The organism is Aneurinibacillus terranovensis DSM 18919, from assembly GCF_000430625.1.
Taxonomy (GTDB): Bacteria; Bacillota; Bacilli; order Aneurinibacillales; family Aneurinibacillaceae; genus Aneurinibacillus_B; species Aneurinibacillus_B terranovensis.
This window is the reverse complement of sequence record NZ_AUMJ01000052.1, coordinates 1-42288: the sequence shown is the minus strand read 5'-3', so window position 1 is coordinate 42288 and position 42288 is coordinate 1. Positions and strand designations below refer to the sequence as shown.

Here is a 42288-nt window from a genome sequence, read left to right as displayed (position 1 = left end):
TGGTGTTCCTTCAACCAATCCATAATCTGGGCAGCAGATAGATCCGGGTACTCTCGCAACCACCCAACAATCTCTGATTCAAAAGACTCCAACTTCTTTGTTCGTGTCTCAAGTCCCTCCATAAACGTTTTGTATTCTTCGATTGTCATGTCCCAGAACTTGATGACCGTATTCCGGGATATATTTAGATTCCTTGCCACTTGGGATTTCTTTAATCCCATCTCCTTCTGTTGCCGAATAGCGAAGTACATAGACCACCTTTCTTCGTTCCTCACACCGCTTCCCCCTGATGATAGAATTTCCAGTTCTATCATAGATTAATAGGAAGGGTATGGGAAATTTTGCTCATTCTTATTTAGCGAAATCTGTTAATTCTAGTTTACCGGTTACAAGAAACTGCATCTGTATCAAGTGAACCGATCAAAATGGAAAGAATCGAACAAAAATCAACGATGATGCATGAAAACAACAAGCAAGAGTGGCCATTTGTAGAAAGTGGGGGTGGAGACTCCAGGTGAAAAAAAATGACCAATTCGTTTTTTTTGCTATCCTGGCATTTGGCCCTTTGGCGATTAGAGGGCTTAAAGAGTTAAGAGAGTATTATCTTTTCCTCACCCTTGTATCTGCGATTGGGTGGACCGGACTTATCGTCCTCATATTGAGTCCTTTTTTGAAACAACGCATGAACAATGAAGGACAAGCACAAACAGAAAAACCTGAGCTTATTCTGGGAAGTCATTTGGAACAGCTGCCTATACCGAATGTGCAGCACCCTATGGCTGATAAAATCAATGAATTTTGTCGCCAATTTTTAAGTAGAGGGGAAGCAAGCTGCTATTCATATACCGAGGATGAGCATAAAATTGAATTTATTATTTCTATTTCATATACCCTTTCTCTTGAAGATGTACTCAACCAGCGAAGTCGATTGGAACGCTACATTGGGAAACGGATAAATAAAATCAGCTATCACCCTGAGAGAATGGACTGGGTTATGGTTTACATCAATAAAAGGAAAATTCCTAAATTCGTGAAGTTTTCACTTGAAAAAATTCATTCAAATGATGCTCTTGTATGGGTCGGTGAAAGTGCTGACGGACCCATCTATGTGGATTTTTCAAAGTTTCCACATGCATTGGTTGGTGGAACCACGGGAAGCGGGAAATCTGTTCTTGTCAATTCAATGGCCGTTCAAATTATTCGGAGGTCGTATGCTTATTTTATTGATTTAAAAGGAGGCGTAGAATTCTCTGTTTATGCTTCAGCCGGTTATTGTGTTGTTTCAGATTTAAAGAATGTATTTAAGCTTTTGCTCCGTCTTCAGCGATTAAATAAATATCGTATGGAGTTATTTTTGAAACATGGCGTTAAAAATATAGATGCATACCGTAAAAAAGTAGGATGGTTGGAAAGAGTTTATGTCATCATCGATGAAGTCTCCCAAGTTGTAAATGTTCCGAAGTCAACCAGGGATTTAAGTGATGGGATACTAACGATGGTTAAGGAATTAGGGGAAACCTCTCGTTCTCAAGGCATTCATCTGATTATCGCTACGCAGAAACCTCAAAAAGAAAATATACCTACGTACATTAAAGATAACTTGCCTATTCGTTTGGCCGGGTATTGTGTAAGCGGGGCAGCTTCAAGGACGATTTTGGACAACCAGATGGCGAGCACAGAGTTAGACCCAGAAATGAAAGGACGGTTTATTTTACAGGGAACCGGACCGGAAGAAATTTTCATCCAAACGCCTTTTATTGAAGAGGATGAGGCGGCACCCGGCCCACATCTAAAAGATTTTCTGGTTCCCCCAAAAACCACCGAAAATCAACTATTCGGAGAGATCCCGTCATTCTCTGAAGAGGAGGAAGAGATCCAGTATGAAGAGGTCTTGCAGGGTTCCTTACCTAGTGAGAGCTCGATAGATTCGCTTGATATACTCACAAAAGCAAAACTACGTATTGCCGATATGGGGGTTGCACGAATGGACGATTTACAACAGCACTTGCATGTTGCACGCCAACGATGTGTAGAAATCTTGCAAGATCTAGAGCAAGAAGGGTGGGTGCAGGCTCCTCCCCCGGACAATAAACGAATGGGGTATACTCTCCTTTTGAGCGATGCGCAGCGCGAGGAATTTTTAAATCAATATCCTGAGTATTAGACAAACAGCCAGGTATTCTATGAGAAGCCTGGCTGTTTGCGTTAAGGGGGGTGAGGAAGATGTAGAAAAAAGCCTTACTTAGTAGAAATAAAAAAATAGAGAAAGGGTGAAAAAGATGAAGGCGTTACAAGAGTTAAAATCCGTTCGTTATGTTGCAGTGGCCCTCTTGTTTTTGTGTGCATTTTGGATAGGATCTACGGAGATTACCTGGGCAGCAAACGCAGCAAACACAGGAAATTCAGGGGGGGACAATATCGTCCAGCTTCCGGACCCTTCGATATTCAAACCGCCGGTCAACGAAGGGGCTACACAAATGTCCGGATTCATTAAGTTGTTTAACTATATTATTGCAATCTTTGGAGTATGGTTGTTGTTTTATGCGGTCTGGGGCAGTTTCAAAAATGCCAAAGATTTAATCAAAGGGGCGTCCTGGAAGGGACTGATTATGGAAAAGTTTCAGTCTCTGGGAATAGGTATTGTCGTAGTACTTATTGGGATCACCGGCGTTTGGTATGATGTCTTGGTTTTCATCGGAAAGGTATTTCAAGCGGGGGTCCACCTGTTCACAAGCTAACCACATAGAAAAGGCATGGATGAGGGTCCATGCCTTTTCTCTATAAAAAGGGGGGATTATGTGCTTGAAACATCGGTCGATATGGCCAAAAACGTCGTCAAAAAAAAGGTGAAATCCTGGCTTTGGGTAGTAGCGATGGCCAATTTGCCTATCCTGGCCGGTGTTTTGACGATCTTCTTATTGTTGTTTGTTCTTTTCACGTCTTTTCTTATCCTCTCCGGCTCTATTAATAACCAGGACACGATAGGGATGTACCAACTTGCCCCGGGAGGGAGTGCGAAGGTATCAAAGGAAGTTCTTCGATGGGAACCGTTAGTCACAAAATATGCGCAGCAATACGGTGTGGAAAGTTATGTAGGAATTCTCCTCGCTTTAATTCAACAGGAAAGTTCCGGCACTGAACTAGATGTCATGCAGAGTAGTGAGAGCATTGGTCTTCCCCCGAATGCAATTACCGATCCGGAGTATTCAATACAGGTCGGGGTGGAACATTTTGCGGAAGTTTTTAAAAAAAGCAGGAGGAGATATTAAACTAGCCCTTCAAAGCTACAATTTTGGCCCTGGATTTATCGATTATGCAAAAGCGCGAGGGGGCTATTCAAAAGAGGTTGCCATCGAATTCAGCCATATGGAAGCCTCCAGATTAGGCTGGAGCAGCTATGGTGATGTGGATTATGTGGATCATGTCCTGCAGTATTACCAGGGCAGTACAGAAAGCGTGCTCGTTGGAAATTTTCCTGCAGGGGGACAATCTTTTGACGTGAACGCTGTTCATAATATTATGCGACAGTATTTAGGCTGGCCGTATGTGTGGGGAGGAAGAAGCCCGGGAGCAGGAGGATTTGATTGCAGCGGCCTCATAGAATATGCCTTTGGAAAAATCGGAAAAAATCTTTCTGGAGATGCACAAACTCAGTTCGATAAAACCGTTCCTGTACCCGAATCCCAAATTAAACCCGGGGATTTAGTGTTCTTCTCTACCTACAAAGCGGGACCGAGCCATGTTGGCATGTATGTAGGAAATGGGCAGTTTATCAACAGTAATAATAGTGGGGTTCAATACAGTAGTGTAGATGCATGGAAAAAGCTATATCCGTTTCTAGGATTTAGGCGCGTGAAATAAGGAGGAGCAAGATGGCGCGTTCTGGTAGAATGACAGTCCTTATCCTGTTTGTGATAGCAGCGCTTGCTATAGTTTGCTTTATCTTATGGTCGCAGCTTCAAGCACAGAAAATGCTGGTTGCAAGCTATAAAGAAAAAGTAGATTCGCTTTCCGGCGTTACCCAAGTGGACGCAAAGAAAGTAAATGATTTATTCATCGAGCGCTTTTTCAACTATCAAAATACAGCCGACCGATATAAAAACATTAAAGAAATCATGACTCGTCAAGGGCTTCAGGCTGCACATCCGAGCGGAGGGGAAATTCCCGAAAAAGGCGCGGATGTAACGGCAAGCGTCAGGAATGTGCAGACCTATGAATATACCCATGATCGAACTCATGTCGAGTATATCAATACATTTATCCAGACTCTTTCTTATAACGGAGAAAACAGCAACGCGACCATGATGATTAAAACCAAGCTTCTCTATATGGACGGTCTAGGATGGAAAATTGATGACCTTGAAAATATTCCACTCAGCAGTCAACCGATTAAGATTTTAGGAAGTTGAAAAAAAGGGGGTGAAAGTATGAAATTAAGAAGGAAAATTGTCGGTATAAGCCTACTAATCACATTCTTTCTCTTTTTTTTGATGCAGTCTTTTGTTGCAACGGCAGCAACGACAGGAGGTGGGTCCACATCTTCTAAATCCACTTCAACATCGTCAAAATCATCGACCACAACCGCTGCTTCCAAGCTATCGCCCTATTCAGGATCCTTTAAATCCGATGCAACAAAGGCATCAACGGACACGAAAGCTATAAAAAGTCAGAGCGGAGGGGGTGGGGGAGGAGAAGATAGCGGCTGGCTGAGCGGTTTAATTTCGTCCATAAAGGAACTCGTTGATAATATCAAAAAGATCATGACCGGCGAGGCCATCAAAGAGTTCTTCCTGAACTGGATAGCCGATTGGATGCAGGAAATCTTAAACATGTGGCTGAAAGTGCTGGGATTTGCATTTGTCAAAATCCCTACCTTTGTTCAACAGGGCAACTGGATTCATAGCAGCTGGGGGGCTGTGCTCTGGTGTACCATTCCGTTTTTGATGCTTGGAATTATGGTGAATGCCTATCGAATCATGAGGGGGATTCGTATTGATCAAGCCAAGAGCGTGTTATGGGTCCTTTCACTTTCCATGCTGTTTTCCTTCTATTCCCTCACGCTGTTTGACTATGGGATCAAGATTTGCAATTTCATCTTATCGCAGTCCTTGACGGACACGTTTTCCCAAATCAACGCCCATCTTTCCAGTGCAAAAAGTCAGCAGCTGCAGGGATTTAAAGTCTCCTTTGACAATATGAGCGGAGAGCAGGCCATTTACTTAATCCTTGTCGGGCCTGATGGAGATCAAACGCTGATGAGATCGCTGCTGAAAATTTGCGGGCTGTGGTTTTCTCAAATACAAGGGTTGCTTTTACTCGTGCTTTCGATTTCTACACTGCTGATGTACGGTGTCATTATTGCTTTGGCTATTTTCTCTCCTTTTTGGTCTTCTTGGAGTGCGTTATCCGGTCGTCCAGAGCCCATGATAGGATGGGGTCACTTGATTTTTCGATGCTTTGTCATCAAATTTATTTACTCCTTTTCCTGGCAATGGATGGCGGATAGACAGCTTGAAAAGCCGGCCAGTGATGCGGTCTTAGATTTAGTCTCAGCACCGGCACTCAATACCATCGTGATTATCGTATTGTTGATTGTGACTTGGTTTATTTATTGGCGCCCGGTCCTTCAAGCAGCTGCGCATCCCGTATATTTGAATGGGGCGAGTGTTCTGAAAAACGTGAGCAACTCAACGAAAAAGGCATCGGGGGTTTTAAAGCAAGTGGCTTCTAATTTTGGGATACCGATTTCGAAAGACAACGACGATATGTTTTCCAAAATGGTGAATAAATTAGACGATTTTAGCGAATCCAGTGGAAAACGAGCGGAAAAATGGATGGAAAAAGGGGACAAGTTGAAACCAAGGAACAATGATAGCCTTTGGGAGAAAATTGTGGGTAAATCCCCAATTGATGGCTCTTCTTTTTCCTACACAAATAAGATGGGAAAAGTACAACCCTCGTTTACAACGGAGACTCGACAGCTGGACATGACCTTGCAGGATGGATATACACTATCTGGCGACTATCGAGTATTTGAAACGCAGCACAATGTACACGAAATTGAAAATAGAATTGTTGAACACAATAAAAAACTGCTTACACCCATTGAAAATGAAAACAAGTCCTTAAAGAAAAAGAAAGAAGACTTGTCTCAAATTGAAGAACAGCAAAAAATGGCCCAGGAGGAACTCAAGGGCGTCACCGAACAAATGAAAGTGACAAAGGAACCAGACTCGATGCAGGTTATGGTAGCTCATCGGGATTATCTCACAAAACAAATGAATGAGTTGTATGAAAAGAAGCGTTCTCTTCAAGAGGAAATTCAAAGCAAGGAGAATTCGATTTCTTCACTGAAAAAAGAAATGGAAGCTAAAAAAATCGTTTACCAAAAAGACGAGAATGGTTCTATTCATGCCTTTGTAGAGAAGGGAGACGAACAGAAGGAAAAAGAGGTACAGAAACTTTTTACACAGTCGACGAATGTGGATCGTCCTCGCTTCTGGACTACTACGGATGGAGGATACGTTGTGATTGAAAAAGGGGTCCCCATGAAGACGAGCAACAAGCCTAAAGATGGCGTAGAAATGGGGCTTTGGAAGGCATGAAAAAGATTTATTTTACGGAAGATATCCGGGAGGATATCCAGCTGGGCGGGCTTACCATCCAGGAGTTTATCCGGATTCTTATTATTTTAGGTGTAGCAGTTCTTTTCTTTTTATCTCTTCCTCTTCCTCTTGGTTTTAAATTTTTTATTTTTATCATACCGGCTCTCGTGGCTTCGGGTGCGATTGCCGTTGGCTTGCCTGATATATTGAGGAAAAACCGAAGGTATCGAAAAGAACCTAAACTGTATGAAGGAAAGAAATTGGATTTATTTTTTCCAATTCAGTCGGTTGAAGCCCCTTGCATCGAAACCAAAAATGGTGACTGGATGATTTTCCTTGAGGCTTCGATGGAGGGATGGGAGCATCTTCCTCCGGAAGAGCAGGAAGTGCTCGTATGGTCCGGCTTTCAACCTTTGATTCAAAATCTTATGGATGAAGGCGTCGGAATCATGATTTTTGCCGAACAGGATAAACATTTACCTACCACGGAATGGAGAAGGCAACAGGAAGAAATAGAAAAAGGGAAGATTTCATCCGGGCTTGCAGAAATCGGTCGAGAGAGACTATGGCTTCATCAGCAGGGATCTGTGGCAGGTGCATCGAGGAAAGTCACCTACACACTGCGACTCTCTCTTTCGAATCCGAAAGAAGAAAAGCAAGCTGTAAAAGAACAACTCATGAGCCTGGCTAGTCAAGCCATTGTCGCTCTTTCTGCCTGTTCGATTCATGCCATAATTCTTGCTGATATCTCACCGTCTTTATTGCATCAATATGTCCCTTCCCTTTGGCGGGAAGAGAAGTTAAAGGATGGAATCGTAGAATTTTCCATCCGGGAACCTATTTTACCTGAGTCCTTCGTAAAGGAGGAACCAGTACAGGAAAAAATAGTAGAAGAAAAAGAGTCTTTCTTTACAAAAATTAAAAATTGGCTCCTTGCTATCTTTCAGTTTTTTATAAGAAAACAAGAGAAAGAAACGCTGGATGATCCAATCATGTCGCAAGAGGAAATCCTTCAGCGAATTTTTATACCAGCAGACCTAGTGGATCTGGAAATGGAAGCTGGAGTTGAAGTTGAGGAGGAGAATGTAATGTTTTCGATTCATCATCAGGAAGAGGCAAGAGCAGAGGACTTCGAACAAGCCTTTTCCATTCGTGAACCTATTGCCCTTGAGAAAGAGACCCCCCTCCCCAATGGATCCGGTCTCTTTCTTTTTGTCTCTCGTCTTCCTACAGGAAAAAGCTTTTTAGCTTTGAATACGGCCGTTATTTCTTCACGAAGAACACCAACGGTATTAATTGATTTTGACCTGCCGAACCGGGGGTTGCATACTTGGGCCAATCTACCAGAACACGAACAAGGATTGCTCTCCTTGTTTCATAATGAGGCAGCCAATGGATATTGTCCCCCCTATGCACCAAGTCTTGAAATTTATGGCTTGGATCCGGATGTTGAGGATGTGCAAATTACACCCGAGATGACAGCGAACTTTTGGGAGAATCTTGATCAACTGTTATCCACGAAAACCATTGTGATGGATGTTCCCCTTAGAAACCCCCTTCTCAAAAAAAATTGTGAGAAAGCAACCCAGGTGTATGCTGTGTTTGATTCAAACTACTATCATTTTCGTCAGTGGAAGAAAGATTGGAAGGAATTGAATCAATATTGTGAGCCGGTAGTCGTATGGAATCAGAAGGAGGAGGGGATCGACATTCCATTTACAGACGAATTGGGATGTGCGCCGAAGCTTTTAATTCCTCGTTTTGAGGGCGCTCTTCAATCCCTCTATAAAGGTCGACCTTTTGTTTTACAACCTAACTCAGAGAGACAATACTTCGACCTGTTTGAATTGGAAGGAGGACTTTTCGTATGAAAGTGATTTTGGCTACCTGTGAAGAATCGATTGATAAGTATTTAGAGGAGAACGCGGCATCCTGGGGACTTGAAATCCGTACTGTGGCCCGGGATCAGATGTCGTTAGCAAAGTGGCTCGATCAGGAAACAAATGCCGATGTTTTGTTAATCAATCGATTTTTACCCGGCCCCTTACCCCTTTCTGCCATCCTGTTCGAAGCCAAACAGAAAAGAATCCGACCGATTCTTTTACTATTGGGGGAAGGGGATGAAGAAATTATCCAGGACGTGTTCCGATTGGGGGTCTATGACTTTCTGATTGGTCGATACGGGCCGAAACAGTTGCAAGTAGTCATAAATGTTGCAACGAAAAGAGAAGAAGCCATGCAATATGTGAAAACCTTCTATCCTTCGTTGGAGATTCAGGAACCCAAGGAGGAAACACTGTTTACCATTCGTCAGCATCCACCTGCAGGTGAAGAGAAAAATTTTACATTCGGAGGGCAACCGGTCCAATCCACTGTTCCGTCACAAAGCATCACGCTTTCACAGCGCCCTACTACCTATGCCGTGTATAGTGCGAAGGGGGGCGTAGGAAAGAGCAATATTGCGGTGAATGTGGGTGGGAGCTTTCTGAAAAGCGGAAGGACAACGGTTCTGGTCGATACGGACGTACACCAAGGGGTGATCAGCTCAATTTTGAAAATTAACGCTCACTTTTCCGTGATTGATTGGATGAATTTTCCCGATGACATGGATGAAAAGACGATTTTGCATTCACTAGGCAAGCACCGAAGTGGGTTGTATTGTTTGCCTAGCCCTATGGATTATCTGGGACATCCCCTGAAAGAAGAATTGTTTCAAAAAATTCAAAGAAACTTGGCCAAATGTTTCTCAACGATTATTTTTGACACCGATGGTAATTTTACCAAGAGTAACATCAAGATATTAAAAAGTGTAGACTATATTCTTTACGTGATGACTTCCGATCAAACTTCCCTGGAACGTCATCGCCAAACGGTGAATCGCTTTATTCGACTCGGTATCCAGCCTGAAAAAATTAAAATCATTCTCAATGACCCAACAAACATCGCCAAAAATGGAGACGCTGAATTCATTGCGGAGAAACTGAAACCTATTCCCGTTGGTACGCTTAGTTATAGCCGTCAACTTCAACGGTGCAGCGAGGAAGGGGATCCGGTTGTTCTTTCACGTCCGAAAGATCCATTTTCTCGGGAACTCCAATCGGTTCTGAGAAAATTATTAGCCATTGATATCGAGAGTGTAGAGGTTGAGGAAAAACAAAAACGGAGAACATGGAGGATTTCCCTTCCATTTTTCAGTAGGGGGTAATGCTGTTGAAGATGAATATGAGCATAAATAAGAAGAGTACCTGGTTTTTACTTTTCGCTCTGGTTTTTGCGGCCATTTTGGCCGTCAAAGTGAATGCCACGGTCAACGCGATGAAAAATGAAGTGAAAGTGGTTCAAACGACCAAGTACATTCCGCCTTATACGGTGATCACGCCGGAAATGATCACGATAAAAAGTGTGCCAGCTACGTCAGTGATTGAGGGTACCTTTGGAGAAAATCAATATAACGAAGTGATCGGAAAGCGAACGGCTCTTGGTTTACTTCCCGAAACGAACATACAAAAAGGCCATTTAATTTCTTTAAAAGGAGCGACCTTGGAGGCTCTTTTGTATTCACTAAAGAACAGCAGCCTGGTAGCTGCCTCGATTCCTTTGTCGGCGAATGATATTGGTGCCCAAATCAATCCCGGGGATACCATTCATTTAAACGGTGTCTTTAATATGCAAAATAACCAAATCATTTCTAAATATGTGGCGCAATATGTGCCGGTTTTGGGTATCGATAAAAAAGATGATGGGACAGCCCGGATGTATGTAGCCGTCAAAAAAGAAGATTTTCCGGATATCGCTCGTTCGATTGATACCGGTCGTATTCGTGCTGTGATTGTCCAAAAAGAGTATGAACAGGTCGAAAAAACACGAGTCCCGAACCCACAGTCCGTACCCCCATCAGGAACACCATCCAATGCGGAAGGAGCGAATAAACAATGAGTTTAGTCAAACAAATAGAAGAGGCACAAAAATTTTCACGTGGCCCTTCCTTTTCTGGAAGTGGCCCATTTTTTGTTCAATCCGTCATCAGTCAGCCCGCTTCCGTCCAACCTCACACGGAATTGCCTGACGACGATTCTAACTTCCTGGACGAATCCTCAAGCAAAACGGATTTGTCAGATGATGAGTTTGTTCGACTGCAGGAGTATATACTCGAACTCATGCGTGAGGAAAATAAAGATGTAGACATTGAGGAGATGAGTAAGCAACAGTTACAAATGAGTCTCATTGAGCTCATTCGTCAGAAGGATAAGGAAAATCGAATTAAGAGTGAGTATCTATATCCATTGGTTACTAGCCTTGTCAATGATATTAAGGATTATGGCCCCATTCAAGAGTTTATGGACAACCCACTCGTCACGGATATTCGAATTATTGGAGATAAATACACGTTATACAAAATAAAGGGAAGATACCAGCGTTCCGATAAACCTGAGCATCGTTTCCGGAACGAAGAACACTTGCATACCTGGATCAATCGAAAGATTAAAGCGTCAAGAATGGGAGGACGCTTTGACAAAAGTATCGCTCGAACCAATGCCTTACTCATGGATGGTTCCCGTCTTCATGCCATTACAAATGTTTCAGGGGTGGGGGAATGGAGAGAGGGGAAATGCATTCCTACTCCTTATACCATTGTAAGCATCCGGAAATTTGCCAAGAGATTTACTGTACAGGAACTGGTGGAAACCGAATATACCCTGGAGAAGGAGAGACAGGAGGAGTGGAACCGATTACTTCAGGAGTATGAAAATATACCGGAAGAAAAACTGTATCAAACGAATCGGTTTATGAATGTGCTCATCATGGCTTACTTGCATTTGATTTGCCGACTTCGTTTTACCCTTCTGTTTGCAGGAGGGATGGGAACAGGGAAAACAACAACACTCAATGCGATTTTCCCTTTTATCCCCTCCTATCATGTGAACGGGATCATTGAAGAGGCCCCAGAGATGCAGCCAGACCATGAACAAACGATCCGATTATGGGAACGACAGGCGAATATGGAGGGGGAGGGAGCCATTACCATCCAAGACTTGATGAAAGAAATCCTCCGGATGGACGTGAATCGCTTCTTTATTTCTGAGCTTCGTGATAGCATTGCTTATTTGTTTCTACAAGGGATTATCAATGGGCACCCCGGTGGAGGAAGTACGATACATGCGAACTCTACGAAGGCTGCTCTTTTACGGCTCATCTCCCTTGCCTGTTCGTACCCTGGCAGTACCCGTCTTGATATCCTGAATATGATTGTCGAAGGGGTACAAACCATCATTCATATTGAAAAAACAGATGATGACGATAAATATATTGGTGAAATTGCAGAAGTCGATCGAATGATCGACAATGAGATTGCACTTCGACCTATTTTTACCGTTGAGTTTTCCGAAAAAGGGGACTGGGGATGGAAATTCCATGGGTTAAGTGAAAAAGTCATCAAAGAAGCTAGAAAACACCGAATGACGATCCCGACTATCCTTCAAAAGCCAAGAGATGCGTTTATTCCAGGTGAATAGGAGGTAGAAATGGAAAATGGAAGGATTCCTTGTATTTTTAATCGCTGTATGCATCATTGTTCGATCTTACTATTTAAAGGCAGAGCGGCATAAACAAATGGAGTCCCGTATGGAGGGACATTATCGGAAAGAAAGAGAGAAAAGAAAACACAAACGTCTTGAACGATGGAACCTACAGATTATTCGTGCCGGATTTCCGATTCCTCGACCGTTTATCCCGTATGTTGTGATGGTTTTTGCCGTATTGGTGGGATATTTGTGTTCGTTAAAAATGGGACAAGCGGGCTTTTTATTGGGCCTTTTGCTGGGTCCTTTTTTATTTGACCGCCTGATCGCTTTCCTCGTGAAGCAAAATGAAAAGCGATTTATCCAGGACTTTGATTTATCGCTAGATGTCGGGGCCAGTATATTCCGAGCGCACGGAACGATTGATGACTATGTTGCGGAGTCGCAAAAGATTGTTAATTATGGCTGGTTCAGTCGTGAAATGAAAATCGTTGAGAATCGTCTCAAAGAAGGGATTTCTGTTCCACAAGCATTTGAAGAGTTAGCGGACCGTGTAGACATTGAGGCCGTGCACTATGCTGCTCAGGCCCTACGTTCCACTACGGAAGAAGGGGGAAACTTGGCCGCTGTTTTTGATGACATCAAAATGATGATCAGCCGTTCCGTTGGTGCCCAGAGAAAAGCGATGGCTAAAACGGTTGAGCTACGGCGGATGGGATATTTATTGATTGGAATTTCATTTGTCGTTCCCCTTGGATTCCGACATCAGCTTGCGGAGTTAATCTCTACCCGACCCATCATTTTATTCATTATCATCGGGGCCTTACTACTTAATTCAGTAGGCGCCGTGATTGTGTTCAGGGCAGTGAAGATTCGTGTTTAAGCGTATCACTGACCATTATATTGTGAAGCGAAAAGGGAACCAACTGTCGATTCATCATTGCCCCTTTTGGTTTTTTTATGTCGTCACCAAAAAACGTTTTTTTCAGAAAAGAAGGGAGGCTTATCAAAGGATTGCTCGCTATCTACAACAGCAGAAGGGTACATTCTGGATCGGAATTACCGATATAGTAGCAGATAGTTTTGTTATCGATTATAGCCGAGAAACTGACATATTGGAAAAACGACCGACCACCGTAATCCAAAAGATCCTGGATACGGTTCTTTGTGCTGCGAATTTTAGAAATTGGATTCGTCCACGCATAATTTTTCGGGCGTGGCGAATGCAAGAAATCCATGTTCTTTCCATAAGCAGAGAACATTTTATTAAAAAATACGGGGGGTGAATGTATGGAAGTTGGCGTGTATACATTTCTTTCGGTTCAATTATTTGCCTTATGGATTGCCTTTCGAAAGACGGAAAGCCTGGAACATTTATATCAGCGCATTATTGGTATTGAATTGGAAAAGGAAGATGTGAAAGGTAAAAAAGGAAAAGTTCGGTTATTGGTTCGGATTTTTATCAACATATTCCCATTTTCGCCCAAAAAAGACTATCTGAAATATTGGGAACGAAAATTAATGCAAGCCGGCTATATGAATGGATGGAACAATGGACTCGAATTTTTTGTCTTTCGACTCTTTCATATGTTTATCGGATGGATTGCTGCGTATTACACCGGAGGAAGAATTCAGGATTACCTGGTGCTTGGATTTTTGGGCTTCTACTTTCCTGCTTCTGTCGTACAGGCCAGAATTCTTCAACGTAGAGGGAAAGCGCGACCAGCTTTTCGTAAGATGCTGAAGCTGATGGAAGTGCAACTAGAAAAAGGAGCCGATTTAACGACTTCTATTCAAAATGCTGGGGAAGCCGTAGAGCAACCGTTAAGCGATATATTTCAGGAAGCTACAAAAAGGCTTCATTCATCCTCGGTTCGAGAGGTATTTAGCTGGGTTGCCGATCAATTTGATTTTCCTGAACTACGAAAATTTTGTGTTCTCGTCATTGTGGCTGAAGAAAGAGGAACGTCTTTTTTAAGCGTCGTACGCGAAATGATTCGAAGCATGGATGAAAAATTGGAGAATGACATTGAAGCAGAGATCGGAAAGGCCAAGCTTAAAATCATGTATGGGATTATTTTTTTCACGGTTCTTCCCTTTGCGTTTGGCACCATCATCGTGTTAGGAACCATGCTTATCAAAATGTTTCAGTAACTATAAAAGTCAAGAAAGGAGCGAGTAAACGATGTATCAATGGAAAAAGAAAAGGTTAAAAGCACTTCAGGGAGATAAAGGAGGGCTAGGTGCGATTGGCGGAGGTATCATCATGCTTTTAGTGCTTGGGTATGTTGCCTACAACAATCGCGATAACATCAGCACGTTTTTCTCAACGATGTGGACGTATATCCAGGGCAAAATCCAAACGATTTTTTCGTAAAACGTGTAACGGAATTAAACTTTAAAAATGGAGAGGAGAAAGTACCAAATGAAAAAATTAAGTAAAATGTGGAAATCGTTTTCTGAATCAATGAAAGGGAACAAAGGAGGTCTGGGTGCGATTGGCGGAGGTATCATTATGCTTTTAGTGCTTGGTTATGTTGCCTATACCAACCGGGGCAATATCAGCACGTTTTTCTCAACGATGTGGACGTATATCCAGGGCAAGATCCAAACGATTTTTTCGTAAAGCGGGTGGTCTTGATGACATGGAAAGAGGTAAAAAGAGTGAAGGAGGATGAACGGGGCTACGCCGATTTTCTCCTTCTTTTTATATTTATCGGTGTGTTTTTTACTATGCTCATAATGTCATTGGAAGTTCCGTATGCCATCAATTCCAAGTATTTTGATATGGTCGCCACACGGGAAGTTGGCAGGTATTTGGCCACAAATGAGGGAAGCACTATTCTAGATGGCAAACAGCAAGCAGCTTCGTTAATGTCCCAGTTACCTCAGCAAAAAAATGGGGAGACGCTTTTTGATAAAGATCGTGACGTAGATATCAATATGAACGATGGGCAATACGTAACCGTAACTATTTTCTATAACCATCCTTGGATTACTAAAGATTTTACAGCGTTATGGGGAGGAGGCCATCCCGTTGATAACTCTCAAAGGCTTTCAACCACGTTATCGTTTAGACGAGAATGGTGAAAAAGGGTTTGCCGGATTCGTATTCATCCTCATGTTGTTTATTTTTATGATTCCCTTACTGTTGCTGGAGTTCGATATCGGTCGAAATATTATTGCAAAAGAGGGAATCATGGCAGCCACGGATTCTGCTGTGCTTGCCGGGGCCAATGAAGTCAAACGGGTAGACGATGCATTTGGCAGTTTTGGTGAAGCAACAAGCTGGCACTATGAAATTCAACAACCCCAAGCGTTGGCGTCAGCTGAACAAACCTTTGAAAAGAACGTGAAGAGCCTACATTTACAGACGAATCTTAAGGCTAATTTTTTACTTCCCTCCCCTGTGTTTGCTTTCCCGGCCATCAATCAGATGTCCGGGAATCTTCCGTTTAAGGTGGGAATGGACGACTTTAATAAAGCAAACCAGGTGCTTAATCCTTCTATAGCGCCTTCTCCAGATTGGGTTGCAAATGGAAATTCAAGGTCTGTCTTTTCTCAGCCGAAATTTCAATAAGGGGGAATTTCTTTTGAATGTGAGTATTCTATGCTTTTGGCTGGCCTTAAGTATAGCGGCCTTCATCGATGCCAAGTGGGGGATCGTTCCGAACAAGCTGAATTTCATTATGACCATCCTTCTTCCTCTCTTGTTTTATGCTGAAGATCCAACCCATTGGAAACTTAGAATGCTAGTGGGAGGAATGTTATTTTTTAGCCTTTTGCTTGCTTTTTGGATAAGTAAAAAGCTCACCGGGACGGCGCAGGTCGGGGGAGGGGATCTTAAATTAATTTTTTGGTTTGGGGTTGGACTAGGAATTCATGCGCCGGTGGCCGTCCTCTTTACCACCCTTCTTTTTATTTTGACAATAGGGTTGCTTCGAGTTATAAATCAGTGGAAGAAAGGAAAAACACTCCCCCTGATCCCCTTCCTCTGGTTAGGAAGTGTACTCACCGTATTTGTGTAAAGGAGGTTAAGGGGAGATGAGACGTCTCATACGCCATCCAATCGGATGGCTTTTTCTCTTTTTTCTTTGTATCGTGACCGTCTACTGGTTGTATTGGGACCAGCGTCCGGTAGAGGTTGTACAAACCTATGTTCATTCTGTAGCAGAGGGGAAATGGTCGGACGCGAAAGCCCATACAATAGGGGGGCTGCGAAACAAATTGGAGGAACTGTCTGCAAACCATGGGCTGGACCACGTACAAACGGCAACCATACTTCAAGAATCGTATACCTTAAGCCAGCAGGATCTTCGAAAACAGATCAGTGAAGTCCATGCCAAGGTAGTCGTTCGTCTCCCGGGAGGAAAAGTGGACCTGCAGGATCAAGTGTATTCGCTCTACCGTTCCAACGAAACCTGGCAAATCTATCGTATTGATCTCGCCACACAACAGCCGGAGGAAGGGAATTTGTATCCTATCGGCTTTGGTTTATCAGGAGCTCAGGATACCATTCTTACGTTTCTTACGGCCTCGGGTTCCGGAGAATGGGCGAAAGCCCAACAACTCTTAAGCGGGGATGCCCTGCAAAGCTTTGAGAAAACCATGAAATACTTGCCTACAAAGTGGGCAAAGGGAGTAAGCATTGACCAACCAACCCTTCAGTATGTGGGGCGTTCGTTGACCTCGGACGAATACAACTATCTGGTCCGGTATCAAGTGAAGAATCAGGGAAAGCTGAAACAAATGGTAGCGCGATTTGGGCTTAGAAAATGGGACGGCGTGTACTACATCAATCGAACAGAAGTTATCAATGAAACCCAGGGATAAGGAGGGAAAATAGTGAAACGAATCTTGCTGCTTATCGTTTTCTTTACGTTTTTCACTATCCCCTCGGTTTATGCCGATGTCTTTCAGGATGACTTTCACGACTTATCAAAAGTAGATACCCAGAAAACGGATGCTTATGTCGATCTGCAAGATCAGTGGGTGCAGCTTCCTCTTCGTCCTCTGCCCAATGCATTAGCCCTCAATCAATATGTGGGAAAAGGATACGCGGTGGCACAGGCCGATGGGGTTTCCTTTTATGCGTATGACAGTAACTCCGGGAAGATAGAAGGGGTTTCTGCGCTAAAAATAAATGTTTCCAATCCTTTAGCGGTTAGCTTATTTCAGGACGAGATGGCAGCCTTTGTGTTGATTCCTAATGGCGATATTAAATATTTTGAAATGAGTGGGGCTGGATTTGTGGAAAATCCGGCCCTTGATATTCTTGGGACCAATCAAGTCATTTCGATCAGCTCATCGGACACGGGGGAAGGGAAAAAAATTTTCACGTTAAATCAATACGGACAAGTCCAGGGATATACGTATGCGGGAAACGCTATGGTCCCGATTTCATCGATGGCTGTAAATACCGGTCTTACCGATCCGGTTGCGATCTCTGCCGTTCCGAATAATGATACAGCTTTTGTGGTGACGACGAAAACTGGAGCCGTATACTATACTTTCGACGGAACTCAGTATCAACCGATTCAGCTCCTGACGGGGTTATCTGGAGTGGTAAGTTCCCAGGTCGATGCTTCCGGAAGCATCGTGGCTGCTGTTTCGGATAAAGTCTCCGTTTATGTAAATACGGGGGCCGGGTTATCGGATGCCACTAACGTGCTCGGGCAATCACCGGTATCGAATCCTTATTCCGTTTCCCTCAATTCAGATATCTATCAGTATGGCGTTCTTACGGGCGATGGCCAGGTGAAATATTATGAACCGGCAGCCGATGGAACCATGGCCGAAAATTCATCCATGACGATGACAGGGCTAACCCTTACAAAGTATTACGAAACGCCGCGACAGTATGTGTCTCAACCGGTCGTTACGTCATATCCGGTCGATGTGGTTAGACTCAATACGCAGGAGCAAAACGACCTCGGCACAGCCATATCCTACGAGATTTCAACGGATGGAGGAACAACCTTTCTTCCTCTCACGCTGGGTACATGGACGGATGTTTCTCCGGGATCGAGCCTGGTCTTACGGGCGACGTTATCGACGACGGTCAGACAAAACACCCCACGCTTATTGAACGTGAGATTAGAGTATGGTCAGTTAACGGTGGGCGAGCTCACAGCAACCAAGCAATACCTACCGGGCCCCCGTCAAACGAACCCGCTTCCTACGACCCTATTTCCAGTGTATGAGCGAAGTGGAGGCCAAGTGGAATTTACGGTGAAAACAACGGGAGCTGCGCAAAGTGTAGTCGCCACTTATTCGGACGGAACGACACAGAATCTCGTTCCTATTGATCCAACGGACAACGAACAGAACACCTGGTTTGGATGGTATGAAGTACCGGTCACAGATACAACCGGACAGACCATTGACGTTACTGTGGTTGCTTCGCGAGGAGCTAAGTCCAAGTCCCTCACGCAAGCCCCGTTTATCGAAGTGGATGGGACTGTACAAAGCAAGTTAAAAATCCGATTGATACGATAGCTCGATAAAACAGCAGGTGAATGTTTCTCGCGATAAGATACTACAGAATAATATGTGATTGGGACAAGAACTGTGGTAAGATAAGTGTAAAGAGTAAGGGTTTCTCATACTAGTACACTGTAACTATGCATATCCTATGATAGAAATCACATTAATTTTGAACATAATGGATATGGGAGGTGTTAAAGGTGAGAGATCATGAGGAGGAATACGAAATGGCAATGGAACAAGTAAAACCAAAAAAAGTGAATGAAGATAAGACGGAACGAAAACAGTTAATTCGCAGCCTCACAAATAAAGTGTGTGACCGAAATGATGAAGGCTTAAGGAGATTATCTAAAAATTGAGTACGTGGAAGAAACTTGAGCCAGAGGATATTCGAGAAATACACAAGATTATGCTCCAAAAATACGGCGGAGTGCCCGGTGAACATGAACCAGGATTAATTGATTATATGGCCGATAAACCTTTTCAAGGGTACTTTGGCCAAGATCAATATCCTGGTTTATTTATGAAAGCCGCTGTTTATATGTATGGGTTTGCTACTTCGCAGTATTTTGTCGATGGAAATAAACGCACGGCTTATGGGTGTGCTGCGGTTTTCCTGGAACTCAATGGATATTCTTTAATGGTTAATGACGATGAAATGTATCGAGTATGTAAAAACGTTGCAAATAAGGCGATGAGTCTTGATGAATTGGCAGCATGGCTTGAAAAATATTCCTTATAAAAGATAAACATGCTTCAAAGTATAGGCTCAAGCGAGGTGAGCGTCATGCGTTATCATGATTTTCAAAGAATAGCGGAACAATGGAAAAAGCATTTGGTACCCGATGACGCTCTTTCCTTTGATGAGCTGCTTGTAAAAAGCAAATCCAACGAACGACTTCGGAATGTTTTAGCCGTGTATTCGCTAAAAAGTGAAGAAACTTTGAATGATTTTTATAAACTAGCTTTAGAAGATGCACAAATCAAGCAAATGCTGGTGGACTTGCATTACATGTTGCTGGCTCCTGGCGTTTCCCCATCTTCTTTACGTTCTTTAGCACGAATGCTTCGTTTTCAGCCAGCCTACGATAAAGTCGCAAGAATGGCTGAAGCAGAGGCTCCACGAAAAGATGTAGGAAAAGAAATGGCCAAAGTGCTGCAAAGTATGGTTCGACAATACTACCTGGAACATGAACATAATGCCGAACGTAAGGCATACGTTCAACGTAAACTAGAACAGTACAAAAGGGCTCAAGCGGCAAGAGCAAAAAGTAAGGCCAAGTAAGAAAGCGTGGAGACTTATTCTTTACGCTTTTTGTTTTGGCTCCAGAGGCAGAAAAAATCGCGAACTTTTTTGGAACTCTTTTGCCCCTTTTTAGGTGTTATTATGGTAGTAGCAGATAGTGATAATAAACATGTAAATAATGAACCGATAAAAAGTGTCTTTAATTAGGGTCTGCTGAACAAAGAAAAAAGTCAGCAAAACCAAGGGTTTTGAGCATTTTTTGTCGAATATAAGTGCAAGGAAATGTTGAAATTCCATCAAAAAACCTTGCACTTGGAGGTTGCCGGATTGTACCAGATGACCGAAAACCAACTTATTTTGCAGGACGATTTTTTCTTACCCTTTGGTGGGAAATTGAATAAAGAAAACCGCTGGGTTATCCTAGCCAACCTCATTCCGTGGTGGAAAGTAGAGGGAAAGTATGCGCAATCGTTTGAGAAGTCCTTCAAAGGACAAAAAGCTGTTTCTGTTCGTGTTGCGCTTGGTTCCCTGATCATCCAACAACGGCTAGGGCTAAGCGACCGTGAAACGGTACAACAAATTACGGAAAATCCCTACTTGCAATACTTCATCGGTTTGCCTGGATTTCAAGAGACACCGCCGTTTCATCCTTGTTAAGGGATATCGACAAAACTTCTTTGTTTTTGGAGATGAAAAGTGGATAGTTATGCTTGGTGAAGACGGCATAATGGAGACATCTTTTCCACCCGACGATTATTTAGCTTATTTGAAACCTGAAAAAGGATATAAATATTTGGGAACAATTGAGGAGGTGCGTAGAAATGAGTTTTAGACGGTCCATTCGTATTTATGGTAATTCAGTTAATAATTATGATACTAGTCCGTTTGAGGCAGTTGACATGTTGCACCGACGAAGCAAAATTCATAGACGCTGGCAAGAACTATCTACTTCAGAAAAAGCAGCTGTCAGAAGGTTTGACCGCGTTTTATTACGAAATGCTGAAAAAAAATATCATCATATCAATGAAGTTTATGATTTTACAATGAGTACCGAACCCGATGAGGAATGGTGGTGGCATCTCGATAAAGTAATTGCAGGAAAATTAACTCCTCATGTAGCGAGAAGTTACACAACCAAATCGGAAGTATTTAAAAGAAAAATAATTCATTAATGTATATATCTAAAAACGACACCTTAACAATCAGAGGTGTCGTTTTTTCTAGGAGAATGTAATGTGGGATCATCCGAACGGCCAATAAGGTAATCTACGCTTACTCTGAAATAGTCGGCCAGCGCCGCAAGCTTTTCAACAGTTGGAAACCCCTTTCCCGCTTCGTAAATACTAATCGCCGGCTTTGTAACCTTGATTTGGTCGGCTACATCTTTTGCCATAATTCCTTTTTCTATTCGCAGTTTTTGTAAGCGTTCAGCGAAAAATTTTTTTTCAATCATTTGAAATCGCCCTTTGACAGTTAAGTTATTTTTAACTAAAATATACATAAGTTAAAATATATTTAACTATACATTATCCATTTTAAAGTTTTTTTGCAACATGAAAAATCGCGAACTTTTTATGTACTGTTTTTCTTAAAATTCCATTGTAAAATAGTAGTGTGTAAAAAACTGTATAACGACTTCAAGAGGCGACTGCCATTGACATCATACATATTCAAGCAAAGGAGGCATTACGATGAAACGTGCGTTAAAAATGGCTACGTTTGGCACAATCGTTGCGGCCACAGCCTTTACCCCGCTGTTCGCCTACGCGGAATCCTTTAAAGATATTCCAGCCAACCACTGGGCGAAAAATACCATTACGTGGGGAACGCAAAACCATGTCGTACACGGCTACCCGGATGGCACCTTCCATCCGGATAATCAGGTAAGCGAAGACGAATTCCTTGCCATGCTTGTCAATTCGTTTGCCGGGGTACAAGCGAAAACCGATGCCCGTTGGGACAGCGGCTACTATGCGTTCGCGCAGAAGATGAACTATCCCACGCAAGGGGCGGATAATCTGACGGCACGGGGGTGGAAAATCAACCGCGGTCAAGTGGCGGAAATTCTCGCCGGAGCCACTGGGGTGAACTACACAGGAGATGATGCTGTTAAATATCTTCTGGCCAAGGGGTTGGCGAAGGGGAAAGATCCAAGCCAGGTCAGCATCGAAGCATATAAGGCTAGCGATTACCTGACACGCGCGGAAGCTGTGCAGTTTATCAAAACGGCGAAACAGCAGGGCCTAACCGAGCTGAGAGCCCGCCCGGCTCAACCGTCTGATCCGGCGCTGATCCCACCGCTGTCACAACTGGCACCACCCGTGCCTCAACCTGCGCCACAGCCAACGAATCCCACGATTGAACAAAATCTTGAACGTGCAGCAAATGCATTACAAAACCCGAACGTCCCTGATGGCACAATAGCCAAATATGCACGGCTGCTGTATCAATCCGCGAAGGGAGCCGTGGTGGAAGGCGACAAGGTGAAAATCACGTTGCCACCCATCGAAAAGGGCTATTTAATAACCATCGGCTGGGGAACAGGGCATGTGGATTACGGAACGAATACCAAGAATCCGGTGGTCCCCTCAACGGTAGAAATTCCGAAGACCAATTTTTTTGGTATGGGAGTATATTACCAGGGGCACGGTACATCAGGGGTTGGTGATGCCTATGCTTACTATAACAACATCAATGGAATAAAGGTAAATGACATTCTAATTGAAAACTTTCAGAAGTAGGTTTAAACCGCATCTCATGGAGGTGCGGTATTTTTTTACCCAATTAAAGAGAGGAGATGATAAAATGCAGAGAAAAAAAACGATTCGAAAATGGGGCAGTCTTCTTACGGCGGCAAGCCTTCTGGTTCTCCAGCCTGTCACAGCGCTGGCAGATATGATGTATCAGCCGTTGGGAATCAAATATGGGGATAAAGTGATTATGAAAGGTGATTTTACTTCTTCGAATCTTCCGCAAGATTATAGGATATCTGCCCGTGCGGAGTTCGCAAATTTCAAGGTTGACCCGTCCACAAAGTTGCCATCCAATGCACAATCTCCAGCTTCTACATCCTTTCAAGATACGAAGTGGGAGTTGTTACCGGAAGATTCCTGGTCACAAGAACAAAAACAGGCGTTGGCAAAGGTTAACGGTTACATGCTTAGGTATTTGGGTAATTCGGATAATATTGACCCTGTTACTGGTAGCTTTGCACAGGAAATCTACGACAACGCTAGAGCGATGGTCGATACCTACGCGAAGGTGTACGGCGGCAATTTTGACTACATGTGGGCTCGCGTGAAGCATGACTTGGATTCCGCAAATGGGAATGTGCAAAACATAGACCCCAACGATAAAAAGTATTTTTATGTAGCGACAGACTCAACCCTTGGAAAGTCCCTATTCATCAACTCATCCTGGGTGGCCAATCTTGCGGGGGCCGGGTCCTATGGTTCCGATATCGTCCTTCCGCCGGGTATTCCGCCGTATACCGGTGCTCCCGGGGACGACACATACTATTACAACTACTTTTCGCAGCCAATGGGCACGTACCAGGAATACACGAGCGCATGGCCCACGATTAAGCCCGGCAGCTTTCAGGTTCTTCCCAATGGGGATATCGCCTATGACGTATCAGCTTACGGGGTAGGAGGCGCCAAGGTGAAAGCGGAACTCATCGGCAACATGGCCGATACCTTTGCCGGCAATACAGCGATTAAGGACTTTAATGATTACTGGAAACATTGGTACGCCTTTTTCCCGGACGAACAGAATTCGGCAATGAATTTTAAATCCATGCCGGTGCCCGGCAGCGGGGATTATGTAGGGAAAGACGTAGGGGAAGCGAAAGGCACCATCTCCGCTGCCGATGTCGCAAGCGTTCTCGATCCATCGAAACCTATAAACAAAGTAACCTTGTATGTGACGGACGGTTTCGGGCGGTATGTCTATCAGACGATTGATTACGTGCCAAAAAAACTGCACAATTTGAAGGTGGTAAGTCTAACCGTGAATCCCTCGTCCTTAGAGCAAGGAAAGACGGGTACGGCGACCGTAGTGGTAGAAAATGATTCTGACAGTACGATGTCGTCTCCCGTTGTCCTTGCCGTAGATGGGAACTCTCCCATGAGCCAAACGGTGACACTCGGGGCCGGTCAGCAGCAGACGCTCACCTTTTCTTTTTCGATACCTTTGCAAAATACCGTCCATCTGCAGGCCACAATCAATCCTAATCATGATAACCCATCCGATGAAACGACCTATACGGATAACGTCAAGGATATATCTGTTCCAGCTGTAGTTAAAAAACCCGTAAGGCCCCCTGTTTCTACTCCAGGTGCTTACGATTTAGCGGCTGAAATTCCAGTGGGCCAGTCAAACTTACGTTTTGTCAAAACCACGCCGATTGATTGCTTTGTGAAAAATGGTGGTTTCTACATTTATGATGAGGACGGGAACCCAATAGAGATCCCGGTAACAAGCAGCGTGAGAATTACGGTGAGCTATCCAGGATACAACCAGAAATTCGAACAAAAAGTAACATCGATGCGTCCTGGAAAATTGGTACATATTGAAGTACCGACGCCCGATTACAAAGCTTTTGGGACCTCTTATCAATCTCCCTATCCGGAAAATGCTTATCTTGATATCCATGTGACAGAAGAGGTGAACTATGATGATGCTGTGGACGAAGAGAATCATGGAAACAATGTGGCCAATGGAACCGTTCGGGTTTATTGGTCAAAAACGAAAGTTTTACCGAATAAGTAAACCCTTCTCAAGAAAGGAGAAGATCGCATGAAACAAATTCTCTATTTTGCTTCTCAAAATCATGGGAAAGCCAAGAAGCTTCAGCAGGAACTCAGCTCCTTAGTCATTGTCAAAACGATATCCTTTACTCAGGTAAGTCAAATCGCCAGGGAGAATGCCGCGGCGATTTTTTGTTGGGATGAAGAGGGTTCCTTTGATGCTTTACAAGACGTGGTTCAGAGTTGTTCCGATGTTTATGTGTATGTGTTGAGTAGCTTTCGAAGTAGTTTGTTTCTTCGTCAGGCCACTGCGGCAGGTGCTGTGGATGTATGGGTATGGGAAGAAGTGAAAGAAAGAGTGGCCAGCATTTACGGGAAACCACCGGAACCGGTTAATGAGGAAAAAGAACCAAATGTAATAGAACCGGTTGTTGAAACCAAAAGCAAAAGTCTTATCGAAAAACCTCCTTTGTTTACGGGAGGTTTTTCTACGTTATTTGCGTTGACGGGTGGGAAAGGAGGGGTTGGCCAGACCACGATTGGCGTTCTCCTTTCAGCAGCGGTCCATCATGAGCTGGACTGGAGGACGGCCTTTCTCGACTTTAGTGAAAACGGGGATGTCTCGCGTTCTCTCTGTTTTGATCCAAGGCCACATCAGGAGTTTTGGAGGAAGTGCGAAGACAACATTCCTGAACAACAAGTCCATAGCGGCATGTATTGGTATCCGGAAGGAGGGTTTCATTGTCTTTCCTTCCCTCAAAGAAAATTAACATCATCTCTCATCCAGAAAATAATCATCAATATCGGCCGTTGCTTTGATTTTATACTGGTGGACGTAGGAAAAGGCTGGTCTTCTCTTTCGCTAGAGCTCTTAAGTATGGCCAAATCCATTTTACTTGTCACCACGCCTACTACGCTTGAATTACGCTGTAGCAAAGATTTACTTTCGTTTTTCAGGGAAAAAGACATTTCCACAAGTAAAGTCAGAATTGTGCTAAACCGATCCTCCAGGAAATACAAGGTTGGCAGGAGTAACGTTGAGGACATGTTTAAAAATCCGGTCCTGCCTGAACTCCCTGAATCGATGCAATTTGAAAACTGTTTATTGCAAAACGAAAATCCCTTTAAAGCCAAGGGGTTATCTGTACATCAAGAATCCGTCAGGGAGTGGTTGCAGGTGTTTTTCCCCACATTAGCTTCCACAGGAAAAAAGGGAGAAGGTTTCAAACTACCATGGAGTAAGGAGTGAGAGTGTGTTTGCTAGAGTACAGGAACGAATTAAATCGATTAAAAAAAATAAAACACATCTCCAAATTAATGACCAAACGTTTACAAAGACCATCCTGGTCACCCAATTTCCTTCTCAAGTGGAACCCGGGTTTCTCTCTTTTCTCACACACATACGGGCACTGCATCCGGATGTATATATTCGCCGGGTCTACACGTACCAACCCGGGACCTTCAAATGGAACTTCTGGAAACGTTGGAAGCTGAACCGGTTGCATAGCAACATTCAAGAGGCCGAGAAGACCCCGGAGGGGCCCCGTGAAAGTGAGGTAAGGGCCTATCGTGCTTTAAAAAGTCTTCAAAGTCAGGATGGAAATCCGGTAGCCGATCTGTGGCTTTATATAACGGTCTCTGCACCGACAGAAGATGCTTTGGAGAGAACGGTTAAAGATATACGGAAAGCGTTGAAAAATCGCCAATTAAAAACGGATGAATTGAAAGCAGAACAAACCCCTGCTTTTCTTCATTCCTCTGCTTTTGCGCCGACTCGTTCAGAATTCCTAAAAAGACACAAGGGTCGACTCACAGACATGGAATCAGCGGCCAGCACCATGCCTTTTACAAGCGGTTCGCTCAGTGATGAAACCGGTATGTACGCAGGACATCGGGTTAGCGACGATTCGATTGTCTATTTTGATATGGATAACCCTCACTACGAGGGGGACCTAAACATCATCGTTCTTGGCAAAACCGGTGAAGGCAAATCAAATCTGATGAAAGCCTACACGATGGGTCTTTTACTGGAAGGGTATCGGGCCTTTGTCTTTGATGTTGACGGTGAGTGGAAGGCCATGTGTCAGTATGTAGGGGGGCTTTGGATTGACCAAACCATGTCTTCAGGTCGGTACAACGATCCCTTCCGGATTCCGAAAAAATTGGAGGGAGAAGATCCGGAGATCCTGGAAGCCAATCATGCACGCTTAAGTGAAGTGATGAGTGCTGTTCTTGGCTCAGTGACCCTATTAGCGGGCGAAGGTATCACCAGTGAAATGATCAATGCAGCAGATCGGGCGATGACGAAGGTCTGGAAAGAATGTGGGATCGATCCTGATCGTCCAGAAACGTGGGATACGGACGAAGCGAAAAAGGCCAGTATTCACCTATGGTATTCGTTCTTAAAGCAAGATGAAAGTCGAGGAGCAAAAGAATTAGCTGAAAAAGTATGGCGCTTTTTCGAAGGTTCCTTGAAGAAAATGTTTTCCATCGAAGAAGAGCTGCAGATCGAAAACTACTCTCTCGTTGTCTATCACGTAGCGAGTCAAATCAATAACACGGACGATCAACATGCCGGTGCTGTAAAAATGAGCATGGCGATGAATACCGTTTGGGGACAGGTTCGTTTGGAAAAAACGCTCGGACAACGCTTTACGGCCGTTGTGGTGGACGAAGGTCAGCGGGCTTTGGTGAATCCTGCTATGTCTGCCTTCGTCAATATGATTGCAACGACCATCCGGAAGTGGAATGGTCTGATCATGCTGGGCTTAAATAAACCATCCGTTCTCTGGGAAACCGGGGGTACAAGCGGGGGCAATGGACTGTGGGAAAACAGCTCGATTAAGATCATGTTCTACATGGAAGACTCCGGGTTAAAATCCGTTGCCGAACATGCAGATGTTCCGCAAAACATTATCGATGAGCTGCGAACCATGATGGGAACCCGACAGTTTATGATTCGGTATAAAGACAAAGGGTACGATCGATTAACACTGCGTATTCCGGAAAAAGAGCGCAAGCTGTATAAAACGAGAGGGAAGAAAACAGCATAAATGAATTCGAAGGAGGAAAAGACATGCGAGGAAGCTCACATTTAGCCATAGGCGTGTTAACGGGGCTGGGACTACCTATTTTATTCCATCAGGTTCCTCTAAGCGCTACGGGCGTTTTTCTGTCCGCATTTAGCTCCCTGGCTCCCGATGTGGATGAACCCCATAGCATACTATCAAAAAATTTATCGCTCGCACCGGTTTTTGAAAGAATCATTCCCCCGGCTTCCATGATGCGTATGATTATGGTAGTTATCGGGGGCTTTTTACTTGCATGTGGCACTCTTTACCTGCACCAGCTGCACCAAGATATTCTTGTTTTACTGTTTAGCATTGGCGCAGCGTATCTTCTGCTGGCTTTTCTATGTGGTGACCATAAGATTCACCAGCTGGGTTTCATGCTTATTGGGGGAACCTTATTTCTTACTGGCCATACTTACACCAAAGGCACTCTCATGCTAAGCGGGCTGATTGTCATGGTCCTGGGAACCATCTTCCAAGCGGAAAAGATGCGAACCATTTTTTTAAGCGCGGGGGGTGGAGCTTTTGCCTTTTTTGGATTCACATTGAGTATGTGGTGGTTAGTGGCGCTGGGAATATTTTTTGCGATTACCCCCTGGCTGCCCCACCGTGGCGCAACGCATACGATTTGGGCAGCTGCATTGTGGGGGTACATTTGCTATGGGATGGAAGGATATTTTCATACACCAGGTCTTTTATGGATGGGTGTTGCTGGCTACCTGTCCCATCTTATTGCAGATAGTATCACGGTAGAAAGGGTCAAATGGTTTTCCCCTCTTAGTCATCGTTCTCTGGGACTTCCCATCATTAGGGTTGGATCTGACCATGGAAATCAGGTAGAGAAGCTTATTATTATCGGATTTTCCATCATTGTGATCGTTGAGTATGCTACTAAAATCGGGCCATTACTTAGTTAAAGCCCTTGATACAGGTTAAAGAAGTCCTCCCACGAGTCCTCCAACGAGGGCTTTTTTAACCTATTCTCTTGAACCCTTATCTATTAGGTTAGATACTAAGAAATTAAGTAATTATACTCAATTCATTTAACCGAGGGGATATCACGATGGTAGCATTTATCGATCAATTAATCACTGAAATCAAGGTTCAAGCAGAAAAGGACAGTAGAGAGGGGTATCAAGATGCCATCCAGGACGTTCTAAACCTAATCGAAAGTAAGGTGATGGGTTATGTTGAAAATGTGAAATTGCAAAATAGCAACCTTGTGGAGAACTTTTTAGCCGAAAAAAAACTAAATGGCTGTTCAGCTGGAACCATAAAGAATTACCGGATTGAATTAAACAAATTCAAAGAATCTATAGATAAAAACGTAGACGAAATCACTGATATCGACATAAAACATTACCTATCAGAATTTGCCAACTTGAAAAAATCTACTTTATCAACAAAAATCAGTGTTTTAAAATCTTTCTTTTCTTATCTGTTTGACGAGGAGCTAATTAAAAAGAATCCCATGCAAAAGATAAAAAGAATGAAAGAGGAAAAAAACCAACCTAAGTATTTAAGTATGGACGAAATGTTGCGCTTACGGGAGGGGTGTGGTCAAGATATTCGACTTCGAAGTCTGTTAGAACTTATGTTTGAATCTGGCTGCCGGATTTCAGAAGTGTGTGACATTAAAAAGCAGGATATTGATTGGGAAACCAATTCCATCATCGTAAAGGGAAAAGGGTCCAAAGAAAGAGTGGTATTTTTTCATACGAACACAAAGCATTTTTTAAAAAGGTATCTTGAAAGTCGATATGATGATTGTCCTTTTTTATTTGTCACAAAAAAAGGCATCCCCCGTAAAGTAAATCCACGCTCGATACAAATGGAAATGAAGAAACTTGGAATAAAATCTCAAATTTCCCAGGGGATCCACCCTCATATGCTTAGACATACGTTCGCTACCTACCTACTAAATAAGGGTATGGACATTTCAATAGTGGCGGAACTCCTGGGACATGAGAAATTATCAACTACCCAAATCTATGCAAAGGTGACAATTCAACGGAAAAGTGCTGAGTATCAACGTCACATTGCGTGAAAGGAGGACTTTCGCAAAATCGCCATTTTGTTTGTGAGGAGGGAAATTTGTTGAAAACATTAAGGTTAATTTTTTGCATTATATTAGTTTCACTTTTTGTAGTATCTCAAATACCAATAAAAAGCTATGCGAGCGGTGGCATTCCCATCGTTGTCAGCACTCAATCTGTTGGTTCGTTGCCTAATCAGTACCCTACTTTGTATTATCCTACGACCTATGAATTTCCGATTTCTCAAAACGCACCTTACTACATTTACGGAAATCTTCAAATACAAGGTTCAAGATCTATTTCAAGTGCAACTTGGACTTTACAGGGTTGGGATGGGGCAAATTGGAATGACTTGTATACCTTTACTAATACTAGTTCCTTTATGACTCCAAATATTTGGATAGGAATTCCATCATACAAGATTAGAGCTATAGGACGTTATGTAACTAGTGGGTATCAGGGTGGAATTATTGACATTTCTGGTGTCACTTTTACATTTAGTATTTATCAATTTGGCGCCGACCAAGCAACAGCACAAACAGCTGCGGATGCAGCTATCCAAGCGCGTGACGCGGCAAATAACACCGTTACTTACGCGCAACAAGCTTCGCAAAATGCTTCGTTTCCGGTCTAAATTTAAAAATACGCTGTTAGTTTTCCTAAAATAAACAATAAAGGAAGCGTGTAAGGATTTTCTCACACCTAATAGAGTTAAAAAAGAACAAAATTAGGAAAATTAACAAGGTATTTTTAAGAAATATATTCTAATACCTAGAAAGAGAGGTTGATATATGGTAGTGATTTTACGAAATTGGAAACATGTGGTTTAGGTTTACGCAATATCGCCATTTTGTTTGTGAGGAGGTAGAACGAATATGAAAAAAATTATGTGGTCATTCCTAATCAGCTTATCCCTTCTTATTAGCGGGGTGACTTCTGCATTTGCCGGCGGAATAGCTACTTATGCTGGATATGATTCTGCATTAGATACAAATAACTATCTTGAGTCGGTATCAGCGAGAAACACAACATCCTATTGGGATTCGCCAATCACAACAGGAGCACCTTACGCTTTTTATAATCACATGACATTTGAATACTACCCCAACAGCTACGACAATTATTATGGAACTACTGCATGCTACATTCAAGGATGGGATGGAAACCAGTGGATTAACCTTATTAGCGTATATCCTGGCTTGGGGAATTCAGTAGATACGTACACTGCTTGGAGGTCAGTTACCTTTAACTTCTTTACCCCCGTTTATAAGTTTAGGTTTTTAGCCATATCTACTTCAAGCACTCCGTGTGCCTTTACCTTTACCAGACTTTCAGCTGGCGTTTACCAATTTGGCGCCGACCAAGCAACAGCACAAACAGCTGCGGATGCGGCTATCCAAGCGCGTGACGCGGCCAATAATACTGTTACTTACGCACAGCAAGCTTCGCAAAATGCTTCTAGTGCGGCAAATGCGGCCAACTCAATTATCAATAATTACCTGTCGACCGCTAACGGGGTTGTACAGGATGGGTCCGGAACTGTACTTACCGCTGCCAGAGTAGCCCAACAAAATGCAGCTAATGCATATAACGAGGCACATAACGCTAGAACCGATATTGCGAATGCTCAATCAGCTTTAAGTACCAAAATCGATTCAAGTAATTCTTCCTTGCAAAACGCAATCAACAGTAAAATCGATTCCAGTCTTTCAAGTTTACAAACCAATATAAACAATAGCATTACAAGCATTCAAAACAGCATGCCCCCTATTCTAAACAAGGTGTCTGGCTTCAATAAAGCTGAAGCAACAACGGGCACCTCTTTTAATGCATCAATTGATTATAGTAATGCGACTGAGTTCCAGTATAAGATTGATTCTGGTTCATGGAGTGCATGGACTTCTCTAGCTCAACATGATGCGAATGGTTACTTTACTGCTAATGGAATCAGCGGGCCTGGAATACACACCCTCTATGTTGCCATCAGAAATTCAGCAACCGGACCGGTAGCAAAAGGTAAAATGACGTTCTATAAAATTTAGTTACTCTCAATTTGCCCTGGACAAGTTGTTCAGGGCTATTTTTTTAGAAAGGTGGATGCTGATGAAATTACGAAAAGAGGTTGCTTTTCTACTGGGACTTTTTATGTCATGTAACCCTATAGTCGTCCAAGCAAATGCAACGGTCCCCACATCCGTCTTTACCATCGGAAAAGGAACCTATAGCGTCAATGGTATGGTTCGAAATGACGCTCCTCCTTACATCGAAAACGGCCGAGTTTACCTACCTTTGCGTTATGTTGCCTATTCCTGTGGTATTGGCGACAACAGTATTTATTGGGACCAGGAGAAGCAGACGGCCTATCTTCTAAAGTCTTCAAATTTATTAGCCGTCAAAATTGGAGAACAGTTTATCACCCTTAATGGCAAAAAAGTTCCTATGGACGCTAAAGCAACTTACAAACAAGGCAGAGTCATGCTCCCCCTTCGTGCCATTAGCGAAGCTTTGAATTGTATCGTTCAGTGGGACGGTGGAAAAAAACAGGTAGTAATAATACCAGATGCAAGCATTAAACAGTAAGAATCTTACAAAGGAGGCATTTTATAATGCGTGACAAAGGATATGTTCTTTTACGTAAAGGCGATTGGAAAGATTGTTTTTTACTGGATCGCGTTAAGGCCGAAGATCCAAATGTGCTCGCAGAAGAAGTTAGAAGGCGATATCCCGACTGTTTTGATCAAATTGAATATGAAGTTAAGTGGTAAATGAACCTGGCCTATTTTCTATGAAAGTGAGGCAAAATTTATGAATTTAACTTTTTCTCATCCATTTACTCATTTGTGTTGCTTATTATGCTGTGTCCATGCAAAAAGACTTTATTAAAGGACTAATGGTTGTATGTAATGCCCCCATTGTCAAGACACATTCTGAAAGAAAATAAGTTATGTCCTCCATTCTCTTTTAATGGGTTGGTGTTTCTATGACGGCAGCTTGACATGGAGCCTCTGCGGGCATGACTTCCCGCGATTGGGCGATGGCTAGAAAGCCACCATCGCGAGGCTGCCGAGCCTATCTGCCCGCCACTCCATGTAAAGCCGCCTACTATGCTGCCTGTTTGGCAGACTCGCTGTACATGTTGTTGGGTGTTTTATAGTCTAAAGCTTGATGTGGGCGGTCGGCATTGTAAAACTCAATATACTTGGAGATCCCTTTTCGCAATTCTCGTGGACTCTCAAATTCATTGAGATATATACACTCATACTTTAAAGCCCTAAAGAATCGTTCTGTTCGACTGTTGTCCGTCGCTCGTCCTTTACCATCCATTGAAATCTGGACATCATGTTCCGTCAACAGAAATACCATGAATCCCCATGAGCCTCATGAGTCGGCGCACTCGTTTACGATTCACATTGAAACCCTTCTCCCGTAGTTTTGCGGTCATTCGCCAATAGCCAAAGAAGGGCATGTCTGTGTAAATGGCGTCAATGGCATGCATGATTTGAATGTTTTCTTCCCTTTCCTGGTGCGCTTGAACTTCGCGATAAAGACTTGTTCTGTTTACATTGAGTAGTTCAGCTTGGCGCTTCACACTGATCTTAGGATGATCGAGTTCAGCCATGGCTTTTCGCTCTTCGACTGACTTATTTAAGGCCAGATTTATTTTTGAGCCAGTCGATTTCAATGGTTAATTGACCGACTAGCTTCTCTAGATGTTCTTGTTTTGACTCGTATTCCTTGCGTATTTTTTCAGCCTCATTTGAACCTTTTTCAAACACCAAAGAGGCTCGTTCCAAGAACTCAGCCTTCCACCGGCTGATCATGACAGGATTTAACTCATATTTGGCTGCAATTTCATTGAGTGTATGCTCTTCACGCATAACCTCAAGAACAACTTTTGTTTTAAATTCTGGGGTATATCGATTTCGCTTTTCCATAGTTGTATTATAACTTATTTATCACGCTCCCGCGTCTCACTCTATGGGAGCATTGTATTGTACCTATCGGTGTGTGATTACTTATCTATGAATAATTCAGGTCAAATTATCGATAAATAGCCTTATTCACTTGCTTTGTTAGTGAAAAAAAAGGATATATTTACTACTATATAGAATTTTTTGATTAGCATTTCCTGGTTCTAATATTTTGATTTAAATTCCGAAGGAGGAAGAATTATGAAAGGGAAGAAAATCGTTATTACAGGCTATGGAATTAAAGTACCGGGTGGATATAATGTAGATCATTTTTCAGATACTCTTCTAACAGGAACAAGTGCTCTAGACCTTTTTGTAGGAGAAGGAACGGAAGGGAAAAATATCGCATTCGGGGTTGTATATGATAGATTAGAGGAAATAAAGGATAAAAAATATAGAAGATACCCGAGGATAAGTCTTCTGGCCATGTCAGCCGCGAAAGAGGCGATACAAATGGCAGGACATAGAGAATTGGATAGATATAGAACAGGGATTTTCCTAGGAACCGCATTAGGAGGTACTTTGGGATATGATAAGGTTGTAGTTCTTGCGAATCAGAATAATTTTAAAGATATTCCCGTAAGTGGATGTGGTATCGTCCATTATCATAGTTTAGCTTCTTCGATAGCAGAGTTACTCGGGATAAATGGGGTTACGAGAACCGTGGCTACAGGGTGCGCAGCGAGTATCGATGCCATCCAGGATGCTATGATGTATTTGAGTGCTGGCGAGTTAGACGTTTGCATAGTGGGAGGGGCCGATGCGCCTATTTCTAAAACAGTGATATATGCCTTCGGAAAAATAAGATGTTTATCACAAGACAAGGAATTGCATATGATGGGCGTTCCATTTTCAAAGAAGAGTGGAGGATTTGTCATTGCTGAAGGAGCAAGCGTATTAGTGCTTGAGAGAGAATCCAGCGCTCTAAAAAGGGACGCTAAGATTTTCGGTGTCATTAATGAGGTCAGTACATCAAACGATGGACAAGGAATATTTTTTTCAGACAGTGAAGGGAAACATTTGCTTCACGATATGGAACAAGTTACTAAAAATAGAAGGCCTACCTATGTCAATAGCCAGGCATTAGGAATGGTGGAGAACGATAGAATCGAGGCTACCAACCATATGAAGTTGTTTGGTAAAGATATTCCAATCACTTCTATAAAAAGTATAACCGGTCATACGTTTGGAGCTAGTGCGGGAGCACAAATTATTTCTTCTCTTATTGGAATGGAACGTAATTTCATTCCAGGTACGGTGAATGCTGTTGGAGATGACTATCCAGAATTGCCTATTGTATATGATACCATCCAAACTGGGGTTGATAGTTTTGTTGTTACTTCTCATGGATATGGTGGGAATAATGCCTCTATTTTTATTTCCAAATACTAATTCTGAAAAATTTATATTTAATGAGGAATAAAATGATTAAAGTATATAAATGCAAGGAAAAATTGTTGTGTTTAATTATCGAGAAAATTCCGGCTATGATAGAAGCGCATCTTCAGGATATGTTAGAGAAGATAGAAAATTTCCATGAGGTAATTGAAGATATCGAGACCTATAGAACTTCTCTATATTCGGTATATACTACTGTTGCAGGAATATTATTTAAGGAGAATGACGAATACGTAAAGGCGTTACGGCAAATAGAAAAAACAGGTTATAAAGTAGGGGTGTACTATGGAGAAGTGAGAGAAATGAGCAGAGAAACATTCCTTGAACTAACATATAGCATCCGGATACACTCTTTTGAGCACGTGTGCTATTTAATTAATTGCCATCTCTCCCATCCAGAGGAGCGTTCCTTTCTTATCTCTAGATTTTTTGAAATTCTAAATGCGAGATTCAACAGTTGTGTTAACGGCTTCCTTTTTACAAAAGATAAACTAATCAATCATTTACATAATCAAAAACTATCAATTATGGGGCAAATGGCAGCGGGAATGGCGCATGAAATCAGGAATCCGCTTTGCAGTATTAAAGGTTTTCAACAGTTAATGAAGAAGATAGTTCTTGATAAGACGGCAAACACAAATGATTTTTTGAATTATATCGATATTTGCAGTAGTGAAATTACTAAAGTAGAGAACCTGGTATCTGATTTCCTTTTATTAGCACGTAAAGGGGACAGTAAAAAAAACAGATGGGAAAAAGTCAATATTAATGAAGTTTTTCAAAAAGTGTTTGATCTATCCAAATACTTTGCATTGGAGAAGAACGTTAATCTTCATTTATCCCTACCACTGACTACTCTTTTTACCTACGGGATATCTTCATATATCGAACAGATAATGCTTAACATTATCAAAAACAGTATCTCTGCGCTAGATCTGGGAGGAATCTTACTTATTAATATGCATCCTTCGATAGATAACAAAGAGGCTGTTTTAACTTTTGTTGATAATGGAATAGGAATTCCGGAAAGCCAGATAAATAGAATTTTTGATCCTTTTTTTACAACTAAAGAAGAAGGAACAGGGTTAGGGTTATGTATATGTAAGAGGCTAGTTGAGGAAATGAAGGGAAGCATTATTATACAGTCAAAAGTAAACGAAGGAACAACTGTCGAGATTCGCTTGCCCTTAGCTACTCCACAAAATACGCTGTCTGACTAAAAAGTGAAATGTCTGTAAATGCTGTAGGTCTTCTTATCGGTTTAAAGAAAAATCGAGAGAACGATATAAAATTGAAGCTAAAAACAGCGAGTTAAAGCACAAACACGGGTATGATGTGGCATCATCTTCGGGTCTAATTGGCATGGAGTTACAAGGAGCGATGGCTATATTCACCGTAAATTTAAAAAGGATATTGAAACTAATGGATTAAAAACGAGATAATACAGCGATACAATTGGTAAAAAAAGACGACTCTAGATTCAAACTGAATTTGAGTCGTCTTTTTTGGTGAGTCTATTTTATTACTGAGAAAAAACGTCAGTTTTTCAGTGGCCTCCTAAAATAGAGGTCTTTTTTTTATGGAGATCGACATATACATGTAATCGTCCAATTATTGTAAGCCAATTGGATAAATGAAAAGGAGGGATTGTAAGAATGACACAATTTAGCAACCTGAATCAGTTCGACATGGTTTACGCTCTCACGCAAGAGACCGTGAACAAACAATTTGAATTATTATCAGTGTTCGGAGTATTGCCGACTACCTGGCACGTCAGTATTAAGAAGGGATTGTATGGTGTTGATTCAGAACTGGGAACGCCAACCGTAGGCTTCAATACAGGTGACAGTTCCAGCAGAAGGGTAAACATGTATATACCCATTACGAAAGGAACGCTGACCTATTCCACCATTTTGGGCATAGACGACAACGGAAAAGTGTTGGTTAAAACAGACACACACGATATTACCAACGCCAAACTTACATTTAAGGTAAATGTGAGTATAGCGGAAATCGCCGCAACATATAAGGATTCCAAATTAATTCCGAAAACCGTAAAGGAACAGCTGACAAACTTTGATGACAGCATGTTCAGCATTCAGCATCTGTTCCTGAATTTCGAAGATGCTAACCTGCTTGATAGCTTTGAATTGGATACAAGTGGCGTATCTGCCGGAGTGCCGGGCACGGACGACCCGGAATTCATCAATAATGTAAAAGCATTGTTCAAAGCGTTTATTGAACCGCTGAAAGGAAGCGATAATCCTTACGTGCTCGGGTATTCAGCTGTAGACAGAAAGGTTGAAAGTTCTGATGCGACGTGGAAGCCTACGGGTGTGACGTATTCGGTTTATTCCGATGCCGCCCATTTGAATCGGAGCAGCATCAATTACCTGCTGGTCACCGACGGAAAAAATGTGCCGGGAAGTGGAGCGGGTCTTTTTAATCACAACTGGGTGTTTGCAGATAATGTACAGGGGACGTTTGTCTTTTCGCAGGAACTTGTGATGAAAAATATACTGGACGCGATAGCGAAACAGATGAACATTCATTACGACAAATTTGAGCGGGATGGAACGCTTATCCGATATCAGGTTACGATTCCAAATGACATTGGCGGTAATACGACTTGTTCGGTGGTTCCAAAAGTAACAACCAATCAAATCATCGCTAATTTTGTCGCGACGTACAAAAAAGATGTGCATGATAAGGCGGGTTCGTATATAGGCTACATAGACGGAGACATCAGATGGACCACTGCATTTAGGTACGATGTTGATTCTGCAAAGGGAACGATCTCGGTGAATGTTTCCAGTACTGATCAAGCAAGAACGGAAAACGAACACAAAAACGCTTTGGGAGAGTTCGAAGATGTGCTGGCGGATTTTGCCGATGCCTTTATCAGTGTGTTTACTTTTGGTCAGGTAAATGATGTCTTTAACAATATGGTGAAAGAGGATTGGTCTTTAAGCATCAGTACCAGTCTATCTGCCGATATTCAGGGCCTTAAAACGAGAATTATCCTTCCGGGAGGCTCAGAGATTATGTTTAAAGATGTGCGTTTCTACGAGGAAGGTTCCATGCTGCTTAGCACTACGGTTAGAAATTAATTCGGAACGGAAATTGAAAATATATGTTTTTATCTGGTGAGGAGGAGTTAAATGAGCAATGCTAAATATACGATTCAGTCAAAATTAATGAATTCTTATGATTCGGGTAAACCGGTTAACTTTGAAAAAGACATGGCAGCGGCACAGGATGAACAGGGGCAGGTCATGTTTTTCAGCATCGGTACGGATGATTGTATCTATTATTTTTCTAAAGCGAACGCAAGCGCAACGGGTTGGGAATCGGTGAATATCAGTGACGGAATGGTTGCACGTTCCAAGGCAGTACTGCTTGCCACGGCACAGGATGAACAGGGGAAACCGATTTTAGCTGCTGTTTTCCAATCCGGCGTGTCTCCCAATGATTATGAAGTGTATTTTACGAAAGACTTCAGCCCCGGTGCAAAAGAGAATCGCTGGGTGTTTCGCGGGAAGCAGAGCGGTGTGGAAATCACTAATATCACAACCGGGTATGGTAAAAATGGGCAGGTGATGATTGTCATCACGACACAGGCAGGGGTGAAGACAGCGAACTATTTAATCAATCCAAACATAAACGACAGCACATGGCTGTGGCGTGAGGTTCCCGCACCGATGAACAGCGCGAGAGTGCTTCACACGGCTGTCGGCCATCATGCGAAATTGCAAAAGGTTGCCGGAATTGACGCGCTGTTATATGAGCTATACCAGATTAACGACACGGAAACGGCTTTAGTGGTCACCTCGCTTCCGGACTTCCATTTTTATAATCACCAGATTCCGCTCGACTTTAATCCCACCACATTTGGCCTTGTCGATAATAAAAATGGAAACTCCGAATTAATTGTCGGTGACAGTACCCTATATTATCTGGATACGGCGGTTCAACTAAGTAAAGACGCCGATCAGGTAAAGAACGGTAAAGTGCAGATAAATGCGACCCCTCTTCCGCATCCGGTGAACATGATTCAGCCAGGTATAATGGCTGATAACCGGTTAGAGTGCTGGTTCCTTTCGCAAGACGGTTATTTGTATCGGTCGCTTAATCAAAGCGGCAGCACTTCCTGGGTCGAGCCACTCGCCTTCCAGGCTAATGTAGGAAAAATAGCCACTCACCGTAATACGGAAAACAATCTGAATGATATCTTCACCGCTGATCTCGACAACAACCTTCTCCATTACCATCAAGACCTTCAGACGACAAGATGGCTCTCCCATTCAATTACTGTGAAATCGCTCGATTCTCTTCTTTCGGTTAATGCTTACCACACCCAGATCAGGATTACTGATGAGTATGGCTATCCGGTTGCCGGTTCCAAAATGAAACTTACCTCATCCGAATTGACTCAAGTTACGATTAACAATAAAACGTATTATGTCGACCAAAAGCAGGATGCAATTGAAATGGAAACCGACACACTCGGCAATGTAACGATCATTCATCAAGTAACATCGCTTGCCTCGCCGACATTTACCGTCGAAGGAGAAGCGTTTCCACAACCGGTACCCATCAATCCGCTGACCGACATTCAGAATAAGCTGTCAACCATGTCAGAAGACGACTTTATCAATGCCCGTTTGCAAACGGATGATGCTACTATAACGAAACCATTATTTCAGGGCAGATCCAAAGACGATCTAAAAGGCGCCCATCAATCCATTCAGCAGTTGATCTCAATGGGGAATCAGTTGCCGAGTAAAAACAATCAGAACTCTGGCACGCCTCAGACAAACACCACACCACTTGCCACAAAATTCAGCATTGATTTTAACGGGAAAACCCCTGCTTATACAGAGCATGCAGACAGTTCAATTCTTATGTCGGCAAGCCAACCCGATTTTTCGTTTTCCAGCGCGTTTGATGGGATTACCTACTTCTTCGGCGACATTTGGAATTCCATTAAAAAAGGGTTTATCGAGGTTACCGGCTTTATCATTGAAAAAGTGTCAGAAGGCATCCGGATTGTGATCAACGGAATCAAGGAAGCATTCCATGTTGTTATTTCGTTCGCCGAACAAGTGTGGGATGTCGTAGAGTTTATTATTCAAAAAATCGGCGTTGTTTTCGAAGACATCGTCCAGTGGCTTGGATTCATTTTCAACTGGAAAGACATTTTACGCAGCCACAATGTAATGAAAACCGTAATTTCTCATTCGCTTGATTACAGTATCAGTAAGCTTGAATCAGGCAAAGAGTTTGTTCATAATGTGATTGGCAGCATTAAAGAAAAAGTGTTAGGAAAAGACGTGAAAGCCCAGCTTGGTGCGGCCGGTTCACAAAAGCTAGTAACGGATAAGGCATCCGGTTTCTCCCTTGATAAACCGGAAGTAAGCTGGGTATTTTCCCATGTGACCAGCGGTTCTGTTTTTGACAACCATACGAGTGTATCGTCATATGGCGGAGCGGCCACTCTTGACAATTCCCTGCTAGGCGGCCTGGAATCCCTTAAAGAGGCGGCCATTCATCTGGGAGAAGAAATCTACAATGACATGAATAACATGTCAGCCGGTGAATTCATCTCGAAAATCGTTGCCGTTTTGGAAGAGATGGCTTTGGATGCTGCCGAGAAATTGGCGAATGGCTTGATCGATCTGGCTAAGTCAATTGTCGGCGGAATGAAGGGTATTCTCACAATGAGATGGAATATCCCCATTCTAACCCCGCTCTACGAAAATGTGATCGCGCCAGGCAGTACATTAAGTCTGTTGGATTTACTCTGCTTATTGACTTCGATTCCGGCAACCGTCGCTTATAAAATAGCCACGAACAGAGTACCTTTTAGTGAACAAACGGCCGATGCCATTACGTCTACAGCGAATTATGATGAGTTGATTCAAGCTCTGTCCCGACATGAGTCGAAACCATTTAGAGCCATGTCTTTGCTACATGCTACGGCCGCAGCTGAAGCCGACCTGCCGGGCGAACAAAAGGATACCAATCAGGAAGAAGATATGCCCAGTGTTGCACGCGGTTTTAGCTATTTCTTCGGTTTTACAGGTACGATTGGCTCGCTCGTTTATAGTGCAGCCAACGGGTTCATGGTTGCCACCGATAGTGTAAAAGTAAACCGGATGCTCGGCTTTGGTATTGTCAAATTTGTCAGCGGATTGGTTTCCAATATCTCAAATCTAATAACGATGGCGATTTCTCTCGGTTATGAGAAAAAATACGTTGCCCGTTATTCATTTGAAATGGCTGTTACTGTGTATCAATTTGCTTTCTCGATCAAAGACGGGCTCGTTATGTGGAATCAAATTCAAAGATTTAGAGGCGTAAGCCCGGATGATATTTTAGATGCAAACAACATTCTCAGTGATATGATGGATACCGTCTATGACCTGGGGGAAACCGTACTCGGATTTATTAACGCCGGGTTGTTTATTGCTTTGATTATTTGGGAAGGTGTTGACGGAACGTATAATAGAGTAAGCAATGTGCTGAAAATCCCGCAAAATTTAGGAATTGCTGCTACGCAAATCATGTCTGTGTTCAGCCACGTATCCGAAGACCCCCGATTCAAAGTAATCTATGGGGCGATTCTGGGCGTCATCGGTGTCGGTGCGGGATTGATTACCGGAACCCGGGTTGTTATGAATATCGTGGATGAAGAAGCACACATGAATATTTAGCGATTTTTTCGATGTAGCTTTACAGAAATCCCCACAATGGCAGTGTTGCTGTTGTGGGGATAGCTCATTTGTCAAACTTCAGTTAGTTACTATCATATTCAATTATACTTGTCCTCATTGTTGTAAGGGTTATACTGTTCACAAGATAACTTCCCCTGTTTTTTCAGCCGCGCTATAATTTTCGACAAATCGACTTCGCTAAACTTCTGCATCGATTCATAATCATAAATCTTTTTTATGAATTAGCCGAGAACACTCGTGACTTCCGTCATGAGATGAATCGGCTTCGGACAAGGCGTATCTTTTGACACATCAATTGTCCGACATATGTTGACTTGTCTATTAACAAAAAAACACTGATTTTTAGCGATAATAATTTAAAAAATATTTGACATATGTTATCCTGTGATTGAGGTGGATAACATGGCAGAAGTCAAACATGGTAGAGGATATGTGTACTCTATCCAATACCATATTGTATGGTGTGTGAAA

41 protein-coding genes and 4 pseudogenes are annotated in these 42288 nt (G+C 42.8%); 40 read left to right on the top strand and 5 right to left on the bottom strand.

All coding sequences use genetic code 11. The features are described from left to right. Nucleotides 1-275, bottom strand: a pseudogene (locus H525_RS0109930) (IS21 family transposase); the annotation flags it as partial. A gap of 239 nt (nucleotides 276-514) precedes the next feature. Between H525_RS0109930 and H525_RS0109925 the strand changes: the two are divergent. From H525_RS0109925 to H525_RS0109810, 24 genes and pseudogenes are all read left to right on the top strand, one after another. Next, nucleotides 515-2164, top strand: a complete 1650-nt coding sequence (locus H525_RS0109925; RefSeq protein ID WP_027416080.1) for an FtsK/SpoIIIE domain-containing protein — start codon at nucleotides 515-517, stop codon at nucleotides 2162-2164. 106 nt (nucleotides 2165-2270) lie between these two features. Next, on the top strand, nucleotides 2271-2738 hold the full coding sequence (locus H525_RS0109920; RefSeq protein WP_211236995.1) for a hypothetical protein: 468 nt from the start codon (nucleotides 2271-2273) through the stop codon (nucleotides 2736-2738). Nucleotides 2739-2798: 60 nt separating this feature from the next. Next, on the top strand, nucleotides 2799-3269 hold the full coding sequence (locus H525_RS28520; RefSeq protein ID WP_051330945.1) for a lysozyme family protein: 471 nt from the start codon (nucleotides 2799-2801) through the stop codon (nucleotides 3267-3269). Then, nucleotides 3232-3861 carry a C40 family peptidase gene (locus H525_RS28515; protein WP_051330944.1) on the top strand — a complete coding sequence of 210 codons (630 nt, stop codon included), beginning with the start codon at nucleotides 3232-3234 and terminating at the stop codon, nucleotides 3859-3861. The genes H525_RS28520 and H525_RS28515 overlap by 38 nt, the downstream gene beginning before the upstream one ends. A gap of 11 nt (nucleotides 3862-3872) precedes the next feature. Next, nucleotides 3873-4409 (top strand): hypothetical protein, encoded by a 537-nt coding sequence (locus H525_RS0109910; RefSeq protein ID WP_027416078.1) that lies wholly within the window; start codon nucleotides 3873-3875, stop codon nucleotides 4407-4409. A gap of 18 nt (nucleotides 4410-4427) precedes the next feature. Next, on the top strand, nucleotides 4428-6605 hold the full coding sequence (locus H525_RS0109905) for a hypothetical protein (RefSeq protein WP_027416077.1): 2178 nt from the start codon (nucleotides 4428-4430) through the stop codon (nucleotides 6603-6605). Beyond that, nucleotides 6602-8476 (top strand): CpaE/TadZ family protein, encoded by a 1875-nt coding sequence (locus H525_RS23550; protein ID WP_035100584.1) that lies wholly within the window; start codon nucleotides 6602-6604, stop codon nucleotides 8474-8476. Before H525_RS0109905 ends, H525_RS23550 begins: the two co-directional genes overlap by 4 nt. Beyond that, a complete protein-coding gene (locus tag H525_RS0109895) occupies nucleotides 8473-9810 on the top strand; it encodes a CpaE/TadZ family protein (RefSeq protein ID WP_027416076.1) in 1338 nt (445 codons plus the stop codon). The genes H525_RS23550 and H525_RS0109895 overlap by 4 nt, the downstream gene beginning before the upstream one ends. Before the next feature lie 11 nt (nucleotides 9811-9821). After that, nucleotides 9822-10541 carry an SAF domain-containing protein gene (locus H525_RS0109890; protein WP_245590446.1) on the top strand — a complete coding sequence of 240 codons (720 nt, stop codon included), beginning with the start codon at nucleotides 9822-9824 and terminating at the stop codon, nucleotides 10539-10541. Continuing rightward, complete coding sequence (locus H525_RS0109885) at nucleotides 10538-12118, top strand: ATPase, T2SS/T4P/T4SS family (RefSeq protein ID WP_027416074.1); 1581 nt, start codon at nucleotides 10538-10540, stop codon at nucleotides 12116-12118. The genes H525_RS0109890 and H525_RS0109885 overlap by 4 nt, the downstream gene beginning before the upstream one ends. Before the next feature lie 16 nt (nucleotides 12119-12134). After that, nucleotides 12135-13007, top strand: coding sequence for a type II secretion system F family protein (locus H525_RS0109880; RefSeq protein ID WP_027416073.1), 873 nt, complete (start codon nucleotides 12135-12137; stop codon nucleotides 13005-13007). Between the two features lie 407 nt (nucleotides 13008-13414). Next, nucleotides 13415-14278 carry a type II secretion system F family protein gene (locus H525_RS0109870; protein WP_027416071.1) on the top strand — a complete coding sequence of 288 codons (864 nt, stop codon included), beginning with the start codon at nucleotides 13415-13417 and terminating at the stop codon, nucleotides 14276-14278. Between the two features lie 31 nt (nucleotides 14279-14309). Continuing rightward, nucleotides 14310-14501 carry a hypothetical protein gene (locus H525_RS0109865; RefSeq protein WP_027416070.1) on the top strand — a complete coding sequence of 64 codons (192 nt, stop codon included), beginning with the start codon at nucleotides 14310-14312 and terminating at the stop codon, nucleotides 14499-14501. A gap of 48 nt (nucleotides 14502-14549) precedes the next feature. After that, entirely contained in the window at nucleotides 14550-14750 is a 201-nt protein-coding gene (locus H525_RS0109860; protein ID WP_027416069.1) for a hypothetical protein, read from the top strand. A gap of 14 nt (nucleotides 14751-14764) precedes the next feature. After that, complete coding sequence (locus H525_RS0109855) at nucleotides 14765-15214, top strand: hypothetical protein (RefSeq protein ID WP_027416068.1); 450 nt, start codon at nucleotides 14765-14767, stop codon at nucleotides 15212-15214. Then, nucleotides 15162-15704, top strand: coding sequence for a Tad domain-containing protein (locus tag H525_RS0109850; protein ID WP_027416067.1), 543 nt, complete (start codon nucleotides 15162-15164; stop codon nucleotides 15702-15704). Before H525_RS0109855 ends, H525_RS0109850 begins: the two co-directional genes overlap by 53 nt. Before the next feature lie 19 nt (nucleotides 15705-15723). Further along, entirely contained in the window at nucleotides 15724-16152 is a 429-nt protein-coding gene (locus H525_RS0109845; RefSeq protein ID WP_245590445.1) for a prepilin peptidase, read from the top strand. A 16-nt stretch (nucleotides 16153-16168) separates the two neighbouring features. After that, nucleotides 16169-16957, top strand: coding sequence for a hypothetical protein (locus H525_RS0109840; protein WP_027416065.1), 789 nt, complete (start codon nucleotides 16169-16171; stop codon nucleotides 16955-16957). Between the two features lie 12 nt (nucleotides 16958-16969). Further along, nucleotides 16970-18622: a hypothetical protein gene (locus H525_RS0109835; RefSeq protein ID WP_027416064.1), complete on the top strand. Its 1653-nt coding sequence runs from the start codon at nucleotides 16970-16972 to the stop codon at nucleotides 18620-18622. 188 nt (nucleotides 18623-18810) lie between these two features. Continuing rightward, a complete protein-coding gene (locus H525_RS27255; RefSeq protein ID WP_155837221.1) occupies nucleotides 18811-18969 on the top strand; it encodes a hypothetical protein in 159 nt (52 codons plus the stop codon). Further along, nucleotides 18966-19352 carry a type II toxin-antitoxin system death-on-curing family toxin gene (locus H525_RS0109825; RefSeq protein WP_027416063.1) on the top strand — a complete coding sequence of 129 codons (387 nt, stop codon included), beginning with the start codon at nucleotides 18966-18968 and terminating at the stop codon, nucleotides 19350-19352. Before H525_RS27255 ends, H525_RS0109825 begins: the two co-directional genes overlap by 4 nt. Before the next feature lie 45 nt (nucleotides 19353-19397). Beyond that, nucleotides 19398-19895, top strand: a complete 498-nt coding sequence (locus H525_RS0109820; protein ID WP_027416062.1) for a hypothetical protein — start codon at nucleotides 19398-19400, stop codon at nucleotides 19893-19895. A gap of 288 nt (nucleotides 19896-20183) precedes the next feature. Continuing rightward, a pseudogene (locus tag H525_RS0109815) lies at nucleotides 20184-20501 on the top strand (transposase); the annotation flags it as partial. 176 nt (nucleotides 20502-20677) lie between these two features. Continuing rightward, complete coding sequence (locus H525_RS0109810; RefSeq protein ID WP_035100580.1) at nucleotides 20678-21028, top strand: hypothetical protein; 351 nt, start codon at nucleotides 20678-20680, stop codon at nucleotides 21026-21028. A gap of 23 nt (nucleotides 21029-21051) precedes the next feature. Here H525_RS0109810 and H525_RS23545 read toward each other — a convergent pair whose 3' ends face one another. After that, nucleotides 21052-21309: a helix-turn-helix domain-containing protein gene (locus H525_RS23545; protein WP_035100578.1), complete on the bottom strand. Its 258-nt coding sequence runs from the start codon at nucleotides 21307-21309 to the stop codon at nucleotides 21052-21054. A gap of 238 nt (nucleotides 21310-21547) precedes the next feature. Here H525_RS23545 and H525_RS25540 point away from each other — a divergent pair, with 238 nt between their 5' ends. The 10 genes from H525_RS25540 to H525_RS27250 all read left to right on the top strand — a co-directional run bounded on the left by H525_RS25540 (nucleotide 21548) and on the right by H525_RS27250 (nucleotide 32476). After that, nucleotides 21548-22597: an S-layer homology domain-containing protein gene (locus tag H525_RS25540; protein ID WP_051330943.1), complete on the top strand. Its 1050-nt coding sequence runs from the start codon at nucleotides 21548-21550 to the stop codon at nucleotides 22595-22597. A 64-nt stretch (nucleotides 22598-22661) separates the two neighbouring features. After that, a complete protein-coding gene (locus tag H525_RS0109795) occupies nucleotides 22662-24626 on the top strand; it encodes a CARDB domain-containing protein (RefSeq protein ID WP_027416059.1) in 1965 nt (654 codons plus the stop codon). A gap of 27 nt (nucleotides 24627-24653) precedes the next feature. Beyond that, complete coding sequence (locus H525_RS0109790; protein ID WP_027416058.1) at nucleotides 24654-25853, top strand: P-loop NTPase family protein; 1200 nt, start codon at nucleotides 24654-24656, stop codon at nucleotides 25851-25853. 4 nt (nucleotides 25854-25857) lie between these two features. Continuing rightward, nucleotides 25858-27657 (top strand): VirB4 family type IV secretion system protein, encoded by a 1800-nt coding sequence (locus H525_RS0109785; RefSeq protein ID WP_027416057.1) that lies wholly within the window; start codon nucleotides 25858-25860, stop codon nucleotides 27655-27657. A 23-nt stretch (nucleotides 27658-27680) separates the two neighbouring features. Further along, on the top strand, nucleotides 27681-28592 hold the full coding sequence (locus H525_RS0109780; RefSeq protein ID WP_027416056.1) for a metal-dependent hydrolase: 912 nt from the start codon (nucleotides 27681-27683) through the stop codon (nucleotides 28590-28592). A 146-nt stretch (nucleotides 28593-28738) separates the two neighbouring features. Then, nucleotides 28739-29722 (top strand): site-specific tyrosine recombinase/integron integrase, encoded by a 984-nt coding sequence (xerA, locus tag H525_RS23535; RefSeq protein ID WP_051330942.1) that lies wholly within the window; start codon nucleotides 28739-28741, stop codon nucleotides 29720-29722. A gap of 50 nt (nucleotides 29723-29772) precedes the next feature. After that, nucleotides 29773-30345 (top strand): hypothetical protein, encoded by a 573-nt coding sequence (locus tag H525_RS0109770; RefSeq protein WP_027416055.1) that lies wholly within the window; start codon nucleotides 29773-29775, stop codon nucleotides 30343-30345. Between the two features lie 241 nt (nucleotides 30346-30586). Beyond that, on the top strand, nucleotides 30587-31753 hold the full coding sequence (locus H525_RS0109765; protein WP_027416054.1) for a hypothetical protein: 1167 nt from the start codon (nucleotides 30587-30589) through the stop codon (nucleotides 31751-31753). A gap of 61 nt (nucleotides 31754-31814) precedes the next feature. Beyond that, a complete protein-coding gene (locus tag H525_RS0109760; RefSeq protein ID WP_027416053.1) occupies nucleotides 31815-32291 on the top strand; it encodes a copper amine oxidase N-terminal domain-containing protein in 477 nt (158 codons plus the stop codon). A gap of 26 nt (nucleotides 32292-32317) precedes the next feature. Beyond that, complete coding sequence (locus H525_RS27250) at nucleotides 32318-32476, top strand: hypothetical protein (RefSeq protein WP_155837220.1); 159 nt, start codon at nucleotides 32318-32320, stop codon at nucleotides 32474-32476. Between the two features lie 337 nt (nucleotides 32477-32813). On the opposite strand, the gene H525_RS29465 is transcribed toward H525_RS27250, so the two are convergent. From H525_RS29465 to H525_RS29455, 3 genes are read right to left on the bottom strand one after another with little or no spacing between them, the layout of a single operon-like run. Continuing rightward, the gene (locus tag H525_RS29465; protein ID WP_027416052.1) at nucleotides 32814-33074 is read right to left on the bottom strand and encodes an integrase core domain-containing protein; all 261 of its coding nucleotides are present in this window, start codon (nucleotides 33072-33074) and stop codon (nucleotides 32814-32816) included. Beyond that, nucleotides 33049-33393: an IS3 family transposase gene (locus tag H525_RS29460; protein WP_425387676.1), complete on the bottom strand. Its 345-nt coding sequence runs from the start codon at nucleotides 33391-33393 to the stop codon at nucleotides 33049-33051. The genes H525_RS29465 and H525_RS29460 overlap by 26 nt, the downstream gene beginning before the upstream one ends. Further along, on the bottom strand, nucleotides 33353-33646 hold the full coding sequence (locus H525_RS29455; protein WP_027416051.1) for a transposase: 294 nt from the start codon (nucleotides 33644-33646) through the stop codon (nucleotides 33353-33355). The genes H525_RS29460 and H525_RS29455 overlap by 41 nt, the downstream gene beginning before the upstream one ends. Before the next feature lie 237 nt (nucleotides 33647-33883). On the opposite strand from H525_RS29455, the gene H525_RS0109735 reads away from it, so the two are divergent. From H525_RS0109735 to H525_RS27245, 6 genes and pseudogenes are all read left to right on the top strand, one after another. Continuing rightward, nucleotides 33884-35074 (top strand): beta-ketoacyl synthase N-terminal-like domain-containing protein, encoded by a 1191-nt coding sequence (locus tag H525_RS0109735; protein ID WP_035100574.1) that lies wholly within the window; start codon nucleotides 33884-33886, stop codon nucleotides 35072-35074. A gap of 32 nt (nucleotides 35075-35106) precedes the next feature. Then, nucleotides 35107-36300, top strand: coding sequence for a sensor histidine kinase (locus H525_RS0109730; RefSeq protein WP_027416049.1), 1194 nt, complete (start codon nucleotides 35107-35109; stop codon nucleotides 36298-36300). A gap of 40 nt (nucleotides 36301-36340) precedes the next feature. Further along, nucleotides 36341-36511: pseudogene (locus H525_RS26225) on the top strand (IS5/IS1182 family transposase); the annotation flags it as partial. A gap of 224 nt (nucleotides 36512-36735) precedes the next feature. Beyond that, a complete protein-coding gene (locus H525_RS0109725; RefSeq protein WP_027416048.1) occupies nucleotides 36736-38190 on the top strand; it encodes a hypothetical protein in 1455 nt (484 codons plus the stop codon). A gap of 51 nt (nucleotides 38191-38241) precedes the next feature. After that, nucleotides 38242-41796, top strand: coding sequence for a hypothetical protein (locus tag H525_RS0109720; RefSeq protein ID WP_027416047.1), 3555 nt, complete (start codon nucleotides 38242-38244; stop codon nucleotides 41794-41796). Nucleotides 41797-42219: 423 nt separating this feature from the next. Further along, nucleotides 42220-42288: pseudogene (locus H525_RS27245) on the top strand (IS200/IS605 family transposase); the annotation flags it as partial.

Excerpts from the sequence above, each read along its gene's own strand:
- H525_RS0109855 (WP_027416068.1), top strand. The coding sequence starts at position 14,765 with ATGACATGGAAAGAGGTAAAAAGAGTGAAGGAGGATGAACGGGGCTAC.
- H525_RS0109880 (WP_027416073.1), top strand. The coding sequence starts at position 12,135 with ATGGAAGGATTCCTTGTATTTTTAATCGCTGTATGCATCATTGTTCGA.
- H525_RS0109780 (WP_027416056.1), top strand. The coding sequence starts at position 27,681 with ATGCGAGGAAGCTCACATTTAGCCATAGGCGTGTTAACGGGGCTGGGA.
- H525_RS0109790 (WP_027416058.1), top strand. The coding sequence starts at position 24,654 with ATGAAACAAATTCTCTATTTTGCTTCTCAAAATCATGGGAAAGCCAAG.
- H525_RS23550 (WP_035100584.1), top strand. The coding sequence starts at position 6,602 with ATGAAAAAGATTTATTTTACGGAAGATATCCGGGAGGATATCCAGCTG.
- H525_RS0109865 (WP_027416070.1), top strand. The coding sequence starts at position 14,310 with ATGTATCAATGGAAAAAGAAAAGGTTAAAAGCACTTCAGGGAGATAAA.
- H525_RS0109820 (WP_027416062.1), top strand. The coding sequence starts at position 19,398 with ATGCGTTATCATGATTTTCAAAGAATAGCGGAACAATGGAAAAAGCAT.
- H525_RS0109720 (WP_027416047.1), top strand. The coding sequence starts at position 38,242 with ATGAGCAATGCTAAATATACGATTCAGTCAAAATTAATGAATTCTTAT.
- H525_RS23545 (WP_035100578.1), bottom strand. The coding sequence starts at position 21,309 with ATGATTGAAAAAAAATTTTTCGCTGAACGCTTACAAAAACTGCGAATA.
- H525_RS0109910 (WP_027416078.1), top strand. The coding sequence starts at position 3,873 with ATGGCGCGTTCTGGTAGAATGACAGTCCTTATCCTGTTTGTGATAGCA.
- H525_RS0109795 (WP_027416059.1), top strand. The coding sequence starts at position 22,662 with ATGCAGAGAAAAAAAACGATTCGAAAATGGGGCAGTCTTCTTACGGCG.
- H525_RS0109725 (WP_027416048.1), top strand. The coding sequence starts at position 36,736 with ATGACACAATTTAGCAACCTGAATCAGTTCGACATGGTTTACGCTCTC.
- H525_RS0109735 (WP_035100574.1), top strand. The coding sequence starts at position 33,884 with ATGAAAGGGAAGAAAATCGTTATTACAGGCTATGGAATTAAAGTACCG.
- H525_RS0109810 (WP_035100580.1), top strand. The coding sequence starts at position 20,678 with ATGAGTTTTAGACGGTCCATTCGTATTTATGGTAATTCAGTTAATAAT.
- H525_RS0109760 (WP_027416053.1), top strand. The coding sequence starts at position 31,815 with ATGAAATTACGAAAAGAGGTTGCTTTTCTACTGGGACTTTTTATGTCA.
- H525_RS0109905 (WP_027416077.1), top strand. The coding sequence starts at position 4,428 with ATGAAATTAAGAAGGAAAATTGTCGGTATAAGCCTACTAATCACATTC.
- H525_RS0109890 (WP_245590446.1), top strand. The coding sequence starts at position 9,822 with ATGAATATGAGCATAAATAAGAAGAGTACCTGGTTTTTACTTTTCGCT.
- H525_RS0109885 (WP_027416074.1), top strand. The coding sequence starts at position 10,538 with ATGAGTTTAGTCAAACAAATAGAAGAGGCACAAAAATTTTCACGTGGC.
- H525_RS0109730 (WP_027416049.1), top strand. The coding sequence starts at position 35,107 with ATGATTAAAGTATATAAATGCAAGGAAAAATTGTTGTGTTTAATTATC.
- H525_RS25540 (WP_051330943.1), top strand. The coding sequence starts at position 21,548 with ATGAAACGTGCGTTAAAAATGGCTACGTTTGGCACAATCGTTGCGGCC.
- H525_RS0109765 (WP_027416054.1), top strand. The coding sequence starts at position 30,587 with ATGAAAAAAATTATGTGGTCATTCCTAATCAGCTTATCCCTTCTTATT.
- H525_RS29465 (WP_027416052.1), bottom strand. The coding sequence starts at position 33,074 with ATGGTATTTCTGTTGACGGAACATGATGTCCAGATTTCAATGGATGGT.
- H525_RS0109870 (WP_027416071.1), top strand. The coding sequence starts at position 13,415 with ATGGAAGTTGGCGTGTATACATTTCTTTCGGTTCAATTATTTGCCTTA.
- H525_RS0109840 (WP_027416065.1), top strand. The coding sequence starts at position 16,169 with ATGAGACGTCTCATACGCCATCCAATCGGATGGCTTTTTCTCTTTTTT.
- H525_RS0109860 (WP_027416069.1), top strand. The coding sequence starts at position 14,550 with ATGAAAAAATTAAGTAAAATGTGGAAATCGTTTTCTGAATCAATGAAA.
- H525_RS27250 (WP_155837220.1), top strand. The coding sequence starts at position 32,318 with ATGCGTGACAAAGGATATGTTCTTTTACGTAAAGGCGATTGGAAAGAT.
- H525_RS29455 (WP_027416051.1), bottom strand. The coding sequence starts at position 33,646 with ATGGAAAAGCGAAATCGATATACCCCAGAATTTAAAACAAAAGTTGTT.
- xerA (WP_051330942.1), top strand. The coding sequence starts at position 28,739 with ATGGTAGCATTTATCGATCAATTAATCACTGAAATCAAGGTTCAAGCA.
- H525_RS0109895 (WP_027416076.1), top strand. The coding sequence starts at position 8,473 with ATGAAAGTGATTTTGGCTACCTGTGAAGAATCGATTGATAAGTATTTA.